Here is a 57671-nt window from a genome sequence, read left to right as displayed (position 1 = left end):
ACGCCTTTGGTCCCGACAAGAGTTTCGTTGCCGCACAGGCAAGCGTCGTCGCCACCATGGTCTCGGGCATCCCGAGTGTGCCGTGGTTCGCAGGCGGCTTTATCGCCGGTATCGTCATGTACTGGCTCGGCATTCCAGCCATGATGATCGGCCTGGGCGTGTACCTGCCGTTCTATATGTCGCTCACGGCCTTCTTGGGCTCCTGTGTCAAGCTCGCTTACGACAAGTGGTCCGCCCACCGCGACGCCACCGCTGGTCTTTCGGACGAGGAGAAGGCTGCCAAGGACGCCGCCTTCCAGGAACAGGGCCTGGTCGTCGCCAGCGGCCTGCTGGGCGGCGAGTCCATCGTCGGCGTTATCCTGGCGTTTGTCTCCGTCGGTCTGAGCCTGCTGGGATAAGCTGAGCAGCTGTTCGCTCGTACTTTAGCGACAGCCCGGTCGCAATCATATTGCCTACGGCTTGCCCGGTCGGTAGCTTTCGCGGCTGCCGACCGGGCTTTTTGATATCGATACAGAGAAAGGCCGACGCGCTGCGTATCACAGCACGCCGGCCTTATCGGTTGAGTCATCGAGTCAGTCTCGCAATAAACCGCAGCTCGTTGCGAAACCAGTACTCAAAATACTACATCTGTTTGCGGCGACGATCGCCCAGCGTTACGCCCGCAGCTACGAGCGTAATGCCGCCGATGACGAAAACCTCGCCCGCAAGCGCGGAGTTGTCGCCCGTCTGGGCGAGCGCACCATCCGCAGCCTGCTTCTTGGCAGCGGGGGCCTTTGCGGCGGCCTGCGCAACTTGGGGCTTAGCCTGCGGCTCGGCCTTGGGATGATACTTGTCGTACTCGGCCTGTGCGGCTGCCAGGGCTCCCTTGGCATCGTTAAGCTCTGCAAGCGCGGCGGCATAGGCGTCGTTGGCATCGGACAGCTTGGCATCGGCGTCGCTCAGGGCAGCCTTGAGACCAGCGGCGGCGTCGACGGCAGCCTTGTAGCGAGCATAGGCAGCATCGAGCTTGGGCAGCTGATTTTGTGCCGTCCAGCCCGCGTTGAATACCGTTACGCCAGCGGCAAGGGAAGCCTCGTGGTCGACATGATCAAGATCGGCCTGAAGGGCCTGATCAGCAGCAAGCTCGGTCTGGGCATCGGCGATGGCCTTTTTGGCGTCCTCGACTGCCTGGTTGGCGGCATCGAGCTGATTCTTGGCAGTGTTCACGCTGGCATCGGCGGTACGATAGGCGACCTCGGCGTCGTCGAGCGCCTTCTGAGCAGCGGCGTAGGGCTCGAAGGCCTTGTTTGCGGTGGCCAGAGCCGCCTTAGCAGACTTGACCTCCTGCTGTGCGGCGGCAAGCGCCTGCTCCTTGTTGGTGACCTCCTGCTGCGCGTTCGAGAGGGCCGTTGCCGCGGCAGTCGCTGCGGCCTCGGCATCGTTAACGCCAGCCTGGGCAGTGACGTCGGCCGCCTTTGCCTTGCCATACGCCTCGTTAGCCTGATCGGACTCTGTCCTAGCGGCATCGAGCTTGGCGGTAAGGTCCTTGACCGAAGCGGTAGCGTCGTCATACGCCTTTTTGGCCTTTTCGGACTTTGCCTTGGCGGCGTCGTAGCCGCTCTGAGCATTCAGTTTACGAGTCGAAGCCTTAGAGGCGTTCGTCTGGCATTCGGTAAGCTTGGAGTTGGCGTCGGCAAGCGTAGCCTGCGCAGTGGCAGCCACGGCCTTAGCAGTATTGAGGTTCTGCTGGAGAGCGTCGATGTCAATACCAGAAGCATCGAGTTTGCTCTTAGCGGCGTCGTAGGTGCCCTTGGCGGTTGTGGTGGCAGCCCGTGCATTCTCATACTCGCCCTTGGCGGTATTCATCGCATTATCAGCCGCCTTATAGTCCTCGTATGCACTGCTGGATTCATTCACCTTAACCCAATAAGTATCCCTCTTTGCTCCAAAGTCCTTCTGAGCTTTTGTAAGCTTGCTTTCAAGTTGCGCCAGCTGATTCTTTTGCTCTTGCGTTACATCGGCACCATATGCAGAGTCGATATAATCGTTCACGAGTTTCTTGAAATCCGCGACGGAGAAATCGCAGTCGGACGAGTCAAAGGAAAAATCGTTGATCACGCAGGCGCCGACGTTGTCTCCCTTTCCATTGCCAACACCAAATCCCATCGCAACATAATCCGGATGGATAATATTCAAGTAATGGCCAACCTGACTATAAAAACTGGGGTCGCTCATATACAGCAAGTACGCATGTGTTTTGTACTGCTCATACGACGGGTCCGACGCAACCTTTTCGTCCCAAACCCGCTTCTCTTCTGTGTACCAGCCGGTATAGGGGTCGCCAAGCGTGTCAATCGTCTCTCCACCCGTATAGGCATAGTCCAGTGTCGACGATAAATTCTCCGCATTTGAATAGTGCTGGGCGTGAAGACCTGTGTGCGCTGAGTAGTTTACCTGCAGCACTGCCGCCGCCGTCTGCTTCAGGCTCACAGATAGCTCGCCAAGCCCGTTGGCTTTCCTAATATTGTTCAACGTATCCATATACGTCAGCGCATTCTTTAGTTGTTCGAATGAAAATGAAGACGTATTGTGCGTTCCATCATTGTCGACATATTGATCAAACCAATCAGCCTTGTTGATGCCGGCGGCGGCGTTACCGCTCAGCCAAGCCGATGCAATGCGCGCATTTGCGCGCTGCGCATCGGTATAGGACGAGTCATTCGCGATGGAGTCCATTAAACCAATCACGCCCTGCTTGGCTTTTTCCTGGTCGACCGTCATGGTCGATTTCAATGCATCAATCTGTCCTTCGAGATCGCCAAGCAGCTGATTAGCCTCGCCGAGTTCCTTCTCGGCCACATCCTCCGCCTCGTATGCCGCCTTGCATTCAGTGTATTTGTCGTCCCTATCCTTTACGGCCTGATCGTAGGCAGCTTTCTTGTCCGCCTCGGTCTGCTGGGCCTGCTCGTAAGCAGCCTTGGCGGTGTTGTACTTGTTCGTCAGATCGCCGAGTTTGCTGTTGGCTTCGTCGTATGCGGTCTGGGCAGACGACACGGCAGCGTTGGCGTCGTTGGCCTTCTCCTGCGCGGCAGTGACAGCAGCCTGTGCGGCCTGGAGGTTCGTTTGTGCGGTGGCGTCGGCAGCCGTCGCGGCTTTGAGCTCCTTCTGCGCGTTCTTGAGCTCATCGGCAGCAGCGTTCTTGGCGGCCTCAAGCGCACTCAGGTCGACACCCGTACCCGAGACGGCAGCATCGAGCGCTTTCTGGGCGTCGTTCAGCTTATCCTGGGCATTGTCGCGCGCGGTGGTCGCAGCGGCAAGGGTAGTGGCAGTCTCCTTCTTCTTGGCCTGGGCAGTCGTCAGAGCAGACTCGGCATCGCTCTTTGCCTGCTCAGCATTGGCGGCGGCGGTCCTAGCGGCATCGAGCTCACCCTCGGCCGTCTTCACATCGGCATTCACTGCATCGAGCTTGGCCTGCGCGTCCCCTACGGCCTTCTTGGCGGCCTCGTACTTATCCATATCCATAGCCTTGAGCTTGGCCCGGGCGTCATCGAGAGCTTTCTTGGCTTCGTCGCGCTTTGCCTCGGCGTCCTTGAGCGCCTGGGTCTTACCCTTGACACTCTTGTTGGCCTGATCGAGCTGATCGTTCAGGTCGCCCAGCTTCTTCTGCTGCTGCTCGGCCTTGTCGACGGCCGCCTTAAGCTCGTCGATCTTCTCCTGAAGCGCAGCGACTTCTGCTGCGTTCTGCTCAGTCGCGTTGTCGGTCACGGCCTGCGAAGCCTGGTCTTTTTGCTGCTGAGCCTGCTTCTGCGCCTGGCTCGTGGCGTCGACCTTCTTCTGAGCCGCATCGTAGGCCGCCTTGGCAGCCTCAAACTGCTTTGCCGATTCCTCAGCCAGCTGCGCCGCCGTCTTCGCGACCGCCTGGTTGCCGGCAACGACGGTGCTCTCGATGGGGCTTTCGCCCTTTGCGGCATCGGTGGTGTCACCGGTCGGCGCGGCGATTGCCGCCAGCGGCGACATGAGCGGCCGGGCGATAAGGCCTGCCGTCAAAACGGTCGCGACGGCGCGGTTAGCGACGCCTCTCATGTTGACGGTCTTGGCTGGAGACGAAAGATGCTTTGGACTGTACTTTGCCATGTTGTGCTCCCTTCGACACAACGCTATCTGCGTTACCGCGAGTCTAGGGCCGCATTTCCCAGTCTTTGTTGCGCAACAATGCGGCAAAGCGGGCAATTCGGTTGTTCAACAGCTTTCGACACAGTTCCGCCACATATGCAGTTGTGATTGAACCATTTTGCGAGGCGTTGCTAAATGCAGGCAAAGCCGTCTGGACGCCCCATCCCGCGCCCCGGAATCCGTTCCACTTGCCACGGTGTAGAGTAATAGCAGCAAGCGCAACGCGGCCCGTGCTAGAACGAGGTGGACATGGAGCTCGACAAACAACAGATCAAGCGACTGCGCGAGCGCCATCATCGGCGCCACGGCATCCGCCCTGCCCATAGCGAGGCCCTGGAGAACGCCGGCCGTTTCCTTAAGCAGGCATTCAACATTCGCGAGGGTCGTGCGCCCTACCACGTGATCCGCAAGCGCTTTGTAAACGGAGCACGCCTGACTGGCTCGCACTTATGCATCCTGATCATCGCCATGCTCATCGCGAGCATCGGCCTCGATATCGACTCGGATATCGCCATCGTCGGCGCCATGCTCATCTGCCCGCTCATGGGCTCGGTCCTTGCCATGGCATATGGCATCGCCACGCTCGACCGCGAGATTACCGTCGAAGCCATTGCCGGGCTTGTCTTGCAGATGGCCTTCTGCCTGATCACGTCCACGCTGTATTTTAAGCTCTCGCCCCTTGGCACCACCACGGCCGCCATCATCGACAATTCGACACCCACCGTATGGGACCTTGCCGTCGCGCTCGCAGGCGGCTTTGCGGGCGGGCTGGGCAACTCGCGCGACCAGGAACCCGCCACGCTCATTGCCGGCGTAGCCGTGGCGACCGCGCTCATGCCGCCCCTGTGCGCGGCGGGTTACGGCATCGCCATCGCGAGCGGGTCGCTGTTCCTCTCGGCGCTCTACGAGTTTGGCGTCAACGTCGTCTTTATCGCGCTGGCGGCCGAAGCCGTATTGCTTCTTTTACGTGTACCGCTCAAGCGTGACCTCAACGGCGACGGCATTGTGACTGCCGAGGAAAACGCCGAGGTCGACGAGCTATCGCGCAAGGTGCGCCGCCGCATCATCGTGGGTACGGTGATCTTTGCCATCCCCTGCATCGTCATGACCGCGGGGTCCATTGGCTCGGCGCAGGCCGGCGTGCAGGACGGCTACGGCGTCACCGAAACTACGCGCGAGCTCGCCGCGGTACTGCCGGGCTTTAAGGATTACACCGTCGCCGTCGAGACCTCGGCTACCGAAGGCGAGGAGGAGGGTATCGTCGAGCGCGAGATTGTCGCCCATGTGACGACAGACGAGGCGCTTGGGGCACACGACCGTCACGTCGCCCGCAAGCTCATCGACCTCAACGTGCCTGAACTCGATCGCGTGGAATTTGACGTGCAGTGATGCCGGCGCGGGATGAATGCTCGCACGGACGCAAGCTACGACGAGGCGCAGACGCGATACGGACACGAGCAAATTGCGGGGTGCAGTTCACACCCGCGCCCCGCTCGCCTTTTTATTGCCGTGAATCAACTGGCCGGATCGACATCGCCAGACTCCACCGTAAACGCAGGTTTGGTGCTCACCAGATAAAATCGGGTCACTTTGCTATCTCTAAATAGATAGAGCTGGCCCTGCTCGCGTCGGCGTGACATATACGCCACGTGGACCGTACCGAATTCTTCGCCGTTTTCCTTCTTTAGCATCAGGATGTTGGGGTCATCCGTACGCTTAAACTGCCCGTCAACGCTGCTTCCGTCTTTGTTGACCAGTTGCCATCGACAGCCATCCTCCTCAAGAAAGGCCAGGATTTCCAGACTCGTTTTGTCATCCCGATAGTAACCATCAATGGCAAACCCTTCGGAAGCGCATTCCTGCATATAGGACGTTTCTCGGCTTATAGCAAACAGCCCCGTAGCGCCCAGGAACACAGCCAGGCAGACCACTGCAAGGGTTATCGAAATAGCACGGCGGCCCATATTAACCAGCCCGATAGTTGTTTAACGGAGCGCGAAACATACTTGGCACCTCCGATATCAGAGCAAACGTCTTCCGCAGCCCGGCGGCAGTCATATGTTTCCAACATCAAACCATATGGCAACCACTCGCGAGAGGAGTATCGGCGAACGGTGCATTTTCGCGCCCCATTGGTCAAACGCAAGCGCGTGCTACAGCTCTTGCCCGATCAATTCAGATTTTGTCGCATACTACCGTAGATCCCCAACGCTTCCACCCCCAAGAGATCATTTTTAGTACTTGAAGAAGCCCTCGCCCGAGCTTTCGCCCAGCTTACCTTCGTCGAGCATCTGCTTGAGGACGGATGCCATAGCCTTAAAGTTGTAGGGCATCATCATCTTTTTGAGCAGCGGGCTCACCAAGCCCGGCACCTTCTGATACTGCATGACGATGTTGTAGGCCGTCTGGATACCCACCGTGTCGAATACGCGGAACGGGCCCTTGGGGGCACCGGTGCCACGCGTCCACGCGAGGTCGATGCTCTTGGGATCGCTCACGCCCGAGACATACAGGTCAAGGCCCGAAAGCAGCCACGGCACCAGCATGGAATTGAGCAGGTAGCCGTTCTTTTCCTTGTTGACGGGCAGCGCCAGCATGCGGATGTCGTTGGCAAAGTCGACGAGCTCGTCGAAGTAGCGTTTGTCGGTCTGGTCCTGCGCCATGACCTCGGTCATGTTGTTCTTCCAGATGGAGTTGGCAAAGTGCAGCGACAAGTACTTCTCGGGGCGGCCGGTGTACTTGGCAAAGGTGCTCGGCAGCAGCGTGGAAGAGTTGGTAACGATGACGGTCTTTTGCGGTAGAACCGGGGCGAGCTTCTTGTAGAAGTCGATCTTTGCCTGGGTGTCCTCGGCCATAGACTCGATGACCAGGTCGGCGTCGGCCACGGCCTTGGCAAGATCGAGCTCCAGCTTGAGCGTGGAGCAGGCGCGCTCAACGGCAGCGAGCGCCGCCTCCTTGTCGAAGGGCTTGCCGCTATCGGCGATACCGGAGCACCACTCGCCCGTGCCGTCCGCCATGCCCTCGATTGCCGCGATGTACTCCTCGCGCACGTGGTCGATCTTGGGCTGGGTGCGCCCGATGCTGCCCTCGCTGCGCAGCCAGATTGTCACATCAAAGCCGCAGTAGGCGGCCTGGAAGGCAATCTGGCTTCCCAGCACGCCGCCGCCGGCAACACAAACGGTCTTGTAGCTCATAGGAACAGTCCTCTCTTGCGTAATTCCATAGATGTGTATTTATTCAACCGTAAGGATGACGCGCGCTGGGGGTGGGTTCCATAAACGGACGGTAATTTGCGGCGAACGGCTACACTTGTTCATTAACTCAGGGTTCCATGTCCAGTAAAAACGGGTGATAGCCGGTACGGCTACCGCCCGTTTGTCTCATATCTAGCCCATAGCGGGCAAGCTACTTCTTAATGCCGCGTCCCAGACGCTTGGCGACCGATGCAACGGCCTCCTCGCTGGCCGGTCCGCAGCTCACGCAGCCATCGTGGGCACGCATCTGGCCGGTGACCTCGTCCATCGCGAGCGGCGCCACCTTCTCGAGCTTAAAGCCCTTGCCGGCGCGCATGTTTTCCTTGGCAACGCTGATCATGAGCTTAATACGGTTGAGCTGGTTGACCTCGGACGCACCGGGGTCGTAGTCCACCGCGACAATGTTGCTCTCGGGATGCTGGCGGCGCAGCTCCTTGATCACGGCCTTGCCAACCACGTGGTTGGGCAGGCACGCGAAGGGCTGCGTGCAGATGATGTTGGGCGCGCCGTGGTCGATGAGGTCGAGCATCTCGGCCGTGAGCAGCCAGCCCTCGCCCATGTTGTTGCACACCGAAAGCACCGTACGGGCCTTGTCGGCCATGGTACCGATGCGCTCGGGCGCCTCAAAGCGTCGGGACTTTTCGAGCATCTCCTCCACCGGCGTACGCATCCAGTCCACGAGCTTGATGAGCGCCTGCATACCAGCGCGCGTGGTAGCAGAGCTTCCCAGCTCGTCCTTCTGCAGCTCGGCATTACTCATGGAGTACAGGAAGAAGTCGAGCAGGCCCGGCACCACGGCCTCGCAGCCCTCGCGCTCAATGACATCGACCACGTGGTTGTTAGCCGTGGGATGGAACTTGACCAAGATCTCACCGACCACGCCCACGCGCGGCTTGGTGCCCTCGCCCACAAGCGGCATGGTGTCGAACGCGCGGATGGCCTCGCGGCACAGCTTGGTGTAGTTATGCCTGTTGAACTTGGGTGCCAGCTTGCGAGCGCGCGCCATGTACTCCTCGTAGAGCGCGTTGGCGGCACCAGGCGTGGCCTCGTACGGGCGGCAGCGGTAGAGCATCTGCATCATCACGTCGCCAAAGAGCACCGCGTAGACTGCCTGCTTAAGCAGCGCCGGCGTCAGCTTAAAGCCGGGGTTGTCCTCGCCCAGCGCCACGGCCGAAAGCGAGATCACGGGGATCTCGGGGTGGCCGCTCTCGCGCAGGGCCTTGCGGATGAGCGCGATGTAGTTGGTGGCACGGCAGCCGCCGCCGGTCTGGCTGATGACCACGGCGGTCTTGGACAGGTCGTACCGACCGCTCTCGATGGCCTCCATAATCTGGCCCGTCACCAAAATCGACGGGTAGCAAATGTCATTGTTCACATAGCGCAGGCCAGCCTCGACGGCATCGTGGTCGGTCGAGGGCAGCAGCTCAAGGTTGTAGCCGGCACCGCGGAACACCTCTTTGACCAGGTCAAAGTGGATCGGCGCCATCTGCGGGCACAGGATGGTATAGCCCTCGTCGCGCATCTGCTCGGTAAAGGGCACCTTGGGCCACGCGGTCGAAGCACTCTCGCGCTGAGCCTCGAACGTGTACTTGCGGCTCGCAAACGCGGGGGCATCCGTGGAGGGCGCCACCGGCGCGGCGTCGCCCTGCTCGTAGGCCTCGCCCGCGGCCGTGGCCTCGGCCAAGCGCTCGGCCTCCTGGTCCTTGAGTGCCGCCATGAGCGAGCGGATGCGAATGCGCGCGGCGCCCAGGTTGGACACCTCGTCGATCTTGAGCACGGTGTAGATCTTGCCACTGGCCTCCAGGATCTCCTGCACCTGATCGGTGGTCAGGGCATCGAGGCCGCAGCCGAAGGAATTGAGCTGGATCAGGTCCAGGTCGTTGCGCATCGTCACAAAACGGGCGACGGCGTACAGGCGACTGTGGTACATCCACTGGTCGACGACGCGAATCGGACGCTCGGGCTTTACCAGATGCGCGAGCGAATCCTCGGTAAAGACCGCAAAGCCAAAGCTCGAGATAAGCTCGGGCAGGGCGTGGTTGATCTCGGGGTCGTTATGGTAGGGACGACCGGCGAGCACGATGCCGTGACCGCCGTGGTCCTCGACCCACTTAAGAGCCTCCTCGCCCATGGTCTGGATGTCCTCGTGGAAACGCGCATCGGCCTCAAAGGCAGCGTTGACAGCGGCATCGACCTCGGAGCGCGTGATCTTGGGCCCACGCACGCGACCGCGACCGGCTTGCGCATCGGCCACACGGTCGACGGCGAGCACCTGGTACAGACGGCGCTTGAGCTCGGTCTTGTCATGATAGGGCACAAACGGGTACAGGAACTCGATGTTCTGCTCGCGGATCTCGTCGATGTTGAGTGCCAACGCCGTGGGGTAGCTCATGACGATGGGGCAGTTGTAACAGTTGCCGGCGGTCGGATCCTCCTTGCGCTCCCAGCGCACGCACGGCATCCAGATAAAGTCGACATCGCGGTCGATAAGGTTCATCACATGGCCGTGGCTCATCTTGGCCGGATAGCACACGCTCTCGGACGGCATGGACTCGATACCCGCCTGGTAGGTCTTCTTGCTCGACTGGTCGGACAGCTGCACGCTAAAGCCCAGGCGCGTAAAGAACGCATGCCAGAAGGGGTAGTTCTCGTACATGTTGAGCGCGCGCGGAATGCCGACGGTGCCGCGCGGGGCCTCGTCGGGGCTCAGCACCTCGCGGTTAAAGAGCAGCTCGTTTTTCTTTTTGAAGAGGTTGGGGGCCTCGGTCTTCTGCTTTTTGTGGCCGGCACCCTTCTCGCAGCGGTTGCCGGTAATGAAGCGCCTACCGCCGCCAAAATCGTTGACGGTGAGCTGGCAGTTGTTGGAGCAACGTCCGCAGCGGACGTGTTTTTGCGTCACGGTGAGGTGCGCGATATCCTCGGCAGAAAGAATGGTCGAGGTGCCGTCGGCGCCGGCGCGATCGCGGGCGAGCAGGGCCGCACCGTAGGCGCCCATGCAGCCGGCGATGTCGGGGCGCACGGCATGCACGCCGGTGAGCTGCTCAAACGCGCGCAGCGTGGCATCGGACATAAAGGTGCCACCCTGGACGATCACCTGACTGCCGATCTCCTTGGGGTCGCGCAGCTTAATGACCTTGAACAGGGCATTCTTGATGACAGAATAGGACAGGCCGGCCGCGATGTCGCCCACCGTGGCGCCTTCTTTTTGCGCCTGCTTGACGCGCGAGTTCATAAAGACCGTGCAGCGGCTGCCCAGGTCGACGGGGGCCTTGGCATGGATGGCGGCGTCGGCGAACGCGCGCACGTCCATGTTCATAGAGACGGCGAAGCTCTCGATAAAGCTGCCGCAGCCCGACGAGCAGGCCTCATTGAGCATGATGTGCTCGATGACGCCGTCCTTGACGCGCAGGCACTTCATGTCCTGGCCGCCAATGTCCAGAATGAACTCGACGCCGGGCAGGAACGCCTTGGCGCCGCGCAGGTGCGCGACGGTCTCGATCTCGCCGGAATCGGCCTTGAGAGCCTCGATGAGCAGCGCCTCGCCGTAGCCCGTGGTGGTCACGTGGCCGATGGTGCAGCCCGCGGGGATGTGGTTGTAGAAATCGGCCATGATGACCTTGGCCGTGCCCAGGATGTCACCGTTGTTGTTGCCGTACCAGGTATGCAACAGCTGGCCGTCCTCGCCCACGAGCGCGGCCTTCATGGTGGTGGAACCGGCGTCGATGCCGATGAACACGCGGCCGGTGTAGCCGTCGAGCTTGCCCTTGGGGACGACCTCGGTGTCGTGGCGACCCTTGAACTCGGCAAAGTCCTCGTCGGTGGCAAAGAGCGGATCCAGGCGCTCGACCTCAGCACCCTGCGTGTCGCCCAAGCTGTCGATGGCCTCGATAAGCTGTGGGAACGTGCTGAGCTTGTTGGACTCGTGCGCCATGGCGGCGCCGCTCGCTACAAACAGGTGGGCGTTTTGGGGCACGATACGGTGCTCCTCGTCCAGGTTGAGCGTGAGGTAGAAGCGGTGGCGCAGCTCGGAGAGATACTGCAGCGGGCCGCCCAGGAAGGCGACGTTGCCGCGGATGGGACGGCCGCACGCCAGGCCCGAGATGGTCTGGGTCACGACGGCCTGGAAGATGGAGGCGGCCACGTCCTCGGGACGGGCGCCCTCGTTGAGCAGCGGCTGCACGTCGGTCTTGGCAAAGACGCCGCAGCGGCTGGCGATGGGATAGATGGTGGTGGCGTTGGCCGCGAGCTCGTTGAGGCCGCTCGCGTCGGTGTGCAGCAGGGTTGCCATCTGGTCGATGAAGGCGCCCGTACCGCCGGCGCAGGTGCCGTTCATGCGCTGCTCGATGCCGTTGTCGAAGTAGATGATCTTGGCGTCCTCGCCGCCCAACTCGATGGCGACGTCGGTGGCCGGGATGAGGGTCTCGACGGCACGCTTGCTGGCGATGACTTCCTGGACAAACTCCAGGTCGAGCCATTGGGAGAGCAGCAGACCGCCCGAACCGGTGATGGCGCAGGTCATTTGGGCAGCCGGCAGCACAGTCGCAGCACCCTCGAACAGGTCGCGGGCGCAGGCACGGACGTCGGTGTGGTGGCGCTGGTACTTGGCGTAAACGATCTGGTTGTCATCGTTGAGCACGGCGAGCTTAACGGTAGTGGAGCCCACGTCGATGCCCAGGTGCAGGTTGCCGTGGGCGTTGTCGGGGTTGAAGATCGCGCCTTCGGGGGCCTGGGCGGCGGCTACGGGCTCGGCGGCGATGACGGGCTCGCTAGCGATGGACGTCTCCCCTGCCGTGTTCTTGGCATCGGCAACTGCCTCGGCAACTTTCTCGGCTGCCGCGGTCGCGGCCTTCTGCGCGGCGTCCACCACGGCGGGCGCGGCCTCGCGTGCGGCAGCGACCATGCGGTCCTTAATGCCCTCGACGAGTTTGCTCATTGTCTCTCCTCTTAGTTGTTGGACTCGACGGTTGCGGCGGTGTCGACCGCGTCCTCGAGCTGCAAGTTCAATAGCTTCATGCCGTATTCCGGCACGTTGATATCGATGGGTTGGCCATACAGGTCGCCGGGGCGCACAAAAGCGAGCACCGTCATAATGCGCGCCATGGCCTCGGGCGATTCGGTGAGCCCACGCTCAAACCAGCGCTGAATCATGCCGACCTCGGCGCTCACGACGTAGGTGACGTAGTAGTCAAAGAACGTGCCCAGCGCCAGGCCCAAAATGCCCGTCTGCGCACGCGGCACCACAGCCTCACGCGCGGTGTCGATAATCCTTTTAATAAAGGCCTGGTCGCCGCCCGGACCCAGCAGCGCACCGATTAAGTCGCGGTTGGCCGCAAGATAACGCAGCAGCTCAACCGAACCGGGCGCCGGCTCGAGCTCATCGATGTTGTGATAGAGATCGGGCAGCTGAGCTGCAGTGATGAGCTCAATGCGCTCACGGATCTCGGCCAGCAAGCCGTCCTCGATTTGATTGATAAAGTCGGGGATATCGCGGTAGTGCGAATAGAACGTGCGGCGCGTAAGGCCGGCGCGCTCGGTGAGCGACGCGACATTAATGCGCGAAAGGTCGCCGCTTTCGGCAAGCTCGCTGGCAAGTGCCTGGCGAAGGGCACGCTGCGAGCGAAGGGATCGGCGATCGCATTTCTCGAGCTGGGACAAGCGTCCTCCTTGTTACTCAGTCTGTGCGCTATTGCACAGTGCGAGTATTATTGCACGCCGTGTGCATCAACACGTAAAGGCAATATTTTGGATGTGGCGAAGGGGCAGTTCCTTTGTCACATTATTCGATGACGGTGCGGGAGTTCTGCTTGCGCATGGTGGCGAGCATGTGCTTGGGGACGGCATGGGCCATGCAACTGCCGATAGTTGCGCTCGCGACGACCTTAGCTGCATCGCTTGCGTTTTTGGTCGCGTAGCTGTGGCGGAAACGCTTGAGCATGGCGATGTCGTTGCCGCCGTCTCCATAGACCGCGACCTCGTCCTCGGCAATACCGTAGTAGCCCGCCAGCCAGGCCACGCTCTCGCCCTTGTTGCATGCCACGTCCGTGATCTCGAACATCACCGGATCGAACGGCGCGTTGACCACACGGTCCGAGCGCTCGGCAAGATAGGCCTTAAGGTCACGCTCCAGCTCGGGCGAGGTCACGCGACAATTGATCTTGCACACGTCATGACGCAAGATGTCGCCGATCGACTGGTCGAAATACTGCTCCTCGTGATAGCCGCCACGTGCACGCATGCCACGCATCACGATACGCTTGATGGGGCTGTCCTTTTTAAAGCCCGCCTGATGCATCTCGAACGATCCACTCGAAAACATGCCATCGGGCGTAGAACAATCAAAACAGATATCCGGAAACTCCTTGAGCAGCTCCTCAGTGATCTGCGGGTCGACGGTCCAGGTTTTGAGCACCTCGCCATGACTGTCGCGCACGATGGATCCGTTGGAGCAGCAGGCGTCAAGCGCCAGGCCTGTAAAGCCATGCTCACCGATCGGCAGCGTCGAGCGTCCGGTCGCGGGAACCACATGCAAGCCGGCCTCGGTCAGCTCGCGAATGGCACGGCGGATAGTCCCGTCTGCCTCGTGCAGGGCGTTAAGCAGCGTTCCGTCTAAGTCACTCGCGAACATCTTGATCATGGGCGTGCCTCTCTTTCGTCTGCACGTTATTTTAGACGAAAGAGAGGCACGCCCAAACAATGCCGTCCCGGCGCGGCGTACCACCGCCTCCACAAATTCACGGTGCCCCAGCGCGTTAAGACAATCGCCACAAGCAACTTTTCAGCCGATAAAACAGCGCCGTCGTCAACGTCAGCACCGCCAGCATGCCTGCGAATACAATCGCCGGTGTCCATCGATCGTATGCGAGCCCGTAAACCAATTGGCCGATAGGCGTTGCGCAGGAAAGGACCATGTAAACGACCGAAAGCACTTTTCCGCAGAGCTCAGTCGGCGCTGCCCACTGAACAAACGCGATGATTTCAACCGACGCAATGCTTGCCCACACCATGACCCATGCCGAACCAACCGCAAACACGGTGAACACGCATACATCTGCGCCGAACAGTAGCGTGACAATAATCGGTACGACTCCTAAACAGATCATCGCAACATATCGACATATGCCATTGAGAGAAAAGCGATGCGGCCAAATGCCGACCAAGCCACTGCCGGTAAGACCACCCAAGCCCAGAGCAACCTCAACCATCCCAACGCAGGACGATTGCATGCCGAGATGCTTTGTAACAATAATGGGAGCGCCAATCGTTAGCCCAACCAACGCAAGGTTCAAAACGGCCGCAAGCAAAATCACGGCGACCAATGATGCATTTTGCAACAGATACCGAATCGACTCCCGAAAATCGTTTCGGCATGTCGTGCGAGTCGCGCCGTCTCCCATCGTTTCAGATGAGGCATTTTGCTTGAGTGCGACCCCAAACAAGAGAGCTGAAATCGCAAACGCCACCGACGCGGTTGTGCAAAGAGCATCGATGCCAAAGCACCCATAGACTGCCGTCCCGACCACAGGACCCAAGATATTGCTCACCATGGTCACCTGCGAAACCAATGCAGTGGCCCGCTCAACCTTCTTTTCACCCGCCATGCGCACCGTCTCAATTTGGAGCATTGGCTTTAGCAGCGATTGAACACCATATTGAACACAAAGTATCGCTACTACGACGACCGCAAGAGGCAACGAGCGCTTCATGGGGATAGACAGCAGCGATGCAGTCATCAGAGCAATGCCGAGGGCCACGAGGACCTCGCGATGTCTTCCCCGATCCGCCAAGATTCCGCCAACCGGAGCTGCGAGTACGCCGGGTATGAACGCTATCGCCACGACGACGCCATATAACGTTGACGATCCGCTGCAATCGAACAAGTAAAGCGGATACGCAAAGCACAGCGCTGACAGCATCGAATACGTGCACAGCTGCGCAACAAGAAGCTCCGTGAGCCTAATTGGCCGCACCATTTTTGGTTCCAACAAGACGCTGACGTCTCTCAGCCCAGCCATAAGTTCGCTCCCTATACATACCGATAGTATGTATTTATCGACTTGAAAAGGGCAGCCGGAGCTGCCCGTTCAAATCTATTACATACCGTTGGTATCTATATTACCACCCGGCGCGGTCCCATACGTCCCAAATCTGCGCCGTTGTCTGAAGCACTTCCTCGCCCAAATCGAGTCCCACCGCGGCAGCCATCTGCGCCAAACATTGAGCGCGAGCGAGCATTCGATCCTTGGTCTCGAGCGGACGGAACAGCGGCAGCAGCCAAAGATTCGCCAACAACGATACGGCCTCAGCCGCTTCGCGCGGGCATTCGCACGCAATGGAGCCATCGTCGATGCCCTCCTCGATCACTGGCAAGAGATAGCCATCGGCCGACTCGTCGAACGAGCCCTGGTACTGCATCGCCAGTAGACGCGAGCTTTTTACCGGATCTGCCGCAGGATGCATGCGTGCCCATAGCTCAATTTGTGGAACGACAGACTCGGGCGCGTACAGTCGCTTGAGCTTTTGGGCTCCGGTCATATTGCCGATACCAAGCGTTGAGCGACGTTGCTCAACAATCGGAGTCATCGCCCGATCAAACGCGGCGTTGAAAATCTCTTCTTTGCTCTTGAAGTGATGATAGACAGCGCCCTTGGTCATGCCATCGAGACGGTCGACGATATCTTGAATGCTCGTCCCCTCATAACCCTGTGTGCAGAATAGCTTCAGCGCCGCGTCGAGAATCTTCGCGACCGTCTCCTCGGGATATTTATTGCGACCCATAATCCGCCCATCCGCAACGCAAGTCTTGTGCCTCATTGCAGCATTTTAACGTTGCGGATGGTAGGCGGTCGATTCTACACCGCGGCGGGGCCGTGTTCGCCGGTGCGAATGCGGATAACCTCCTCGACCGGCTCGACCCAAATCTTGCCGTCTCCAACGGCACCGGTGCGAGCAGCGTTGCAGATAATCTCGACAATGCCGTCGACATGCTCGTCGGCGCAGATAAGGGTGAACTGCACCTTAGGGATCGTGTTGACAAGCAACTCGTTGCCGCGTACGTATTCCTTCCAGCCATGCTGTGCGCCGCAGCCCTGCACCTGGTTGATGGTCATGCCGCGAACATCAGCATCAAACAGCGCGTCTTTAAGAACCTCAAGCTTCTCGGCACGAACAATCGCTGTAATCTTCTTCATAGTGAATTCCTCTCTTCAATAAAAGTAATTGATTTACCTTCACATGGCACGGGTTTTCCAGGTGCCCGAGATTGCCCCGAAAGAGGAGCGCCGCGTACTTCGGTACGCAAGCGACGGTTTGAGGGGCAAGGTCGGGTGCCTGGGAAAGCCGTGCCGCTAATCGAGTCCCGAGAAGGAGGGGTATGCGCTCTCGCCGTGCTGACTCGCATCCAGGCCCAGCGCCTCGTCTGCCTCGTCCACGCGCAGGCTGCCATGGAACAGCGCCTTGACCACCGCGGCGATTGCCAAGTCGAGCACCAACACAATAGCGACCGTCACCACAATGCCCAAAACCTGCGAGATGAGCAGCGACGCGTCGCCCGTGTAGAACAGGCCGCCCTTACCGGTCCACGAGAGCTCCGGCACGCAGAACAGGCCCGTGAGCGCGCTGCCCATGGCCCGACAAAGCCCGCGCCCGGCGTGACCACCATAGGCCAGCGACCAGCCGGCAACAATCCACAGCACACCGACCAGGCCAATGGCGCCAAAGCACATGAGCATGGTGTTGATGACATTTTTGCGCCTGGACAGGCCGCCATAGAAAAACGCCAGACCCGGTGTCATTAAAAACATGAGCATGGTGCAGATGAGCATAAACGTTGTCGATCCCGTATCGTACATTCGCTCCCCCTTGGTCGCATGGACGTTGTCGGCGCCCATAATGCGGCCGAGGGGCAACTGGTGTAGACCAGATACGGCGTTGTTAAACGCTGCGTTGTCGAATGGAAACGGTGCCGCAATCTTGGAAACGGCGCGGCAACGGGCGCGAAACGAACGGGAAATACGCAAGCAAGGGAGCCGTGAGCGCGCCCGTCCCAGCTAGCGCCGGAACAGCTCGCGGGCTCGGTCGCGAAGGTCGGTGGCTCGGATGACGCCCTCGTAGCGGTTGATGCGCAAGCGCGGGAAGGCATTAAAGAAGCGCAGGTCGCGACGGCTGAGCGACACGCTCGGCACCGGACGGCTCATGCGCTTGCCGGCAAGGCGACGACTGAGTGACGGACGCGGCATGCTCGGCGCGGCATCGGCCACGCGGCGGGCAGCGAGTGCCAGGCCGCGAGCACCATCCGCGATAAACGTCGGCATCGAAGCCTTCTCGCGCAGGGCATCGAGCGCGGCGTCACCCAGCTCGGCCAGCCACGCGTTAACGGCACGGCTGCGGATGTGCGTCTGTGTCACCGAGTCAATCGTCGATTCGGGAATGCGCTCGAGCATTGAGTCCGAGGCATCGGCAAGCGACTCGTTGATGCGGTCGGCAAGGTCGGCGCGCACGCGCTCCAGCTGATCGGACAGACGCCGCCAGCTCGCCAACGAGCACACCGCGTCAACCATCATCGCGACCGCGACGATAAAGGCGGACAGCCGCACAATCAGCACCGGCAGATGGCCAAGCAGCCCCAACACCGCCGGCTCCACTAAACGACAAATACACAGCGCACCCAGGCCAAACGCGCAGGCCCAGTACAGACAGATGCGTCCGTGCAGGTTAAACGGCAGGTGCGAGTAATCCCAAAAGCGCGCGCCTGTTGTTTTTTCCAACAACACGCCTACGCTGTACTCAATCAAGCTGCATACGAGCGCCGCGGCAACAAACTGGCTCGAGGCATCCGGAATCCCGCGCAGCAAAAGCCAGCAGGCTATGCCGCCCACACCATAGATAGGGCAGCACGGCCCCAGCAAAAAACCGCTGTTGGCAAAGCGTCCGTGGTTGAGCATGGCGCAGACTGTCGACTCCCACACCCAGCCGCAAAAACCGTAGAAGGCAAACGAGAGCACCAGCGCCGAGAGCGGACAGGCGGCAAGCGTCGCGCCGTCAAATGCCATGTCGATCGCGGTTTCCACCGTCTACCCTCTCCTCTTTTCGTTCGATTCTTTGCTCGAGCCGTCACTCGAGCCCTCGTTCAAATCGTTCGCGCCGCCTTTGCGCGGCAGACGGCCGGCAATCGTCTCGCGCAGCGCGCACCATTTGTCTGCCAAACACACAATCCATGCCTCACGACACGTCGGTGGAACCGGTACCAGCGGAAACATATGGCGCACGATGATATTCCGCTCGCGCGGCGTCAGCTCATAATCTTCTTCCGCACGCGCCAGGGCAAAAAACGGGTGACGAAAGCCATGCAGTCGATGGCTTGGGTCGGGATCGTGCCAGTCATAGAGAAAGTAATCGTGCAGCAGGGCCCCGCGCAGCAGCGAGGCGCGGTCGACCGAAATGCCAGCACGGCCCAAGCGCTCGGCAAAGGACAGACTTGCCCGCGCCACCGAGGTCACATGCGTATACACCGTCACGTCGCCATGCTGGATAAACTCGCGCGTCAGGTCCAGACGGCCCGCCTGTGCCAGTTGACGGGCAGCATGGTCTACTTCGCACGCGATTTTCTCGGCACGAGCGACATCGGACATGCTGTCTCCTTCCAGCGACTCCCGGCGACAAGCCACGGCCTGCACGCATTGAATAAAATCATCATCGAATCTACCAGTATGGCATCAGACAAAACGTTTTGCCCCGCCAGTTGGCGAATTACCGCGCCGCCGTCACATATCAAACGCCAAAATGTGCGAGACTGTTTTGTGCAATTGTGCCGGCCGAGGGAGCGCCGGTGCTCGATTCGCATGGAGTAACCCACAACGATGCTGCTTACGCAAACGACAACGCCCGAGGACGTCAAGGCTCTCGACCGCGCCGAGCTTCCGCTGCTCTGCGGCGAGATCCGTCAGGCAATCCTCGAAAGCTCCGCCGCTGTCGGCGGGCACGTTGCCCCCAACCTGGGCGTCGTTGAGCTTACGGTTGCGCTTCATCGCGTGTTTAACTCCCCCATCGACAAGATTGTCTTTGACGTTTCGCACCAGACCTACGCCCACAAGGCGCTGACTGGGCGCGCGTACACTTATATCGATCCGGAGCGTTATGGTGAGGCTTCTGGCTTTGCCAATCCCGACGAGTCCGAGCACGACTTGTTTGCCATGGGCCATACCTCCACGTCGGTGAGCCTGGGCTGCGGCCTGGCACACGCTCGTGACCTGGCGGGCGATACGTACAACGTCATTACCATCATTGGCGACGGCTCGCTTTCGGGCGGCTTGGCGTTTGAGGGCCTCGACAATGCCGCCGAACTCGACAGCAACTTGATCATCATCGTCAACGATAACGACCAGTCCATCGCCGAAAACCACGGTGGCTTGTATCGCAATCTGGCCGAGCTGCGCGCCAGCAACGGCGCCTGTGAGCGCAACGTTTTCCGCGCGATGGGGCTCGACTACCGCTATCTGGACACCGGCAACGATGTGTTGACCCTGGTCGACACGCTGCAGGAGCTGCGCGATATCGATCATCCCATCGTGCTGCACGTCTCCACCGCAAAGGGCAAGGGCTTTGAGCCAGCCCAGAGCGACCCCGAGCGCTGGCATCATGTGGGTCCGTTTGACATGGCGACTGGGCGCAAGCTCTGCCCGGGCCATCCGAGCGAGCCTGCGCCGCGCACCTATGCCGACATTACGGGCGAGGCGCTCAGCGCCGCCATCGAGCGCGATCCGCAGGTTGTGGGCATCACGGCTGCCACGCCCTACATCATGGGCTTTACACCCGAGCTTCGCGCCGCGGCAGGCAAGCACTTTGTCGACGTGGGCATTGCCGAGGAACACGCCGTGACCTTTGCCACCGCGCTTGCGCGCTCGGGCGCCAAGCCAGTCTTTGGTGTGTACGGCACGTTTTTGCAGCGCGCCTACGACGAACTGTGGCACGACCTGTGCCTCAACGACGCCCCTGCAACCATCCTGGTATTTGGCGCGTCGATCTTTGGCACCACGTCCGAGACGCACCTCTCGTTCTTCGATATTTCCATGCTGGGCGGACTTCCCAACATGCACTACCTTGCACCTGCCTGCATGGAGGAATATCTGTCCATGCTGAGCTGGTCGCTCGACCACCGCGAGCATCCCGTAGCGATCCGTGTGCCGGGCATTGGCCTGGTAAGCCGCCCCGACTTGGCGCCTGCCGAGGGCGACGATTACGGCGTCGCGCGCTACAACGTCGTGCGCCAGGGCCGCGACGTTGCCGTGCTCGCGCTTGGCGATTTCTTTGAGCTGGGCGAGCGCGTGGCAAACCGTCTGACTGCCGAGTACGGCATCGAGGCCACGCTCGTCAACCCGCGCTTTGCAACCGAGCTCGACCGCGAGTTCCTCGACAGCCTTGCCGCCGAGCATCGCGTTGTCGTCACCCTCGAGGACGGTATCTTGGACGGCGGCTGGGGCGAGCGCGTGGCATGTTATCTGGCATGCACGCCGTTGCGCACGCGCACCTTCGGCATCGCCAAGGGCTTCCCCGACCGCTACGACCCCAACGAGCTGCTCGCTCAGAACGGCATGACGGCCGAGAACATGGCCGCCGAAGCCGTGAGACTACTCAACGAGTAAAAAACCTCCGCAAGGGAAGCACCCCTGCGGAAGTTTTTATTTTTGAGCTCAACTATCTCAATCTGTAACATCTAGGGCCCGAATTCCCGTCTAACTGTTACAGATCTAGATAAGACGTCTTAGTTCCAAACCTTTGTCTCGATCTGTAACAGATAGAGACCTTTTGGCCGTCTACCTATTACAGATCGAGACATTCGAATTCCCCTGAAGAGAAAATCTCAATCTGTAACAGTTACTCGGCAAAAATGGCTGCAGATGTTACAGATCGAGACAAAACAGCAAGGCATGCCGCTGCATCTGCAAGAACCACCACAAAGGTGCCTGTCCCTTTTTGGTAGGTAGAATAACCTATAAGACAAGTATGTTTCTGAGTTATTTCGTGTTGACCCATTTGAGCGGGATGGGGTATAACTCTACTCAACCGCTAGGGATTTTATTGAGAAAGGTGTTCACCTATGAGCAAGAACCTCTCCCAGCAGGTCGTTCTCGACCGCCGCGGCTTTGTCGCCGCCACCTTCGCAACCGTCGCCGGCCTTGGTCTTGCCGGCTGCTCCGACACCAGCGCCGAGGCCGACAAGGGTTCCGCCGCCGGTTCCTCCAAGAGCTCCGAGGGTACCGAGGCTTCCACCACGCTCGACGCCAAGGCATTCGACAAGCTCGTTAACAACGGTCCCAAGGCCGATGACGATGCCATCGCCGCCAGCACCTGGGCCACGGCCGTCAAGGACGCCGGCGTCTTTAAGATCGGTGGCGTTCAGACCTCCACGCTCTTCTCCCTCCTCAACGAGAAAGACGGTCAGACCCGTGGCTTCGATGCCGGCATCGCGCAGCTCCTGTCCAACTACATTCTGGGCGAGAACAAGATCGAGATCACCCAGGTGACCTCGGACACGCGCGAGTCCGTCCTACAGAACGGCCAGGTCGACGCCGTCTTTGCCACCTACACCATCACCGACGAGCGCAAGAAGCTTGTCTCCTTTGCCGGTCCCTATTACTACACGCAGCAGGCCATCCTGGTACTCGCCGACAACGACGACATCAAGAGCGTCGACGACCTGGCCGACAAGAACGTCGCCGTCCAGTCCGGCTCCAACGGCCCCGCCATCCTGGAGGAGTTTGCCCCCAAGGCCAGCCAGCAGGAGTTCAAGACCGACGAGGAGGCACGTCAGGCACTCCAGCAGGGCCGCGTCGATGCCTACGTCATCGACAACAACATGCAGCAGAGCGCCCTGGTCCGCGAGCCCGGTAAGTACAAGATTGCCGGTAAGCCCTTCGGCAGCAAGGAGCCCTACGGCATCGGCCTGCCGCTCGATTCCGACGGCGTCGCCTTTGTCAACGACTTCCTTAAGAAGATCGAGGACGATGGCACCTGGACCGAACTGTGGCAGATCTGCATTGGCGACCGTACGGGCGACACCAATGTTCCCGAGCTACCCGAGATCGGCGCCTAGGCAATACGCCTAGTAACGGCCGCTACGAAACCATATGGAAACGCATGATGCGCTTTATTGCGCTAAACTGTTTCCTCACTGAGTTGTCGGGGCTTCCGTACACACGGGAGCCCCCTTTCCTTATCGGCGGGAGGTCCGCATGAGTCTCTCCGAGCTCTGGTCGCTCTATGGCCAGAACTATATCGACGCGTTGCTAGCAACCTGGGGCATGACACTTGAGTCGTTTGTCATCGCCATGGTGCTGGCCGTCGCCGTCACCGTGATGCGCGTGTCGCCGCTCAAGCCGCTGCGCGTCTTTGGCGACCTGTATGTTCAGGTCTTCCGTAACATCCCCGGCATCGCGCTGCTCATCATCGTCGTCTATGCGCTGCCACCGCTCAAGGTCGTCCTGCCCTACCGCACCTGCGTTATCGTCGCCACGGTCCTTTTGGGCTCGGCCTTTGGCTCCGAGAACTTTATGAGCGGCATCAACACCGTCGGCGTCGGCCAGGTGGAAGCCGCACGTTCGCTCGGCATGAGCTTCAATCGCATCCTCGCCAAGATCGTGATTCCGCAGGCACTGCGCTCAAGCGTATTGCCCATGACGAACCTCTTTATCGCCGTCATGCTCACCACCGCGCTCGGTAGCCAGGTGCCGCTTAAACCGCAGGAGCTCACCGGCGTGGTGAGCTACATCAACACGCGCTCGCTCGGCGGCGTCGTCGCGTTCTTTATCTCGGCACTCGGCTACCTGGGCACGGCCTTTGTGGTGAGCCACATTGGCAACTATATCGATAAGAAGGTGAGGATCCTCCGATGAGCAAGCACTCCTCCCCCGCGCTCACCATGCGCGATGCGCTCTACGAGGCTCCCGGCCCCAAAATGCGCGCCAAGATTCGCATCGGCACCGCCATCTCGCTTGTCGCCGTGGCCGCCCTTGTCGCCCTCGTGCTGCAGCGCTTTTATGTGACTGGTCAGCTTTCGGTCCACTATTGGTATTTCTTTACGCACCTCACCACCTGGAAGTTCTTGCTTGCCGGCTTTGAGGGCACCGTTAAGGTCGCGCTCACCGCCGGCGCTATCGCGCTGGTACTGGGTCTGGCCCTCATGCTCGGCCGCACCAGCGACATTAAGCCGCTGCAGCTGGTCTGCCGTGTGCTCACCGATTTCTTCCGTGGCGTGCCGAGCCTTCTGTTCATCTACTTCTTCTTTTTGGTGCTGCCCCAGTACAAGATCGCGCTGCCGTCGTTTTGGATGCTCACGCTTCCCGTCGCGCTCGCTGCAGCCGGCGTACTTGCCGAGATCTTCCGTGCCGGCGTCAACGCCGTGCCGCGCGGTCAGGTCGAGGCCGCCCAGGCACTCGGTCTCTCCAAGGCTAAAATCACCTTTAAAATCGTGTTGCCGCAGGCGATTCGCTTTATCATTCCGTCGTTGATTTCGCAGCTCGTGGTCGTAGTCAAAGACACCACCGTCGCCTATGTGGTGAGCTACCCCGACCTCATGCAAAATGCCCGCGTGCTCATTACCAACTACGACGCCCTCGTGTCGGTCTACCTGGTCATCGCGATCATCTACATCCTCATCAATGTCGCGATCAACAAGGCCGCTGTCTACGTCTCGCACAAGACCGGCGCGACGATCATCCGCTAACGCTTTACCATTTCCAGTCAAAAGGAGCCGAGCACCATGGCACAGAGCACTTCTACTTCTGGCAACCAGCCGCTTATCGAGCTCAAGCACGTCGATAAGCACTATGGCGATCTGCACGTCCTCAACGACATCAATCTGTCGGTCGACCGTGGCGAGGTCGTCGTGGTGATCGGGCCCTCGGGCTCGGGCAAGTCGACCATGTGCCGCACCATCAACCGTCTGGAAACCATCGACTCGGGCGAGATCCTCATCGAAGGTCAGCCGCTTCCGCAGGAAGGCAAAAACCTTGCCCGCATGCGCGCCGAGTTGGGCATGGTGTTTCAGCAGTTCAACCTGTTTGCACATATGACGGTGCTGCAGAACGTCATGCTGGGACCGGTCGACGTGCTGGGCGTGTCCAAGGAGGAAGCTCGTGAGCGCGCCATGGACCTGCTGAGCCGCGTGGGCGTGGCCGAGCAGGCCGACAAGGTGCCCGCACAGCTTTCGGGCGGCCAGCAGCAGCGCGTGGCCATCGCCCGTTCCCTCGCCATGCAGCCCAAGGCCATGCTCTTTGACGAGCCCACGAGTGCGCTGGACCCCGAGATGATCAATGAGGTGCTCGAGGTCATGGTTCGCCTGGCCCAGCAGGGCATGACGATGATCGTCATTACGCACGAGATGAACTTTGCCCGCCGCGTGGCTGATCGCGTCGTCTTTATGGCCGACGGCCAGATCGTAGAGACCGGCACGCCCGACGAGTTCTTCGACCATCCCCAGACCAAGCGCGCCCAAGACTTCCTCAACTCCATCAAGGGCCACTAACCAGCCATCCCGTGGGACAAATCCATCGGAAGTGTTGTCCCACGTCTTTCATGCGCCCTGTCACCTTCAGATTCGAAAGCCACACCCATGATCGGAACACACACCTCATCGTCCTACACTCCGCACGTCGACGTCGATCCCGCCGACCGCCCGCTCATCCTGGTCGCACCACGCTGGGAAGAGGCAAAGCCGTTTTTAAGCGAGACGCTCTCCCCCAACGAGGAAATCGCAAGTGTCTTTGTCGATGCCATCCTTGCCGCCGGCGGCCTGCCGCTGCAGATGTCCATCACCGAGGACATTGAGGTCATCCGTCATTACGTCGATATCGCCGACGGCATCGCCATTCCCGGCGGCCCCGATGTCAATCCCAAGCGCTGGGGCGATGATCGACCCTACGACCCCACCCTCTGCTGCGAGATCCGCGATAGCTTTGAGTTTAAGCTGGTCGGCGAGGTGCTTCGCGCCAAAAAGCCGCTCTTTACCACCTGCCGAGGCACGCAGTTGCTCAATGTCGCCACCGGCGGCACCCTGTGCATGGACGTGCCGAGCCTGGGCGCTCGCGAGGGCCGCACTCAGTGGCGCCATACCCACGTGCTCAACGACCCCGTGCATCCCGTCGAGGTCGTGCCGGGCTCGCTGCTGGAGCGCGCGCTTGGCGGGCACAGGCTGATCCAGACCAACTCGGCACATCACTGCTGCGTCGACCGTCTGGGTAAGAGCACGCGCTTGGTCGCCAAGGCAACCGACGGCGTTCCCGAGTGCATCGAAGTCGAAGGCCAGCCGTTCTGCCTGGGCGTGCAATGGCATCCCGAATACACCTGGCAGACGCTCGAGACCGACTTTAACCTGTGGAAGTCGTTTGTCGAGGCAGCGGCCAAGGTTAAGCAGGCCCGTTAGCTCGCAAGCTACACAAGTTAAAGCCTCCTAAGCCAAGGGGGGGGCGGACACCAGCCACGGTGCCCGCCCCCGCTGTATTTGGTATGCTCGGTATGATCATCCCTCACAAACAATCAAAGAAATCTCGACCGCAATCGGTCGACTGTAAAGCAGATGGCAAAAACGCTTGCTACGTTTATTAGGCAGTCAATTAAAATCGAAACGCATTGACCGTCCCCCAACGGGGTCACGCCGCAAATCCACATGAGCATCGAGGCTGGAAGCGGAAGCATGGAATTGGCCCCGATCTGTATGTAGATCGCTACAACGTTGACAAGCAACAGCATGCCAATCGGACCGAAGCCGGACCCAAAATAGGAAACAACGATTACGCAAGAAACCACGTATGCAAGGCAGGCGGCGGCAAGAACAAGTCGATAGCAAAATACATGCAGGTTGAAATACTGCTGAGCATCCAAAACGATCGCGCAGTTAAGACAGTACAAAACGACACTTGACAGGATAAACGCGCCCAATAGGGCGAAAGAAGACAGCACCGTTCGCGCAACGGTAACGCACGCCCGCTTCCCTCCCCGAGCCTCCGACAGCCCCCACGGTTCCTCGACAAAGCCCGAACTGACAAAGCGCGGCACAATACAAGCCGCGATGAACGGAAAGAACAATGCATGAGCCAACGGGGCTACGTTGAACAGCAGACCGCGAAAAACCTCTGCATTACCAAATAGAAGGACATCCTCCGCCGATAGCCGAAGCGTCGGGTCTGGGAAAAAGCCCAAGAAACTGTTCTCACGGAGGCTACAGAACCACATCGGGAAAGAATTAAGCTGCAATACCACCATGCACGCATAAATTGCCGGGATTAAGGCGTACGTCCATTTACTCACGTGCTTCAATTCTGAATGGAGGAATCTTTTAATCTGACGAGCCATTGAGCACACCCCCAGCACGAAAGCTCACGAGAGCGTAAATCAATACCGATAAACAGCTGGCTGCCACGCCATAGCCCAGAAGCGCCAGTTGCCCCATATCGCTATACCCAAGGGCGCATCCGACTCCAAGGTACGGCCCAGGAAGGAAGAAGATCCATCGCAAGGATGGTATAGGTGCCTGAAGGAAGGCTCCGTAGAGCGTCAAGCTCATGACAAATCCGATTATTATTGCAGCCTCGCTCAATACAGCGCTGCCTGTAATCCGATAGATGGTCACCGTCTCCAGCGCAACCGATATCACCAATACAGTGTTGACTATCATTGCAGGCAAAAATGCAGCCAGCATGCCATGCGCGTAGCTATGCCCTCCACGTATTATGGCTATTGCAAACAGAAGAAAGCAAAGCGCACTATATGCTGCGCCAATTATTAAAGCAGACGAAAGCGCATGAGCTAGAGCCCCATAAAAGCGGGTAAGACCTCTTGCTGAAGAAATTCGGTATCCCTCTTCATAGCCGCGCTCCTGTAAAATCGCCAGGCAAACGATGAGTGGAACGAACAGAGAGGTGCCGGCAAAAGCACTGCGCACAAGGGACTCATCGGGTGCAGAAGGATCGATTACATTCCAGACGAAACCAATATCCTCCCCAAAAACGCTATTGCCAAAGGCGAGCAACGTTGTTCCGTTTTTTAGAAAGACACCGAAGAGAAGGCCGAACGCCAGCATAAGCGCAAGACCAAGCTTCGCCGGAAACATCCTGTACAAACGCATCATATCTGCCTTTATGGGATGGATCGCCCGCTTCATAGCGAGACCGCCTTCATCAAGCGCCTGTAATACTCTTTTAAGGACGACGCCTCATCCCTTATGACGTCCATCGATTCCTTTTTCAGCAGTTCGCCGTCATGAAGAAACAGGCAGCATGTTGCAACCGATGCCAGCTCATCCAAGTCGTGGCTAGAAATAAGCATGGTTTTGCCCTGTTCTTGATTCAATCGACCGATAAGGGCCCATATACTCTCGATGCCCAACGGATCCAATCCATTTGCCGGCTCATCGAAAATGAGTACGTCGGTATCGCCCAACAAAGCCGTAGCTATATCCAGCCGCCGTTTCATTCCCAGAGAAAAACTGCCCACGCTCTTTTTCTCATCGACGTCCAGCCCGACAAGGCCCAAGACGCGAGGAACCTCACGTTTCTCATCGAGCCCCCATTCCGCACATCGGATCCGAAGATTCTCAGCCGCACTGAGGGATTGGTATGCTCCGCTGGAATCTGGCACATAGCCGACACGCGTCCGCATCAGACTCAGCTCTTTTTTCGACTTGCCTCCAAAGAGCTCCACACTCCCCGACGATGGCCCACAGAGGCCCAGCACTATTTTAATAAGCGTGCTTTTACCCGCCCCGTTTGCACCAACAAGGGCGCAAAGCTCAGACTGACCCACCTCGAAGGAAACGTCATGCAACACACGCCGTTTTCCATAGCGCTTTGACACCTTTGATAGCTTTATCGCTGATGTGTTCATTGGACCCCCGTTCTGCTTGATAGAAAAACCGCTCATATCGTTCCTTCTTTCCTTTATCGTTTTCCATGGTTGTTATTGTTTTTCGATAACTCATATTTGTCAAGATAATCTAAAAGAAGGGACCCGTGTTAGACACAGGTCCCTTCACGCTGATACTTCGTTTTAGTTGTTTGCCTTAAGCTACTCGTCACTCAAATCGACAGCGAAGACTGATGTCGGAAGCGATACCTCATTGCCTCCGCCGTCCCGCATCTGTCTCACGACATTTTTTGCGCGCTCGACAATAAGCTCCTCAAGCTCTTTCTCGCTCACGCGCTGAATAATATCTCCCGGTTGACAATCAAGCTCATCACAGATATTGAGAAGCGTCTTTAGGCGAATAGCTTTTATCTTTCCGTTTCTAAGCTTTGAAATATTAGCCGGAGTATGCCCCGTCGCCCGAATCAGATCAGCGCTGGTCTTTCCGGTCTTAAGCAGCTGCGTCTCAAGCTCGATGATGAGATAGCTCATGTTTCCTCCTACACAAGCTCGTCAGACTGCTCTTGGAGCAGCGAGGCATAACTCCAGATCGCCGAGATAAACAAACAGACAACTGCGCCGATAAACGACCCCGTATCAAAGGTAGCGCCTTGGCAAATCTCAATGACGAAGGAATGAGGCACGATGTAAAGCTCCAGTCCGCCAATGGTGAGATTGACCGATCCATAGGCACCAACAAGCGAAACCGCGGCGTTAACAGCAAAGGCAAGCGCGAGAACACGGATAAGCCGCACATGCGTCTTGGTAAAGGGCGAGACGCCCCGCGAGATGTTACGGCTGATTCCGCACAAAACGACAAGCGAAGTACCCACAACGAGTGCCAGGCACAGTCCGCTTGGGATAACGATGCACCCGCCATTGAGAAGCGTCACGACACCAAAAGAATCGACAGAAGCAACGTTTGTAACCGCATACCAGATCACGCAAACAACCAACGCGGCAAAAGCGACGAGCATCCCTGCAAAAACGGCTGCCATGCAAAAACCAAGCTTCCTGATATTTTCGCCCGCCTTGGCCATACGTTGAACGCTGTTGGACATACACTCACCCTCATCGACTCTATCGTTATTCGAACAGTTTATCGAACAACGATATGGATTGCATGCGGAAAGCCCTGCCAGTGCGCATAGGCCATTCACTAATCAGAAAGGGTGAGAGTGGATTTTTGGACACTTACCGAACGAGAGTGGATAATCTCCCACTTTGAGGCCACCACGGGGCCAAAAACGGGAGATTATCCACTCTCATAGTCATCAAAGCTCGTAAGCCCTTATTCTGCCGCCTCGCGTAAGGCCGACATCGTAGCTGCATATTGCTGCTGCAGCGCATGCATTCCCTCGCGAGCGCCGTCAACGGCATCGGCGCCGCGCAGCGCTTCGGTCACCACGACCGCCGGCTCGTACAGATTGTTGAATCCCAGGTTCTGGCTCACGCCCTTGAGCGTGTGCGCTGCCATAAACGCACCCTTGGCGTCTCCTGCCGCCATGGCGGCCTCCAGCTTGTCTATGCTCTCGTCATCCAAAAACTTGAGGGCAAAGCGGGCAAGCATTTCCTCGCCCATCAGCCGAGCGCACGCGTCATCATAATTGGCGCCGATCTTCTCATACGCCTCACGCATGGAAATCATGGATTAAAAACTCCTTTGGTCAAACTAAATCGTGGGAAACGCGGCGATATCGGCGGGGCGTGCCAACGTCTCGGCAATACGGTCTCGCACCTCGAGCAAACAGTCGAGCAGCAACGGGTTAAAGGTGCCGCACTTGCCGTCCAGAATCATCTGGATCGCTTCCTCGTGCGGGATGGCGTCTTTGTATACGCGCACGCTCGTCAGCGCATCGTACACGTCAGCCACCGAAACCACCTGTGCGGCAATGGGGATATCGTCGCCCTTAAGGCCGTCGGGATAACCTTTGCCGTCCCAGCGCTCATGATGCCAGCGCGCAATCTGGTACGCATATTCCATAAGCGCATTGCCGGCGTGATGACGACCCAGCTCACGCAGTATGTCGGCGCCGATCGTGGTATGCGTCTTCATAATCTCGAACTCCTCGGGCGTGAGGCGCCCGGGATTGTTGAGAATCGCATCGTCAATCGACATCTTGCCGATATCGTGCAGCGCCGAAGCCAGGGCAATCGTGGAGCGCTCCTCGTTGTCGAGGGAGATGTTGTCGCTACGCTGGACCAGGCAGGCAAGCAGTAGCTCGGTCAGCTTCTCGATGTTCGTAACGTGCCTGCCGCTCTCGCCATTGCGAAGCTCCATGACGCCAGCCATGATGTCGATGAGCATGCGGCTGTTCTTGATGCGCTCGTTGTACTGCTGGGACAGCAGGCTCGTCAGACGACGCTGCTTGGCGTACAGGCGGATGGTGTTGCTTACACGGCGGCGTACGACACGAGAGTCAAATGGACGGCTGATATAGTCCGAGGCGCCCAGCTCATACGCGCGCAGAACCATATCATCGGAATCTTCGCTCGAAATCATGATGACAGGCAGATTGTCGATACCCGATCGGCGCGACAGATCGGCCAGCACCTCAACGCCGCTTATGCCCGGCATCACAATATCCAGCAGCACGAGCGACAACTTATCGCCATAGCGGTCGACCATGTCGAGCGCCGTACGACCGTTATCGGCCTCGAGGATGCAATACTCGTCCTTGAGCATCTCGTTGAGAATGGCTCGGTTCATCTCGGAGTCATCGATAATAAGCACCAAAGGCTTTTCGCTTTGGAAGGCCTCGATGGAATCGGAATCGGTCACGACCGTACCGGCTTTTGCCTTAGCGCGGCTCAGTAACTGGACAGCGCGGCCAACGCCCTCGTCGACCGTCTCGCCATGAATGCGAACACCACCAACACATGCCGTCAAGCTCACGTACTCATGGCCCGGAATAACCGTGGAATGAACGGCATCGGATACCTGATGCAGGCGACGGGTAAAGTCATCGGAGGGAATATCGGGCATGACGACCACAAACTTGTCGCAGCCATAGCGCACAAGCTCGTCAGTCGAACGAATACCGCTGCGTATGGCTGTCGCTACAGCACCGAGCGCAAGGTCGCCGGCATGGCGGCCACACGTATCGTTGAAGACCCTAAAATCATCAAGGTCGATCACCGCCACGCCGGCCTTCATGCGGGCGCTACGAAGCTTTTCTTCGTAATATCGGCGATTGCGTACACTCGTCAGCACGTCGGTGTAGACAAGGTCCTCTTCTGCGGCCTCCTGCTCATCGATCGGACGTACCATCAGCAAGACGTGAGGCTCGCCCTCGACCTTTAGAGGGCGCAGACGGGCGCGGTACTCAACACCATCGTTGAGCAGTTGCTCCGACACCTCATCGGAGTCTGCCAAGGCCTCAAGACTTGACTGACGCAGGCAAGGACACCGATCACCGGCGAGCAGGCAGTTAGGCTCGCTCTTAATCTGATCGGCCGACAGCAAACGCACCACGGGGTAGGTCTTCGCGACGCGGGCGACCTCGGCGGCAGCCTCCTCGTCGGTTAGATTAACCTCGTGATTATTGAGCATATGGGGCCCTTTCGATAGTTTCGCATGGTAGCGGTGGGTTCCAAATGTTACAAGGGTAACACCTTGTCGATGCAGGTAAGCACGTGAATGCTGTTACATTTTTATGAGTTGGCAGACGGCGCGATCGAAGCCGCAGACGTAAGGTTTTGAACACATTTGTTAGCACGGCCGAAACGTCTGCGGGTGAAGCCCGCTTTGGCTATTGCGGCTGCTAGAGCCCCAGGATGCCACGGACAGCCCGGGCAGCCGCTGCCGGTCGATCGCGTAGGCCGTTGTGCGCGCCGGGAACCATTACGAGTGGACAGTCCAAAAGCTCAGCCGCCACCCTCGTGCCCGCCTCGCGGGGTGTACCGACCGAAAGCTCGCCCAAAAACACAGCCGACACCGCCTTTGACGCGCGGGCACGCTCCCAGTCGGGAGCATATGTCATATTTGTTCCGTATTCATTGGCCATAAAGCAACGACCATTGCGCAGGGCATGCTTGGCTTCCGCTTCGGTCGTCCCAGGAGCCTCGGGGTCCAAGTCGCCGAGAGCTCCCAAGAAAAGCCGAAGCGCCCTTGAAACCTTTCCAACCGCAATCATATCGAGCAAAATCGGAGCTGCACCCATGCCGACGCCTTCGGCCGACACAGCCGGCTCATGCAGAATCGCACGGGCGACGAGATGGGGTTCGCTGCGAAGAAGCTCCAGCGCCACCAACGTACCGGCGCTGTGCGCAAGCACATTTGTCGGAGCGCCAACGTGTTCGATCACGGCCTGCAGGTCGGCGGCCTGAGCGGCAAGATCATAGCTGCCATCTGCCGCTTCGCTGCTGCCGCCACAGCCGCGGCGGTCGTAGGCAATTACGCGGTAGTTGCGACTGAGTTCACAAGCGATGCCGTCAAAAAATGTGCCGTCGACACAAGCGCCGTGCACGCACACCAAGGCAGGAGTATCAGGCGACACATCCGGGCCGGCATATTCGCGACAGGCAATCGTGGTGCCCGCATTCTCGATCGTAAAATCCATGTTGTGCCCCCATCATCAACGCCCATCCAGTTGTACGTCAGTACGGTTGGATGGACCCGCATTGCCTTACGCCTTGTTAACAGATTAACTGTACCCGACCCGAGGCTTTTCATGGCACGGCGTAACGAGCGACGTGAAAAAACGAAACTTGTAAAGCAAGAGCCCGCACCTTGCTTTGGAGCCGATGCTATGCTTAGGCACAATTGTCTTGAGGAGCATATGCCTATGTCTACGTTTTTGAATGACAGCCCCATCTTTGGGCCCGTTCGCAGCCGTCGTCTTGGCCTCTCGCTCGGCGTCAACATGATGCCGGCCAGCGGCAAAATCTGCACGTTCGACTGCATTTACTGCGAAAACGGCCTCAACGCCGAGCGCCCCTGCCATGAGCCGTACAACACGGCTGCCGTGGTACTCGACGCGCTCGAGGCAAAGCTGCGCGAGATGGCAGCCGAGGGCGAGCTCCCCGATGTGATCACCTTCGCAGGCAACGGCGAGCCCACCGCCGCGCCGGAATTTCCGCAGGCCATCGCCGGCGCCGTCGCGCTTCGCGACCAGCTGGCACCAAACACCAAGATTGCCGTGCTCTCCAACGGCACGCGTGCCGACCGTCCCCAGGTACACGATGCGCTCATGATGGTCGACGACAACATCCTCAAGCTCGATACGGTCGATCCGGCATTTATCCAGCTGCTCGACCAGCCCGTTGGCCCCTACGATGTAGAGCACCAGATCGAGACGTTCGCAAGCTTTGACGGTCATGTCATTATCCAGACGATGTTTTTGAGCGGTGAGTACCGGGGCAAGTCTCTCGATAACACCGGCGAGGAGTACGTCGGCCCTTGGCTCGCGGCGCTCGAGCGCATTCGCCCGCAGGAGGCGACCATCTACACGGTGGCTCGCGAGACACCGGTCGCCGGCCTTGCCAAAGCGGCGCCCGAGGTGCTCGACACGATCGCCGCACGCGTGCGCGCCCTCGGCATCCCCTGCCAGGCGAGCTACTAGCAAAACCACGCAGCAGCTAGTGCCCGCCACCCCGCTCCATCAGTTGCGGTGATATAGTTCCTGTTTGTGCTGTTAAACCGCTTAAATCGGAACTATATCACCGCAACTTTTATGGCCGCGTGGGTGGGCTATACTAGCTGCGAATGAAAGGAAGTTAGCCATGTATGACAAAGGACCCGTGCCCGGCCGCAACGACGCTTGCTGGTGCGGCAGCGGCAAAAAATATAAGAAATGTCATAACGCCTTCGACGAGCGCCTCGAGCGCCTGTGGGAAGAGGGCTGGGAGGTTCTGCCCCGTACGCTCTACAAGACGCCCGCCGACATCGAGGGCATCAAGCGCTCCGCCGCCATCAACGTGGGCGTGCTCGACTACGTAGGCGAGCACATCGCCGCGGGCATGACCACCAACCAGATCGACCAGATGATCTACGACTACACCGTCGAGCACGGTGGCACGCCGGCCGACCTCAACTATGAGGGCTACCCCAAGAGCGTGTGCACCTCGATCAACGACGTGGTCTGTCACGGCATCCCCTGCGATACGGACGTGCTGCACGAGGGCGACATCATCAACGTCGATTGTTCCACGATCTTGGACGGCTACTTTAGCGATTCGAGCCGCATGTTCTGCATCGGCAAGGTCTCTGCCGAGCGCCAGCGTCTGGTCGACGTCACTCGCGCCAGCGTGGAGGCGGGTCTGGCGGCCGTCAAGCCATGGCTGCCGTTGTCCGTTATGGCCGAGGCCGTGCAAAAGACCGTCGAGGACGCCGGCTTTAGCGTGGTGCGCGAGTACGGCGGACACGGCATCGGTAAGGAATTCCACGAGGATCCGTTTGTGGGCTTTACCACCGAGGCGCCCGATGTGGACACCATCATGGTGCCGGGCATGGTCTTTACCATCGAGCCCATGGTCAACGCCGGAGCGCCCGACATCAAGATTAGCAAGGGCGACGGTTGGTGTGTGCGCACCAAGGACGGCAGCGATTCGGCCCAGTGCGAGGTACAGCTCGTGGTGACCGAGGACGGTTACGAGTTGCTGAGCTGGTAACCGTGGATGCGCCGGATGCTGACGGGCACGCTCGTCTTGCATCCGGCGTTTTTATTTGAACGTTTTGCCTGATAAAACCTGACAAAATAAACCTGTCCCTTTTTGGCAGGCCGAGCGGAGAGGACTGCTTGTGAACATCCTGGTTTTGTTGCCGGTCAACGACCGCCATCGCGCAATTCTTGAGTCGAGCGCTCCGGGCGAGGACTTTATCTACACGAGCGCCGACGCCATCAAGCGTGAACAAGTCGCCAACGCCGACGTGATCTTGGGCAACATAGACCCTGCCCTGCTTACCGCATGCGAGCACCTCCAGCTGCTGCAACTGCAGACCGCGGGCTATGACGATTACTTGGCCGCCGGCACCGTGCCGGCCGACGCTAAGCTTTCCTGCTCGGTGGGCGCCTACGGCCAGGCCGTGAGCGAGCACATGTTTGCCATGGTGCTGTCAATGATGAAGCGCCTGCCCGGCTACCAGGACCTGCAGCGCGAACATCGCTGGGAGGACTTGGGCCCGGTCACCTCGCTCAAAAATGCCAACGTGCTGGTGCTGGGCGCGGGCGATATCGGCGGCCACTTTGCCACGCTCTGCCGCAGCATGGGTGCGCACGTCCGCGGCATCAAGCGCCATCCGCTCGTCTATCCCATTGTGTTTGAGGACATGGACGGCATGGATGCCCTGTCCGAGCGCCTAGCCGAGGCCGACATCGTCGCATCCTTTATGCCCAGCACACCCGAGACCCGCGGCCTGGCGAACGCCGAGTTCTTCGCCGCGATGAAACCGGGCGCCTTCTTTGCCAACGGCGGCCGCGGCGATCTTGTGGTCGCCGACGACTTGGTTGCCGCCCTGGAGTCGGGACATCTTGCCGGCGCCGCGGTCGACGTCACCGACCCCGAGCCCCTGCCCGCAACAAGCCCGCTGTGGGACGCGCCCAACATGCTCATCACGCCGCACGTCTCCGGCTGGTTCCACCTAGAGGCCACGCTCAACAACGTGGTCGATATCGCCGCGGAGAATCTGCGTCACCTGCAAGCCGGCGAGACGCTACGCTGCTGGATCGAACACTGATTGTTCCGGCGTTTTACCAAACGCCGGAACCCCTCGACGCTGCGCTCTTAGGTTCCGCCGTTCTAACGAACGGCGGACCACTCGACGCTGCGAGCCCGCCGTTTGGCCAATCTGCCGTTCAATTTCAAAGGCGCGACCAGAAGGTCAGCGCCTTTTCATTTCACGGCACCTTGGCTCAAACGGCGGGCTCTCGCTGGCGTGCGCTCTACCTGCGGCGTTTCGCTGGCGTCGGCTTCATCTGCAAGCCTTAGCAGTTCCGTCTTGCCGTTGGCGTTGTGGCATTTGCCCAGATAAAACCTGCCAAAATAAACCTGTCCCTTTTTGGTAGGTTTGGCGCAATGGGGTCAGGTTGGCTTGCGCCATACCGGTAGTTCTGTCTGCGACACTCTCGCCAAAGTGATATCAAACATACATCTAGCGTTTTCGACACTTCGCTTATTAGAGCCAGTCCGTCTCCTCGTCATAGCGGTCCGAATAGGCGTTACGCTTGAGTTCTTCAGCACTCGTTGGTCGCGCCTTGGACACGTCGACCCCTGACTCATGGCAAGCGGCGACGAACAGCTGTAAACCCCGATCAATAAGCTGAGCCCCACGCTCGGCCTTCATTTCTTCGGCTCGCATTTAGAGTTCCACGCTTTCGGCGCCGTTGATGGTTAGGTTGCGCTCGTAGAAGGCGGTGAGGGCGCGGATGGCGTACATCACGTCGCGCACGCCGCCGGTCTCGTAGCTCGAGTGCATGGCAAGCTGCGGCAGGCCCACGTCCACGGCATGCATGCTCGCCTGCATGTTCGACAGGTTGCCGAGCGTGGAGCCACCCGCCATATCGCTCTTGTTTGCGAAGGCCTGCGTGGGTACGTCAGTGTCATCGCAGATGGCCTGGAACACCGCGCGACTAAAGGCATCGGTGCAGTAGTGCTGGTTGGCGGCCTCCTTGATGACGATGCCGCCGTTGAGCACAACCTGGTTGCGGGCGTCGCACTTCTCGGCGTGGTTGGGGTGCACGGCATGCGCGTTGTCGCAGCTCACGAGCATCGAAGCGGCAAGCGCACGGTGGTACGACTCGTCGTCAAAGCCCAGCGAGCCGTTAATGCGGCGCAGTGCATCGGCCAAGAACGTCGACATGGCGCCCTGCTTGGTCTCGGAGCCAACCTCCTCATTATCAAAGCAGCAGAAGACCGAAACGTCGTGCGCGTTCTCGGCACCCAAAAATGCCTGTAGCGAGGTGTAGGCGCAGGCCAGGTCGTCGAGCTTGGGCGTCGAGATAAACTCGTCGGCCCAGCCCCAAATGCGCGCATCCTGACGATTGACCAGGAACAGATCGCGGCCCAAAATTTGCTCGGGCTCAACGTCCAGTTCGTCGGCGATCAGGGCGTCAAAATCTCCCTGCTTAAGGTCACCGGCGCTGATGAGCGGGCACAGGTCGACGGCGCGATTGGGAGCAAAGCCCTCGTTAACGCCGCGGTTCATATGGATAGCAAGGCTCGGGATAATAGCGACCTCGCGCTCGGTGGCAAGCAGACGACTCTCGATACGGTCGCCCTCGCGTACCAACACGCGGCCCGCGAGTGCCAGCGGACGATCGAACCAGGTGTAGTCGATCATGCCGCCGTAGGCCTCGGTGTTCAGGCGCAGCGTCTCGCCCGCGCCGTCAAGCTCAGGCACGGCCTTGACCTTAAACGTCGGCGAATCGCTGTGCGACGCCGTGAGCTGAAAATGATAGTCGCCGGCAACGCCGTCCTCGCCCCACGTAGCAGCCAGGTCCTCGCCCACCTTAAAGGCAACAACGCTCGAGGTATTGCGCTGCGTGTAATAACGCCCGCCTGGTTCGATGTCCCACGCCGCATTCTCGGGCAGGTAGGTAAAGCCCGCCTCGTCGAGCTCGGCCATAATGGTCGCCGCCGTATGGAACATGCTGGGGCATGCCTCGATAAAGTCGATAAGGTCGTTGGCGGCCTCGATATCATCGGCCGTCACATGCGCGCGCTCGGGCGTTTCCTGATCCGTCATGCTCTCCCCTTTCGCTGGGTTGATGGTCCCCTCCAGCATACCCCGCCGCGCCAGTGCCGTGCCTTTCATTCCATGTTTAATCCCGCGCCGCTCGCCAAGTTGAGCCATCATGCCCGCACTCCTTTTGCGACAATTACGCTAACAGGACGAAAGGAGCCGTCATGAAGCCACGTAACATTGCCATCGCCTGCGGTGTCGCGGGAGTCGCCGTCGGCCTTGCCGCTGCCACCGGCACCGTTTATCACAAACAAATCAAGTCCGCCGCGTCACTCAAACGCTTGACCGGCTACACGGATGGCTATGACCTGTACGCAATCGACATCGCCTACGACTACGATCTTGATCGCATCATCGCCGCTGGCGTGCGCGATGACCAGGCCTACATCGATGCCGTGGTGGCGCAGGTGCTGCCCGGTGTGCCGGCACATGTCCAGGCGCCCCAGTTTGCCTGCAGCGCTTTTGTCGCCGTAGATGCCGAAGGCCGCGTGCGTACCGGTCGCAATTACGACTTTAAGGACGACACCTCGGCGCTGCTGGTGCGCAATCACCCACGCGGCGGCTATGCCTCCATCGGGTTTGCCGCCCTTAACAACCTGGGCGATAACACTCCGCTTGACTCCGTCGCCGGACGCGCCGCCGCACTCATGGGCCCGTTTGCCCAGCTCGACGGCGTCAACGAATGTGGCGTGTCCATTGCCGTGCTCACCCTGGATTCCAAACCCTGTGACCAGGACACGCAGCGCCCCGTCATCAATACCTCGCTCGCCATCCGTCTGGTGCTCGACCGTGCCGCCACCACGCAAGAAGCTGTCGACCTGCTTTCCGCCTACGACATGCACGCCATGGCAGGACGCGATTACCACTTCTTTATCAACGACGCCACCGGTGACGCGCGCGTAGTAGAGTGGGATCCGCGCGATCCGGACCGCGCTTTCAAAGCGACTCCTGTACGCCAGGTTACAAACTTTACGCCTGCTATGGCGACGAAGTGCTGCCCAACCAAAAGAATGGCGAGCTGGGCCATGGTAAAGAGCGCGCCGTCGCAATCGCCGATGTCCTCGACGCCCATGCCGGCGCCCAAGACGAGGCAGTCGCTTGGAAGGCCCTTCGCGCTGCGGCGCAAGAGCCCAATCCGGAAGACATCACCAGCAATACGCAATGGTCGGTCGTCTTTGACAATACCGAGCCCGCTGCCGCCATCACGCTGCGCCGCCACTGGGGCAACGTCGATGCCTTCGCACTGTAAGGAGCCAGGCCCGTCGACCTTACGTTCCCTGGCGTTGCTTACATTTCCATACGCTTGAGCTAACACGTTTTACCCCCGTATCAACAGTGTGCGGGGGTAAACTTATGCGCATGTTATAACTTGCCCGGAAGGATTCATCATGCTTAGGATCGGTCTTCTTACCAGTGGCGGCGACTGCCAAGCGCTCAACGCCACCATGCGCGGCATCGTCAAAACGCTTATAACCAATAGCGAAGAGCCTATCGAGATCTATGGTTTTGAGGACGGCTACCAGGGCCTTATCTACAGCAGGTTCCGTGTCATGACGCCCGCCGATTTTAGCGGCATCCTCACCCGTGGCGGCACCATCCTGGGCACGAGCCGCACGCCGTTCAAGCGCCTCGACATCCCCGAGGCCGACGGCGTCGAGAAGGTGCCCGCAATGGTCCACACCTATCACAAGCTGCAGCTCGACTGCCTGTTTATGCTGGGCGGCAACGGATCCACCAAGACCGCCAACCGCCTGCGCGAAGAAGGCCTCAACGTTATCGCCCTGCCCAAGACCATCGATAACGACACCTGGGGCACCGAGCTGACGTTTGGCTTTACGAGCGCCATCGACGTCGCCACCAAGTGCATCGACGACATCCACACCACTGCCTCGAGTCACGGCCGCGTGTTTGTCATCGAGATCATGGGCCACAAGGTCGGTTGGATTCCGCTGTATGCCGGCGTCGCGGGCGGCGCGGACGTCATCTTGATTCCCGAGATCCCCTACGACATGGACAACGTCATCAAGACCATCGAGCATCGCATGGAGACCGGCAGCCGCTTTACCATCGTGGCCGTCGCCGAGGGCGCTATCTCCAAGGAGGACGCGGCACTGTCCAAGAAGGAGTACAAGAAGAAGCTCGCCGAGCGAACGAGCCCGTCGATTGTCTACGACATCGCCAAGGAGATCGAGGCCAAGACCGGTCGCGAGACCCGCGTCGCCATCCCCGGCCACACACAGCGCGGCGGCCAGCCCGACGCCCAGGACCGCATCTTTGCGACCCAGTGCGGCGTCGAGGCAGCGCTCGGCTGCCTGCGCGGCGAGTTTGGCTACATGATTGCCCTGCGTGACGGCAAGATGTGCCACATGCCGCTCGAGGAGGTCGCCGGCAAGCTCAAGTTTGTCGACCCCCAGAGCGACCTGGTGCGCGAGGCCAAGGCGTTGGGCATCAGCTTCGGCGACGAATAGCCTCGGCTGGAACTGCTCTCATCGGAGGCCCCAGGGCTTTCCTCCCAAATCGTCCTCGGACATGTCAGGACCCCGCTGCGCGCTTCGCGCGGCGGGGTCCTTCCGTCCTGCGGAAAGATTTGGGAGGAAAGCCCTGGGGCCTCCTGCGGTAACTAGGGAGGCCGAGGTTATTCGCCTTCTCGCTGCGGGTGCCTGGGCTGAGATTTTGGGATGTTGCAGGCTCTTAGCTGAGAGTAGCACTGACATTTGTCCTAAAATGGCTGGTCGCTAGGGGTTGCTACCGGTAGTTGCGGTAGGGTTGGGGCAGATTCTAACTAGAAATGGTGGTCGCTACCGGTTGTTCTCGGCATACTCGGCTCATTCGATTCGACCATCAAACGAAAGGAACCACCATGGATCTTGCGATGGCGCAGCGCCTCGTCGATCGCCGTAAAGCTGCCGGCCTTTCTCAGGAGGCGCTTGCTGCCCAGCTGGGCGTAAGCCGCCAGGCTGTTAGTAAATGGGAGCGCAGCGAGTCCTCACCCGATACCGATAACCTCATTGCGCTCGCCGCGCTGTATGACGTGTCGTTGGACGAGCTGTTATATGGGGAGGCGGCCAACGATGCCGACGACCTGGAGGACGGTAGCGCCGACACCGAGACGGCGGATGTGGCTGACGAGGCCGAGGATTCTGCCGAGCACGCCGATTGCGGCGACAAACCACTTGTCGATATTTCCCTCGCGCGCGGTATCCACGTCATTGATCCCAATAAAGGCGAGGAAGTCCATGTTGGTTGGAGCGGCATCCATGTGACCAACGAGCGCAAGGGCGAAGAGGTGCATGTGGGGCCGGACGGCGTGCATATCGATACGCTTGAGGACGATGGACATAGCGTACGCACCAATGACGACGGCACCGTCACCATCGACGGCGAGACGTTTTCCAGCTGGAAGGAAGCACACGACAAGCTCGACCATCATGGCAAGCATTTCCACACCAAGGTCGGACGTGCATGGAACAAATTCCCCTTCCCCGCACTTGTCACTCTCGCCTATCTGGTGCTCGGCATTGTCTACGGCACATGGGGCATGGGGCTTTTCCTCGTCTTTCTGGTTCCCGTCTACTACGCGATTGGTGACTTCATCGATCGGCGCCACCTGTCTAAGCTGATCGAGGCCATCTACTCGGCAGCCGCCATCGCTTGGTTCCTCTACATGTGGCTCTGTTTGGGACAGCCCCATCCTGCATGGATCATCCTCATCACGATTCCCGTCATAAAGGCGCTCATGCGCTGGTGCCGCAAACAATGGAAGCACCGCAAACAGGCCTAACACGCTCCGACCCACCAGCACCCAACCGCCCCCGCCCTTCTCCTAAGTTGCGGTGAGATAGGGACTGTTTTGAAGCTCCAAAGCGCCAAACAGTCCGTATATCACCGCAACTTACAAACAACTGGGTCAGTTCCGGCACGGAGATTAGCATTGAGCTGACCGCGCGCCAAGAAAAGGGCCTATTTACTACGTTTAACTCGAGAGGGCCGACCATACCCGCCTTTTCCGAAAACTGGCAAGCCCTCTACCTGCGGTTTTAATTTCATAATCTTTGTCACGGTCGAGGGTGTGGTAGCAAACGTAGTAGATAGGCCCATTTTGTGGCATACGACCCATACAAGCCCAATCTCGAAGGCTAAAGAGAGCCTCTCATCCACGCCTGCGAGCGAAAACCAAATAGAATGAAAGGCAAATGGAAAAGCCCGTTTGACGGGGCAAACGCCGGGCCACATAATGGTTGTCCGGCGTTTGCCCAGATAAAACCTGCCAAAATAAACCTGTCCCTTTTTGGCAGGTTACTCGGCGCTCTTGAGGGCGCCGACCATGTCGATCTTGTTGAGGGTACGGTTGGTGGCGAGGTTGACGATAAACGTAAAGCCAAAGGCCAGAAGCACGGATAGCACGTAGCTCAGCGGCTCGACCTCAACATCAAAATACAGCGACGGCATCTGCAAAATGTACGTAAAACTCTCGGCCAGCAAGCCGCCCAGCGGCACGCCCAGCGCAGCGCCGATCGCCGTGAGGATCAACGTCTCCTTGTTGACGTAGTGGTGCACCTCGCCACGGCGGAAGCCCAGCACCTTGATGGTCGCCAGCTCGCGTTCGCGCTCCGAAATATTCGTATTAGACAGCGTAAACACCACCACAAACGACAGGCACGCCGCCATAAAGGTCACGAGCACCACGACCGAATTGATAATCGTAAAGTTCGCCTCATAGTTTTCCCAATGCTCGGCCGTACTCGAAATTGTGAGCCAACCGTCACTCTTAAGCTTCTTGCTAAACGCAATCTGATCGGCCGACGAGCCCTTGAGCAGCGCAAGGATGCCGTTGAGGCGCGCGCTTCGACCGAACGCGCGCTCATAGGTGCTCTGCGTCATGTAAAGCGTGTTGCCCAGATAGTTGAGCGAAATGTCGCTGACCTTGACCTTGGCAACATTGAGCGACGAATCCTGGACGTGTGCCGTATCGCCCGGCTTGATCCCCAGCACCAGCTGAGAGCTCTTGCTCAAATACACATCTCCGCCACGCAGGGCGAGCAGTTCTTTGGACTCGTCCTCGAGACACACGTAGTCGTCCAGGTCGTTCGCGCGGTCATCGGGCACCACGATCAGTTGCACGGTCTCGCTCTTGCCGCCAAATGTAAAGGTGACGTTGTCGGTCATAATCGGCAGCGTCGAAGTCACGGTCACGTCGGAATCCTTGGCTGCGCTTCGCTCGTCGAGCGCCGCGCACGTCTGCGAAAAATCGTCGGGATTGGCGACCGCCAGCAGGTCGTAGCGCGTGATATGCCCGTACTGCTTGGGCGAAAGCGCCACCGACGTATCGCGGATGCCCATACCGCAGATCACGAGCGCCGTGCAGCCAGCGATACCGAAGATGGTCATAAAGGCGCGCTTTTTGTAGCGGAACAGGTTGCGTGCAGCGACCTTGTTCAAAAAGCCCATGCGGTGCCAGATAAAGCCAATGCGCTCGAGCAGAATGCGCGAGCCGGCGCGCGGAGCCTTGGGGCGCATGAGCGAGGCAGGGGTCTCGGCCATCTCGTGGCGGCAGGCGATAATCGTGGCTCCCACCACGCCCACGGCAAACAGCGCCACCGAAACGATCGAGGACACGATGTCGTACGAAAGCAGCATCTGGGGCAGCGAGTACATGTCGTCGAACACCGTAAACAAGAACAGCGGCAGACCCACAAATCCGATGATATTGCCGAGCACGCCACCGATCAGACACGCCCACAGCGAGTAGTCCACATATTTGGACAGGATGCGCCCGCGTGAATAGCCGAGCGCCTTGTACAGGCCAATAAGCGTGCGCTCCTCCTCGACCATGCGGGTGGCGGTGGTGAGACTGATAAGCACGGCGACGATAAAGAAGATGAACGGGAACACCGTGGCGATGGCCTCGATCGAAGAACTATCGCTCTCGACGCTCGAGTAGCTTGCGATATTGCCGCGGTCCTGGATGTACCAGGTGCATTCGCCCAGGTCAGAGAGCTCGGCGCGGGCATCGGCAAACTGCTGGTCGGCGGCGGCACGGCGCTGGTCCAGGTCGGCTTGCGCCTGCGCACGCTCGTCGCTGCCCTCGGCCATGCGATTGATGTTGTCCTGCTCGATCCCAAAGACCATATTCGCCTGACGCTCAGCTGCGTCCAAGCTCGCCGGTGTGTCGACCGTCAGCTCCTGGGCGCGCGCCTTCTCACGCTCCTCGCGGATCTTCTCGATATTGCCCTTGACCTCATTGATCTTTGCCGAGTAGGCATCCGAATAGGAGTTGAGGCTCTTGGCTCCCTCGACGACCACGTGGACAGCGGAGTAGGAAGAAGATGTCGCGGCATCCTCGCTCACGTAGAACTTGTAGTCCGCAGTCGAAGCAGCGCGAAAGGCGTTGACTGTCGAGTCGGAGCTCACGTCGGTAGGATCGAGAACCTCGGCCGTGATGGTGTAGTCCCCATCGGCAAACTGGTCCTTGGCGCTTTGGTTCGACGAGCTCGCATCGTTGGCGGCAAAGCTCACCGTATCGCCGATTTTCTTGCCCGAAGCCTTCAAAAAACGTGAGGTCACTGCCACTTCGCCCGAAGTCTCGGGCAGCTCGCCGCGCACTAGCACCGGTTGGTCAATATTCTCTTTGGAGAGACTTTGCACGACCACGCGCTCGCGCGTTGTGCCCACGGCGGTGTAGGCGGTCTCGGCGTAGATGCCCTCGGCCGTTTCGACGCCATCGACCTCTTGGATGGCGTCGAGATCATCGTCAGTCAGGCCATAGGTCGACTGCACGTTAATGTCATAGACATTTTGCTGGTCGAAGTAGGCGTCAACCGAATCGCACAGGTCCTCGCAACCCGCCTTAAGGCCGCACATCACGCTCACGCCAAGCGCGGTGATGACCACGATTGACAAGAAGCGCTTAAGACTGCCTCGGATTGTGCGGTAGATGCCGCGGCGAAAAACCGTCGGCACCATATCGTTTGAGCTTTGAGCGGTGCGGTAGGTCGCGAACTCTCGGTCGCGACCTACGTGCTCCGTATCACGGTTTTGGCTGTTTTGGCAGTCCTGGTCCATGGGCGCTACCACTCGATCGTCTCGATAGGCACGGGATTTTGCTGGACCGTCTCGCTCTCCACGCGGCCGCTCTTAAAGCGGATCAGGCGATCGGCCATGGGCGCCAGCGCAGAGTTGTGGGTGATGATGATGACCGTAATGCCTTGCTTGCGGCAAGTGTCCTGTAGCAGCTGCAAGATCTGCTTGCCGGTTTTGTAGTCGAGTGCACCCGTAGGCTCGTCGCACAAAAGCAGCTTGGGGTTCTTAGCCAGCGCGCGGGCGATGGATACGCGCTGCTGCTCGCCGCCCGAAAGCTGCGCCGGAAAGTTAGCGAGGCGCTCACCCAGGCCAACCTGGCGAAGCGTTTGCTCGGCATCGAGCGAATCGGGGCAGATCTGCGCCGCGAGTTCGACGTTCTCAAGCGCCGTCAGGTTGGGGACCAAATTGTAGAACTGGAAGACAAAGCCGACGTCGGCGCGGCGGTATTCCACGAGCTGCGCCTCGTTCGCGGAGCTCACGTCGCGCCCGTCCACCGTCACAGTGCCGGAGGTCGCCGTGTCCATGCCGCCCAGAATGTTGAGGGCCGTGGTCTTGCCGGCACCCGAAGCACCCAAAATGATGGCGAGCTCGCCGCGCTCGACCGTAAAGCTCGCGCCGTCGAGCGCGTGGATGCGGGCATCGCCCTCGCCGTATGCCTTGATGACGTCTTTGAATTCGATATAGGCCATCGATTAATTCCCATCTGGTCGGATAACTCTTTAGTATTACCCATTTCCCACCTACCAAAAAGGGACAGGTTTATTTTGGCAGGTTTTATATGGGGAAACGGCAGCTATAGATAGGGCGCCGGGGAGGCCGAGAAATCATCAACGGGGTCAGGCCGACCGCCAAACACAACGCACGCATCTCAATCTGTCAGCCAAATCATTCGAACAGCTGTTCGTTTCTATGATATGATTCAACTATCTAAGCAGGCCAATACGCAGAAAGGCGGCCAACATGGCGTTCGACTTTAAGAAGGAATGCAAGGAGCTCTACAAACCTGCAAGCAAGCCGAGCATCGTAACAGTCCCGCCTATGAGCTACGTTGCCGTTCGCGGAAAGGGCGACCCAAATACCGAAGGTGGCGAGTATCAAAACGCCCTGCCGCTACTTTACGGCATCGCCTATACCGTCAAGATGTCGAAGAAAGGCTCAAGGAGTATCGAGGGCTATTTCGACTTTGTGGTACCGCCGCTCGAGGGTTTCTGGTGGCAAGACTCCCCGAGCGGCGACATCGATTATGTACGCAAGGACGATTTCAACTTTATCTCGTGCATCCGCCTGCCCGATTTCGTCAGCCGAGATGATTTTGACTGGGCAGTCGCTGAAGCCACGGCCAAAAAGAAACTAGACTTTACCGCTGTTGAGCTGCTTAAAGTTGATGAGGGTCTCTGCGTTCAGTGCATGCATACCGGACCCTATGACAGCGAGCCGACAACCGTAGACGCCATGCATGAATACGCGACCGAACAGGGCTATGCCCCCGACTTCTCAGACACCCGTTTACATCACGAAATCTATCTCTCCGATCCACGCAAATGTGCACCGGAGAAACTTAAGACCGTGGTTCGTCATCCTATCAAGCGCGCTGAATAGCGTGGGGCGTCATTTCACGCGCTAGGTTTTAAGCCAGCCAACCAGCCGCCTCCTAGGCCGTCCGGTAATTATCTTGACGCGGCCCGTCGCATCTTATAAGTTTGTTTTGCTAAAGCTGGAAAGCCTCTCAACGATGCGCAACTCCAGCTCTTTTTCTATCAAGAGAGCAAGTGTCGGAAAGCAAAATGTCAAAAAGCAGCGCTTCGAGCAGAATCAAACGCCTGGTCAACACCTATAGCGGTCTCGTGCTCATGGGCGCCGTCGGAATCCCTATCGGCGTTATCGTTGGCGCCATCTGTGCCCTTTTTGGTCGTGTGCTCCTGGCAATCGGCGCCTTCCGTGACGAGCACATCGTACTGCTCCTTCCCTTCCTCGCCCTCATGGGCTTGGCCATCGTATTTGCCTACCTCACCTGGGGCAAAGGCACCGATCGGGGCATGAGCTTAGTATTCGACGTAGGTCACGGACGCGAGGACGCCATCTCCCCGCGTCTGGTGCCGCTCATTATGCTGAGCACGTGGGCCACGCATCTCTTTGGCGGCAGCGCGGGACGCGAAGGCGTAGCCGTGCAGATCGGCGCAACCGTCTCGCATTGGATCGGCCGACGTCTACCTTTCCGAGAACCCGGCAACACGTTTTTGCTTATCGGCATGGCCGCCGGCTTTGCCGGACTCTTCCGAACGCCCCTCGCCGCCACGGTCTTTGCGATCGAAGTACTGGTCGCAGGACGCATGGAATACCGCGCGCTGTTTCCCGCGCTTACAGCCTCGCTCGCCGCAAGCATGACCTCCGGCGCTCTGGGGCTCGAGAAGTTTGAGGTCGCCGTTACCGCCTCGTATGCGCTCGACCTCCCCGGTCTTGGACGACTGGCGTTGTTGGGTATCGCGTTTGGTATGGTAGGTGGAGCTTTTGCCTGGTGCCTTGACCATGCCAAGACCCTTGCAGCGCGGCTGCTCCCCAGCCCTTACATACGCGTTGCCGTTATGGGCCTTGCGCTGTCGGCGATTCTGTTCGCGCTGTGGCAGGGGCGATACTGCGGCCTTGGCACCAACCTGATATCCGCGGCACTGGGTGACAACGGTGAGGCGTCGATCATGCCTTGGGACTGGGCGCTCAAATTCGTACTCACCATCGCCACGCTTGCCGCAGGATATCAGGGTGGCGAGGTGACGCCGCTGCTCTCCATCGGAGCCAGCCTGGGTGTCGTACTCGCCGGGATTCTCGGCATGCCCGTCGAGCTCTGCGCCGCGCTGGGATACGCCGCCGTCTTTGGCAGCGCCACCAATACGCTGCTCGCGCCCATCTTTATTGGCTGCGAGGTCTTTGGCTTTAGCAGTCTGCCGACGTTCTTTATTGTCTGCGTCGTGGCCTACCTGTTCAACATGGATAAGTCGATCTATGCGCTGCAGGAGCACAGCCGCACCCGATAAACAGGGCGTTTGCCACCAAAAAACGCGCACGACAGGCCGGGCCCGCCGCGCGCGTCATCCTATACACGATTAGTTATTGTTGTTGGTCATCGAAGCCACTGCTGCCGCAAGATTGGAAATGGGCATTGTCTGCAGCCAGATGCGCCCCGGACCGGTGAGCACAGTGTTGAACACGCCTTCACCGCCAAACATGATGTTTTTGACGCCCTTGACCATCTGCGCGTCGATGCTCACCGTCTCCTCAAAGCCGGCCACGTTGCCGGTATCTACAATCATTTGCTGGCCAGCAGCAAGCTCGTACTCAACTAGGTCGCCGTCGATCTCGGCAAAGGCAATACCCGAGCCCGTGAGCTTTTGCATGATAAAACCCTCGCCGCCAAAGACGCCGGTCTTTGCCTTCTTGTTAAAGTGGATGCTCAGCTCAACACCACTTTCCGCGGCAAGGAACGAACGCTTCTGCAAAATCCAGCTCTTACCAGGGCCAATCTCGATCGGTATAATGCGGCCGGGGAAGCAAGAGCCAAACGCAATCATGCCATCGCCGTGCGCGGTCCAAATGTTTTGGAACAACGCCTCACCCGAAAAAGCCTTAGAGAACATCTTGCCTATACCACCGCCCGAGGTGGACATCTCCATGTTGGGGGTCATCCAGACCATGGCACCGCTTTCGGTGATCATGGATTCGCCGTCGCTAAGGTTGCACGTAACAACCGGGAAAGCCCCTCCGCCGATCTCGTACTGCATGACCGTCTCCTTTCCTTCGGGAGCCGAACAACGATGTCCATATTTTAGCAGTTAGAGGTGCGTTTATTTGGGTCGGTGGCGTTCATGGCGCCGATCACCGCCAGCCTCCGCTGCCGTCTGCACAGATAAAACCTGCCAAAATAAACCTGTCCCTTTTTGGCAGGTCTTAGAGGCGGACGGTGAAGGTGATCTGGTTACCGTGGCCGGATACGGTGGCGGATCCGCCATGGGCTTCGGCGATGGCGCGCACGACGGACAGCCCCACGCCCGAGCCACCTGTCTTGGAGCTGCGCGACACGTCCGCACGATAGAAGCGGTCGAACAGCCGGTCCAGGTCGCCCTCGGGCAGCTCATCAACAGCATTCGATACGACAAGCTCGGCCGAGCCTTTGCCCGCACCGCGCGAAACGGCACGCAGGCTCAGCTCGATCACGCTGCCCTCGCTTGCGTAGCGTGTGGCGTTGTCCAGCAGCAGCTCAACAACCTGCGCCACTGCCGCGGCATCGGCATGGGCCCGCACACCGCTCGCGACCGACGTCGACAGCCGCTTTCCGCGCGAAACCGCCACCGATTCAAATGGCGTCGCAGCCGTGTCCACGGCCTCCGAAAGATCAATCGTCGCCATAGTAAAGCCGGCCGAACCCTCGTCCATACGCGCCAGGAACACCAGACGCTCCGTGAGCGCCGTCAGCCGCGCGACCTGCTCGCGAATGCTCTGCGTCCACTCGCTCTCGCCGCTCTCGATCTCTTGGACCTCGTTGGCGGCGTCAATCACGGCCAGCGGCGTTTTGATCTCGTGGCTTGCATCGGTAATGAAGCGCTTCTGTTTGCTATAACTCTCGACCATCGGCCGAATCACCGCACCCGAGGCGACCGTTACAATTGCCAGCACCGCCAGCCAGCCAATGCAGCTGATTGCCACACTCGCGCTCAAAAACGAATGGAAACTTGCAAGCTCGCGCGAACAGTCCACGAACACATAGGTTGTCTTGTCGCCCTGAACCGTAGCCGTATAACGGTAGTTGCCAGAAAAGCCCGAAGTCCAACCCTTGGAATATAGTCCTGCAGCGATGCGGGCGGCACGCTTGGCACCTACCGCGGCAATGCGGGCCGTGTTGACATCGGTCACCTGCCCGCCGGCAATCGACACCGTAAAGTAGCGCGTGTCGAAGGGAGACTCCGCCGTCATGCCTTCAAAATGCACATCGCGAACGGCCGCCCGGTTACCGGTAGCAACCTTGCCGGCAACCGCATCCTGACCGGGACCGGTCTTAGGCTCGCCCTCCCCATCAATGCCATCCTTGCCTGCCAGGATATAGTCCAGTCGTGCATCGGCCATCTTGCAAACATGCGAATAATTGACAATGTTGATGCCAGCGATGATGAGCGTGAGCACCACGGTCACAGCGCCCATGGCAACGAGGATGAACTTACGACGCAGGCGACGGCCCATTGCACTGGCAGCATCGGCGCGCCCCGGATTACCCGAGCCCACACCCATGCCGAGCTTCGCCGCCATGCGCTTGCACCACGTGCGCACGCTCACGCCCGTTCTCCTTCCTCGACAACCTCGAGCGAATATCCCTGGTTGCGCGACGCGCGGATGGCAACGTTGGCACCAAGCGCCGTCAGCTTTTTGCGCAGGTACGAGATATAAACCCACACCACGTTGGCGCCTTCGGGCGCGTCCTCACCCCAAACCTCGAGCATCAGACGTTCAGTGGGCATGCGCGTGCCGGCGTTGCGCATAAAGAGTTCCATAAGCTGAAACTCGCGATTGGCCAGGTGCTCCTCGCCCAAAGGTCCCACAAGCGTGCAAGCCGCCGTGTCGAGGCGCACGTTACCCACGCTGAGCGTCGTGGCGTCAATTGCCGTCGCGGCACGCGTCATGGCACGAATACGCGCAAGCAGTTCCTTGGCGGCAAACGGCTTGGTCAGGTAATCGTTGGCACCGGCATCCAGGCCCTCGACCTTATCGGACACCTCGCTTTTTGCCGTGAGCATGATGATGGGCAGTCGCTTTCCGGCGGCGCGTGTACGCTTGAGCACCTCGATGCCGTCCATGCCGGGCATCATGATGTCCAGGATTGCGGCGTCGTAATCGTTGGTGAGTAGATTCTCGAGCGCCGTCAAGCCGTCGAGGGCGGTGTCGACCTCGTAGTCGCTATGTTGAAGAATCGCGGTGAGGGCGCGGGAGAGACCAGGTTCGTCCTCGGCAAGCATCAGCTTCATAGTTGCTCCTTTGGCGCATGGCTCTACAGGTTTCGATACTGCCGATGATAGCGTACCGTCAACCGCCTTAGCGCAGCCTTAGCTGCTCAACCTGCGCGTTTTTAAATACGCAGGATGTGGCTTAGCCAAACTTAAGGCGCACGTGTCGAGCGCTTTGACGCATGCCGGGCGCGAAGGGACAGTGACTCGTCCTTTCACGGTGCCCTAGTTATGCAAAGTGCTCGAGCGTTACTCCTCGTACGCGCCCTCAAGCCGAAGCAGCCACTCCTTGCGATCGAGCCCGCCGGCATATCCGTTGAGCGAACCATCGGCGGCAACCACGCGATGGCACGGCACAATAATCGAAATGGGATTACGCGCGACCGCGGCCCCCACGGCACGGGGAGACACAACGGGTGCCTCGTTTCCCGGTACACGATGTCGAGCCGCAACACGCTGGGCGATCTCGCCATACGTAGCGACCTCGCCACGCGGAATAGAAAGCAGCTCGTACCAAACTTCACGCTGAAACGCCGTGCCAATCAAATGCAACGGCGGCGTAAACCGAGGTTCCTGCCCTGCAAAATAAGCATTCAGCCAAGCCCACGAACGCTCAAGTACCGAAGAAGCCGCACCATTTGCGGGACTTACCGACGACATGCCACCGGTACCGGAAACCGCGTCGGCGCCTTCAACATGTTCGGGATCTTCTTTGAGAAGCGTGGAGCCAAAGTGCTCCTGTCCCTCAAACCAAAGCCCCGTCAGACCGCGGCCGTCAGCGGCAAGCAAGATTTCGCCCAAAGGCGAGGCAAATGTCGTCGTGACCACCAGCGGCTCCTTTCAAAACTCCGCAACATAATACCGCGAATTGTGCAGACAACCCCAATCGACCCCAAAGTCACCCAAGGCAGCAGGCGCGCAACGCCGCAGCTGCCGGCCGCGCCCCACAGTCCCCAAAGGCGGCAGGCGCAAAGCGCCGAGGCCGCCGCCGGGGCCAGGGCCCGCAACGGCCACGTGCCCTCACATCAGCCCAGCGGCCCCGGCCAACAATGGCCCCATCGCAGGCCGCTCGCAGCCGAGTCACCGCAGGCGGGGGCCGGGCTTAGTTTTCAGAACACTCCGCAGACCAGTGTGGCGCCTTGTCCGCGGCTCCGAAGGAGCAGGACAAGGCGCCACACATGGTCGAGGACGTTCTGAAAACTAAGCCCGGCCCCCGCCGGACAGGTCACACTACTCGCAGAGCAGCTTAGCGATCTGGACGGCGTTGGTTGCCGCGCCCTTACGGATTTGGTCGCCGCAGCACCAGAAGGTGATGCCACGCGCGGCCTCGGGGTTCGAGATATCGCGGCGCACACGACCGACCCAGATCAGGTCCTGGTCGGACGTATCCATCGGCATGGGGAAGCGGTCGTGTGCATCCTCGGCGCTCATGTCGTCAACCAGCTTCACGCCCGGAGCGGCAGCCAGCGCGGCGCGAGCCTCCTCGACCGTAATGTCACGCTCAAACTCGAGCGTAATGCTCTCGGAGTGCGAGCGCAGTACAGGCACGCGCACGCAAGTGCAGTTCACGCGCAGCTCGGGCAGATGCATGATCTTACGGCCCTCGTTTTGCAACTTCATCTCCTCGGAGGTAAAGCCTTCCTCCTTGACGCCGCCAATCTGCGGAATCAGGTTACTCGCCAGCTGGGCGGCAAAAGCGCGCGGCTCGGGAACCTCCTCGCCACGGCCCAGGGCGGCCAGCTGAGCCTCGAGCTCGGCCATACCGGGAGCGCCGGCACCCGAAGCCGCCTGATACGTCGAGACGATCATGCGCTTCACGCCGGCGAGCTGATGCAGCGGCCACGTGGGAACCAGGCCGATGATGGTCGCGCAGTTGGGGTTGGCGATAAGGCCGTGATGCCACTTGATATCGTCGGCATTGATCTCGGGCACGACCAGCGGCACCTCGGGATCCATACGGAAGGCATGGCTGTTGTCGACTACGACGGCGCCGCGCTTTACGGCCTCGGGCAGCAGTTCCTTGGCGATATCGTCGCCGGCGGCTCCAAGCACAATGTCACAGCCCTCAAAGGCCTCGGGGCAAGCCTCTTCGATCACGATTTGCTCGCCGCGGAACTCGACGGTCTTGCCCGCAGAACGCGCGCTTGCCAGCAGCTTGAGCTTGCCAACCGGGAACTCCTGCTCGTTGAGGCACTCGAGCATCTGGGTGCCTACAGCTCCCGTCGCGCCCAAAATAGCAACCGTGTACTGTTTCATGCTTCCCCCTTTAAAGGTTGTGGCTTTTGCCCGCACGCCAAGCAGGCCGATTATTGTTGCCAGTGTATACAAGAACGGGGCGGGCACGAAACCCGCCCCGTCGAAACGAAACCGAAACGAAACGCCCCACCGTAGATTTTTGAGACATGACCCAAAAATCTACCGAGCAGTCGCTACTTTTTGAGCGCAGCCAGAGCGGGATCGACCGGCGCAGGAGCCTCCAGATCGGAGACCTTCACAATGCCGTTTTCGTCGGAGAAGGCACGGTAAATGGTCCGAATCGCCAGGTCGAAGTCCTTCTCCTCGACACCGATAATGATGTTGATCTCGTCACAGCTCTGCGAAATCATGCGCACGCTCACGCCGGCCTGGCCGAGCATGCCAAACAGATGGCCCGAGATACCTGCACGACCGCGCAGGTTACGACCGACGGTCGCGATGAGCGCCAGGCCCTCGACAACCTCGATCTCGAGCGGCTCGACCTCCTGCTGGATGTCGCCCACAAGCGAGTACAGCGAATCGTGCACATCCTGCTCCTGCACCACGGCGCCAAAGCGGTCGACACCAGTGGGCATGTGCTCGACGGAAACGTCATAGCGTTCGAACACCGAAAGTGCACGGCGCATAAAGCCGACACGGGGCTTGGTGCGGTCGCGGGCGACGTTGATGGCGACAAAGCCGCGTTTGCCGGTCACGCCGGTAATGATGGGCTCTGCCTCGCCCTCGTCAGCCGTCTCGCTAATGATGGTGCCGGGGTCCTGCGGCGCATTGGTGTTCTTGATGACCAGCGGGATACCCGCCTCTCGCACGGGGAACACGGCCTCCTCGTGCAGGACGCTTGCGCCCATGTACGAAAGCTCACGCAGCTCCTCGTAGGTAACGCGGGCGATGGGCTGCGCCTCGGGCACAATACGCGGATCGGCAGAATAGAAGCCCGAAACGTCGGTCCAGTTCTCGTACAGATCGGCGCCCAGGCACTTGGCCAGGATCGAGCCCGAGATATCGCCGCCGCCACGATCGAGCAGCTTGATCTGGCCCTCACGCGTCGCGCCGTAGAAACCGGGCATAACAAAGCCGCCCTGCTGACCGTACTCCTGCACCAGCTCGGAGGTGCGATTCATACTGAGCGTACCGTCGTGATGGAACGCCACAACCGTCGCGGCGTCCAGGAACGGTAGGCCCAGGTACTCGGCCATCAGGCGCGCGGTAAAGTACTCGCCGCGGCTTACGAGCTCCTCAGTAGAGTAGCCACCGGAGCGGGCGCGCTCGGCAAAGGCCGCGAACTCCTCACGGATGGGATAGGTGAGCTCCAGCTCGTCCGCGATATCAAAATAGCGCTGGCCAATGTCCTCGAGCAGCTCCTCACACGACACGTGGTACTTAACGTGCGCATTGACCAGATAGAGCAGGTCGGTCACCTTGGTGTCGCCCTTAAAACGGCGACCGCAGGCGGAAACCACCACAAAACGGCGAGCCGGGTCGGCATCGACGATGGCCTTGATCTTCTTAAAGTGTTCGGCGTCGGCGACCGACGAGCCGCCAAACTTGGCAATCTTAATCATGGGCTGGAGGTTACCTTTCTAAAAAGCCTCTGCGAACCTATTTTGCGCGCTCTGATACCATGGTTTCACCGATTGGGACCAAGGCATCCGAGGAGCAGTGTTATATGGGAACTTATCATAGTACACGAGGACGCACTTTATCGTGCTCAAGTAAGGTGGCAATCCGCACCGGCATCGCTCCCGACGGGGGTTTGTTTGTCTCGGACGAGCTCGGCACCCAGCAGGTCGATATCAGCTCGCTTGCAGATAAATCGTACTTTGAAATCGCTCAAGATGTGTTGGGAATGTTACTGAATGATTACACGGCCGAAGAAATTTCGGCGTGTGTCGACGAGGCATACCGCGGCACGTTCGCGAGTGAAGAGGTTACGCCGCTCGTCAAACTCGACGCTGCGCTGGGCGCTGACGCCCCTCAGACCTATGTGATGGAGCTCTTTGGCGGCCCCACGAGTGCCTTTAAGGACGTCGCCCTGCAGATGCTCCCCCGCTTGATGGCCCGCACTTCCGCCAAGGACGGCGGCGCCGAGCGCATCATGATCGTCACCGCCACGTCGGGCGACACCGGCAAGGCCGCACTCGCTGGCTTTGCCGACGCTCCGGGCACGGGTATTACCGTCTTTTATCCCGAAGGCAAAGTCAGCCGCGTCCAGAACCTGCAGATGTCCACGCAGGAGGGCGACAACGTCGCCGTCTGCGGTATCCGCGGCAACTTTGACGACGCCCAGAGCGCCGTCAAGCGCATCTTTGCCGATAAGGAGCTTGCCGAGCGCCTGGAGGCCGCTGGCACGGTGCTTTCGAGCGCCAACTCCATCAACGTCGGCCGCCTGGTGCCGCAGGTCGTCTACTACTTTGCCGCCTATGCGCAGCTGCTGCGCGCCGGCGCCATCGAGGCCGGCGATTCCGTGGAGTTCTGCGTACCGACCGGCAACTTTGGCGATATCCTGGCCGGCTACTATGCCAAGCGCATGGGCCTGCCCGTCGCCAAGCTCATCGTCGCGAGCGACAAGAACAACGTGCTCGCTGACTTCCTGACCACCGGCGTCTACGACCGCAACCGTCCGTTCTTCACGACCATCTCGCCATCGATGGACATCCTCATCAGCTCTAACCTGGAGCGCATGCTCTACTTCCTGTCCGATGGCGACTGCGAGCTCGTTGCCGGCCTTATGGAGCAGCTTGCCCAGACCGGCCGCTATGAGGTTCCCGCCGACCTGCTGGCAAAGATTCAGAGCGTCTTTGGCTGCGGCTGGGCCAGCGAGGACGAAGTCTGCACTGCCATCAAGAGCTGCTGGGATGCGAACAGCTACGTGATCGACCCGCACACCGCTTGCGGCTATCACGTCTTTGAGCAGGTCGCTCCCGCCGAGGGCGCCAAGGCCCGCGTGCTGCTTTCGACCGCCAGCCCCTACAAGTTCCCGCGCGCCTGCTGCGACGCCTTGGGCCTCGACGTTCCCGAGGATGATTTTGAGGCTATGCGTGTACTCGAGCAGGCCACCAACACGGTCGCCCCGACCCAGCTCGCCGAGCTCGAGTCCAAGCCCGTCCGCTTCGAAGACGTCTGCGACGTAGCCGACATGGCCAACTACGTAGAGTCTGCAGCAAAAAAGATGGCTTCCAACTAAACCCCTTATTAAGCGCCGGCGAAAGCCGGCGCACCTTCTTTTTATTTAGCTTTCGGGATGATGACGAGCACGCGAGCGGGTCTGGCCGTTTAGTTCGTCGCGAGTTCCGCACGAGCCGGAAAGCACTTAATGTGCTTTCCGAGCGAGCCAGGACTGCCCGAGCAGCGAACTAAACGGTCAGACCCGCCCAGGAGGACCCACATGATCAAAATCACCGTCCCAGCAACCAGCGCCAACCTAGGCATCGGCTACGACACCCTCGGCATGGCCGTCAGCCTCTACTCGCACTTCACCTTCGAGCGCGCCGACAAGCTCACCATCACGGGCTGCCCCGAAGAGTTCCAAAACGAGAACAACCTGGTTTACGTCAGCTTTGTCGATGCGCTGGCCGCATGGGGCGAGCCGGCTTTTCCCGTTGCCATCGACATTCAAACCGATGTGCCCGTCGCACGCGGCCTGGGCTCCAGCTCCACCTGCGTCGTCGCCGGCATTATGGCGGCCGCCGCGCTGACGGGCCATACCGTTGACCGCGCTGAGCTCGTCCGCATTGCCACCGAGGTCGAGGGCCATCCCGATAACGTCGCCCCTGCCATCTTGGGCGGTGCCGTTTGCTCCTTTACGCCGACTGATTCGCTCCCCCAGTGCCTGCGCTACGAGGTGAGCGATCGCTTACGTTTTATTACCGTGATTCCACCCTACGAGGTACATACGAGCGAGGCGCGCAAGGTCGTGCCGCAGGAGATTCCACTCTCCACCGCCGTATGGCAAATGGGCCGCATCGCCGGCATGACGCGCGGCCTGGAGACCGGCGACCTTGACCTGATTGCCGCCGCCAATGACGACCGCATTCAGGAGCCCTATCGTCGCCGCCTGATTCCCGACTACAACGCCGTGCGCGACACCTGCCTTAACGGCGGCGCTAAGACCATCTGGATTAGCGGCTCGGGCTCGACCCTCATGGCTGTGACCGACGACACCATCGTGGCAAAGTTCCTGCAGGTCAAGCTGCGCAAGCAGTTCCCCAAGTGCGACACGCATATCCTCACGTGCGACACCGAGGGCGCCCAGATCGAATACTTGTAGTCGCCGTCCCATATACCCGCCGGGGAGGCCAGGGGGCTTTGCCCCCAAATCGTCCTCGGACATGGCAGGACCCCCGCTGCGCACTTCGTGCGGCGGGGGTCCTG

At 59.6% G+C, this 57671-nt stretch carries 48 protein-coding genes (1 of these 48 running past the window's edge); 18 read left to right on the top strand and 30 right to left on the bottom strand.

The genetic code is table 11. The features are described 5' to 3' along the window. Positions 1–398 carry the 3' portion of an OPT/YSL family transporter gene (locus tag DW171_RS05105; RefSeq protein WP_118270629.1) on the top strand. 1306 nt of this gene lie to the left of the window's left edge, so only the last 398 of its 1704 coding nucleotides appear in the window; its start codon lies off the left edge, out of view; its stop codon occupies positions 396–398. A gap of 223 nt (positions 399–621) precedes the next feature. Here DW171_RS05105 and DW171_RS05100 read toward each other — a convergent pair whose 3' ends face one another. Then, on the bottom strand, positions 622–4113 hold the full coding sequence (locus tag DW171_RS05100; RefSeq protein WP_118270628.1) for a CAP domain-containing protein: 3492 nt from the start codon (positions 4111–4113) through the stop codon (positions 622–624). 288 nt (positions 4114–4401) lie between these two features. Here DW171_RS05100 and DW171_RS05095 point away from each other — a divergent pair, with 288 nt between their 5' ends. Next, positions 4402–5541: a DUF389 domain-containing protein gene (locus DW171_RS05095; RefSeq protein ID WP_118270627.1), complete on the top strand. Its 1140-nt coding sequence runs from the start codon at positions 4402–4404 to the stop codon at positions 5539–5541. Positions 5542–5666: 125 nt separating this feature from the next. On the opposite strand, the gene DW171_RS05090 is transcribed toward DW171_RS05095, so the two are convergent. The 11 genes from DW171_RS05090 to DW171_RS05040 all read right to left on the bottom strand — a co-directional run bounded on the left by DW171_RS05090 (position 5667) and on the right by DW171_RS05040 (position 19033). Next, positions 5667–6116, bottom strand: a complete 450-nt coding sequence (locus tag DW171_RS05090) for a hypothetical protein (protein WP_118270626.1) — start codon at positions 6114–6116, stop codon at positions 5667–5669. Between the two features lie 270 nt (positions 6117–6386). Then, on the bottom strand, positions 6387–7346 hold the full coding sequence (locus tag DW171_RS05085) for a 3-hydroxyacyl-CoA dehydrogenase (RefSeq protein WP_118270625.1): 960 nt from the start codon (positions 7344–7346) through the stop codon (positions 6387–6389). Between the two features lie 211 nt (positions 7347–7557). Next, a complete protein-coding gene (locus DW171_RS05080) occupies positions 7558–12339 on the bottom strand; it encodes a 2-hydroxyacyl-CoA dehydratase (RefSeq protein WP_118270624.1) in 4782 nt (1593 codons plus the stop codon). An 11-nt stretch (positions 12340–12350) separates the two neighbouring features. After that, entirely contained in the window at positions 12351–13061 is a 711-nt protein-coding gene (locus DW171_RS05075; RefSeq protein WP_117584131.1) for a TetR/AcrR family transcriptional regulator, read from the bottom strand. A gap of 121 nt (positions 13062–13182) precedes the next feature. Next, positions 13183–14040: an HAD-IIB family hydrolase gene (locus tag DW171_RS05070; protein WP_117855565.1), complete on the bottom strand. Its 858-nt coding sequence runs from the start codon at positions 14038–14040 to the stop codon at positions 13183–13185. 115 nt (positions 14041–14155) lie between these two features. After that, on the bottom strand, positions 14156–15418 hold the full coding sequence (locus DW171_RS05065) for an MFS transporter (protein WP_118270623.1): 1263 nt from the start codon (positions 15416–15418) through the stop codon (positions 14156–14158). A gap of 100 nt (positions 15419–15518) precedes the next feature. Next, positions 15519–16181, bottom strand: coding sequence for a TetR/AcrR family transcriptional regulator (locus tag DW171_RS05060; RefSeq protein WP_158571018.1), 663 nt, complete (start codon positions 16179–16181; stop codon positions 15519–15521). A 74-nt stretch (positions 16182–16255) separates the two neighbouring features. Then, positions 16256–16594: a P-II family nitrogen regulator gene (locus DW171_RS05055; protein WP_118270621.1), complete on the bottom strand. Its 339-nt coding sequence runs from the start codon at positions 16592–16594 to the stop codon at positions 16256–16258. Between the two features lie 156 nt (positions 16595–16750). Then, positions 16751–17254, bottom strand: a complete 504-nt coding sequence (locus DW171_RS05050; RefSeq protein WP_118270620.1) for an ammonium transporter — start codon at positions 17252–17254, stop codon at positions 16751–16753. Positions 17255–17452: 198 nt separating this feature from the next. Next, positions 17453–18472 (bottom strand): putative ABC transporter permease, encoded by a 1020-nt coding sequence (locus DW171_RS05045; protein ID WP_233539105.1) that lies wholly within the window; start codon positions 18470–18472, stop codon positions 17453–17455. A gap of 3 nt (positions 18473–18475) precedes the next feature. Continuing rightward, on the bottom strand, positions 18476–19033 hold the full coding sequence (locus DW171_RS05040; protein WP_118270619.1) for an HD domain-containing protein: 558 nt from the start codon (positions 19031–19033) through the stop codon (positions 18476–18478). A 228-nt stretch (positions 19034–19261) separates the two neighbouring features. Between DW171_RS05040 and DW171_RS05035 the strand changes: the two genes are divergently transcribed. From DW171_RS05035 to DW171_RS05010, 6 genes are all read left to right on the top strand, one after another. Continuing rightward, positions 19262–21043 carry a 1-deoxy-D-xylulose-5-phosphate synthase gene (locus DW171_RS05035; protein ID WP_118270618.1) on the top strand — a complete coding sequence of 594 codons (1782 nt, stop codon included), beginning with the start codon at positions 19262–19264 and terminating at the stop codon, positions 21041–21043. Positions 21044–21498: 455 nt separating this feature from the next. Further along, positions 21499–22494 (top strand): glutamate ABC transporter substrate-binding protein, encoded by a 996-nt coding sequence (locus DW171_RS05030; RefSeq protein WP_118270617.1) that lies wholly within the window; start codon positions 21499–21501, stop codon positions 22492–22494. A 139-nt stretch (positions 22495–22633) separates the two neighbouring features. Then, positions 22634–23293, top strand: a complete 660-nt coding sequence (locus tag DW171_RS05025) for an amino acid ABC transporter permease (protein ID WP_118270616.1) — start codon at positions 22634–22636, stop codon at positions 23291–23293. Beyond that, positions 23290–24123 (top strand): amino acid ABC transporter permease, encoded by an 834-nt coding sequence (locus tag DW171_RS05020; RefSeq protein WP_118270615.1) that lies wholly within the window; start codon positions 23290–23292, stop codon positions 24121–24123. The genes DW171_RS05025 and DW171_RS05020 overlap by 4 nt, the downstream gene beginning before the upstream one ends. A gap of 36 nt (positions 24124–24159) precedes the next feature. Continuing rightward, positions 24160–24924 carry an amino acid ABC transporter ATP-binding protein gene (locus DW171_RS05015; protein ID WP_118270614.1) on the top strand — a complete coding sequence of 255 codons (765 nt, stop codon included), beginning with the start codon at positions 24160–24162 and terminating at the stop codon, positions 24922–24924. Between the two features lie 87 nt (positions 24925–25011). Then, positions 25012–25821 carry a gamma-glutamyl-gamma-aminobutyrate hydrolase family protein gene (locus tag DW171_RS05010; protein ID WP_118270613.1) on the top strand — a complete coding sequence of 270 codons (810 nt, stop codon included), beginning with the start codon at positions 25012–25014 and terminating at the stop codon, positions 25819–25821. Positions 25822–25934: 113 nt separating this feature from the next. On the opposite strand, the gene DW171_RS05005 is transcribed toward DW171_RS05010, so the two are convergent. The 8 genes from DW171_RS05005 to DW171_RS04970 form a co-directional block, all read right to left on the bottom strand. Further along, positions 25935–26750, bottom strand: coding sequence for a hypothetical protein (locus tag DW171_RS05005; RefSeq protein ID WP_118270612.1), 816 nt, complete (start codon positions 26748–26750; stop codon positions 25935–25937). Continuing rightward, positions 26734–27558 carry a hypothetical protein gene (locus DW171_RS05000; protein WP_118270611.1) on the bottom strand — a complete coding sequence of 275 codons (825 nt, stop codon included), beginning with the start codon at positions 27556–27558 and terminating at the stop codon, positions 26734–26736. Before DW171_RS05000 ends, DW171_RS05005 begins: the two co-directional genes overlap by 17 nt. After that, positions 27555–28316: an ABC transporter ATP-binding protein gene (locus DW171_RS04995; protein ID WP_118270610.1), complete on the bottom strand. Its 762-nt coding sequence runs from the start codon at positions 28314–28316 to the stop codon at positions 27555–27557. The genes DW171_RS05000 and DW171_RS04995 overlap by 4 nt, the downstream gene beginning before the upstream one ends. Before the next feature lie 144 nt (positions 28317–28460). Then, positions 28461–28790, bottom strand: coding sequence for a helix-turn-helix transcriptional regulator (locus DW171_RS04990; protein WP_118270609.1), 330 nt, complete (start codon positions 28788–28790; stop codon positions 28461–28463). Positions 28791–28798: 8 nt separating this feature from the next. Beyond that, positions 28799–29338, bottom strand: a complete 540-nt coding sequence (locus DW171_RS04985) for a hypothetical protein (protein WP_147357339.1) — start codon at positions 29336–29338, stop codon at positions 28799–28801. A gap of 251 nt (positions 29339–29589) precedes the next feature. Then, a complete protein-coding gene (locus tag DW171_RS04980; protein WP_118270607.1) occupies positions 29590–29946 on the bottom strand; it encodes an Hpt domain-containing protein in 357 nt (118 codons plus the stop codon). Between the two features lie 24 nt (positions 29947–29970). Next, complete coding sequence (locus DW171_RS04975; RefSeq protein ID WP_118270606.1) at positions 29971–31851, bottom strand: diguanylate cyclase; 1881 nt, start codon at positions 31849–31851, stop codon at positions 29971–29973. 211 nt (positions 31852–32062) lie between these two features. Further along, on the bottom strand, positions 32063–32860 hold the full coding sequence (locus DW171_RS04970) for an alpha/beta fold hydrolase (RefSeq protein ID WP_118270605.1): 798 nt from the start codon (positions 32858–32860) through the stop codon (positions 32063–32065). A gap of 225 nt (positions 32861–33085) precedes the next feature. On the opposite strand from DW171_RS04970, the gene DW171_RS04965 reads away from it, so the two are divergent. From DW171_RS04965 to DW171_RS04955, 3 genes are all read left to right on the top strand, one after another. Further along, a complete protein-coding gene (locus tag DW171_RS04965; protein ID WP_118270604.1) occupies positions 33086–33862 on the top strand; it encodes a radical SAM protein in 777 nt (258 codons plus the stop codon). Positions 33863–34022: 160 nt separating this feature from the next. Beyond that, positions 34023–34910 (top strand): type I methionyl aminopeptidase, encoded by an 888-nt coding sequence (gene map / locus DW171_RS04960; RefSeq protein ID WP_118270603.1) that lies wholly within the window; start codon positions 34023–34025, stop codon positions 34908–34910. Positions 34911–35040: 130 nt separating this feature from the next. Then, complete coding sequence (locus DW171_RS04955; protein WP_118270602.1) at positions 35041–35976, top strand: D-2-hydroxyacid dehydrogenase; 936 nt, start codon at positions 35041–35043, stop codon at positions 35974–35976. 438 nt (positions 35977–36414) lie between these two features. On the opposite strand, the gene DW171_RS04950 is transcribed toward DW171_RS04955, so the two are convergent. Further along, positions 36415–36597, bottom strand: a complete 183-nt coding sequence (locus DW171_RS04950) for a hypothetical protein (RefSeq protein ID WP_117640212.1) — start codon at positions 36595–36597, stop codon at positions 36415–36417. Then, positions 36598–37983, bottom strand: a complete 1386-nt coding sequence (locus DW171_RS04945) for a M18 family aminopeptidase (RefSeq protein WP_233539104.1) — start codon at positions 37981–37983, stop codon at positions 36598–36600. 161 nt (positions 37984–38144) lie between these two features. On the opposite strand from DW171_RS04945, the gene DW171_RS04940 reads away from it, so the two are divergent. From DW171_RS04940 to DW171_RS04930, 3 genes are all read left to right on the top strand, one after another. Then, complete coding sequence (locus DW171_RS04940; protein WP_199586854.1) at positions 38145–39287, top strand: linear amide C-N hydrolase; 1143 nt, start codon at positions 38145–38147, stop codon at positions 39285–39287. Between the two features lie 81 nt (positions 39288–39368). After that, complete coding sequence (locus tag DW171_RS04935) at positions 39369–40448, top strand: 6-phosphofructokinase (RefSeq protein ID WP_118270601.1); 1080 nt, start codon at positions 39369–39371, stop codon at positions 40446–40448. 392 nt (positions 40449–40840) lie between these two features. Further along, positions 40841–41761, top strand: coding sequence for a helix-turn-helix domain-containing protein (locus DW171_RS04930; RefSeq protein ID WP_118270600.1), 921 nt, complete (start codon positions 40841–40843; stop codon positions 41759–41761). A gap of 515 nt (positions 41762–42276) precedes the next feature. On the opposite strand, the gene DW171_RS04925 is transcribed toward DW171_RS04930, so the two are convergent. Together DW171_RS04925 and DW171_RS04920 are read right to left on the bottom strand one after the other, a co-directional pair. Then, positions 42277–45042, bottom strand: coding sequence for an ABC transporter permease (locus DW171_RS04925; protein WP_233539103.1), 2766 nt, complete (start codon positions 45040–45042; stop codon positions 42277–42279). Positions 45043–45047: 5 nt separating this feature from the next. Further along, positions 45048–45749, bottom strand: a complete 702-nt coding sequence (locus DW171_RS04920; RefSeq protein ID WP_117635686.1) for an ABC transporter ATP-binding protein — start codon at positions 45747–45749, stop codon at positions 45048–45050. Positions 45750–46020: 271 nt separating this feature from the next. Here DW171_RS04920 and DW171_RS04915 point away from each other — a divergent pair, with 271 nt between their 5' ends. Beyond that, positions 46021–46659, top strand: coding sequence for a GyrI-like domain-containing protein (locus DW171_RS04915; protein ID WP_118270599.1), 639 nt, complete (start codon positions 46021–46023; stop codon positions 46657–46659). A gap of 185 nt (positions 46660–46844) precedes the next feature. Beyond that, on the top strand, positions 46845–48089 hold the full coding sequence (locus DW171_RS04910) for a chloride channel protein (protein WP_118270598.1): 1245 nt from the start codon (positions 46845–46847) through the stop codon (positions 48087–48089). A 69-nt stretch (positions 48090–48158) separates the two neighbouring features. On the opposite strand, the gene DW171_RS04905 is transcribed toward DW171_RS04910, so the two are convergent. The 6 genes from DW171_RS04905 to DW171_RS04880 all read right to left on the bottom strand — a co-directional run bounded on the left by DW171_RS04905 (position 48159) and on the right by DW171_RS04880 (position 54862). Continuing rightward, positions 48159–48833 carry a TIGR00266 family protein gene (locus DW171_RS04905; protein WP_089572342.1) on the bottom strand — a complete coding sequence of 225 codons (675 nt, stop codon included), beginning with the start codon at positions 48831–48833 and terminating at the stop codon, positions 48159–48161. A gap of 166 nt (positions 48834–48999) precedes the next feature. Then, positions 49000–50379, bottom strand: coding sequence for a cell wall metabolism sensor histidine kinase WalK (locus tag DW171_RS04900; RefSeq protein WP_118270597.1), 1380 nt, complete (start codon positions 50377–50379; stop codon positions 49000–49002). After that, entirely contained in the window at positions 50376–51065 is a 690-nt protein-coding gene (locus tag DW171_RS04895) for a response regulator transcription factor (RefSeq protein WP_117563860.1), read from the bottom strand. The genes DW171_RS04900 and DW171_RS04895 overlap by 4 nt, the downstream gene beginning before the upstream one ends. Before the next feature lie 228 nt (positions 51066–51293). Further along, positions 51294–51872: a methylated-DNA--[protein]-cysteine S-methyltransferase gene (locus DW171_RS04890; protein WP_233539102.1), complete on the bottom strand. Its 579-nt coding sequence runs from the start codon at positions 51870–51872 to the stop codon at positions 51294–51296. A gap of 402 nt (positions 51873–52274) precedes the next feature. Further along, positions 52275–53300: an aspartate-semialdehyde dehydrogenase gene (locus DW171_RS04885; RefSeq protein ID WP_118270595.1), complete on the bottom strand. Its 1026-nt coding sequence runs from the start codon at positions 53298–53300 to the stop codon at positions 52275–52277. 173 nt (positions 53301–53473) lie between these two features. Then, positions 53474–54862 carry an aspartate kinase gene (locus DW171_RS04880; protein WP_117798250.1) on the bottom strand — a complete coding sequence of 463 codons (1389 nt, stop codon included), beginning with the start codon at positions 54860–54862 and terminating at the stop codon, positions 53474–53476. A 104-nt stretch (positions 54863–54966) separates the two neighbouring features. On the opposite strand from DW171_RS04880, the gene thrC reads away from it, so the two are divergent. Further along, complete coding sequence (gene thrC / locus DW171_RS04875; RefSeq protein ID WP_118270594.1) at positions 54967–56484, top strand: threonine synthase; 1518 nt, start codon at positions 54967–54969, stop codon at positions 56482–56484. 201 nt (positions 56485–56685) lie between these two features. Beyond that, positions 56686–57567, top strand: coding sequence for a homoserine kinase (gene thrB, locus DW171_RS04870; RefSeq protein WP_118270593.1), 882 nt, complete (start codon positions 56686–56688; stop codon positions 57565–57567). Positions 57568–57671: the final 104 nt, after the last annotated feature.

The organism is Collinsella sp. AM15-2, from assembly GCF_003471985.1.
Classification (GTDB): Bacteria; Actinomycetota; Coriobacteriia; order Coriobacteriales; family Coriobacteriaceae; genus Collinsella.
This window is presented reverse-complemented; position numbering and strand designations above follow the sequence as displayed.

Coding starts and splice junctions, on each gene's coding strand:
- DW171_RS05100 (WP_118270628.1), bottom strand. CDS start 4,113: ATGGCAAAGTACAGTCCAAAGCATCTTTCGTCTCCAGCCAAGACCGTC.
- DW171_RS05095 (WP_118270627.1), top strand. CDS start 4,402: ATGGAGCTCGACAAACAACAGATCAAGCGACTGCGCGAGCGCCATCAT.
- DW171_RS05090 (WP_118270626.1), bottom strand. CDS start 6,116: ATGGGCCGCCGTGCTATTTCGATAACCCTTGCAGTGGTCTGCCTGGCT.
- DW171_RS05085 (WP_118270625.1), bottom strand. CDS start 7,346: ATGAGCTACAAGACCGTTTGTGTTGCCGGCGGCGGCGTGCTGGGAAGC.
- DW171_RS05080 (WP_118270624.1), bottom strand. CDS start 12,339: ATGAGCAAACTCGTCGAGGGCATTAAGGACCGCATGGTCGCTGCCGCA.
- DW171_RS05070 (WP_117855565.1), bottom strand. CDS start 14,040: ATGATCAAGATGTTCGCGAGTGACTTAGACGGAACGCTGCTTAACGCC.
- DW171_RS05065 (WP_118270623.1), bottom strand. CDS start 15,418: ATGGCTGGGCTGAGAGACGTCAGCGTCTTGTTGGAACCAAAAATGGTG.
- DW171_RS05060 (WP_158571018.1), bottom strand. CDS start 16,181: ATGGGTCGCAATAAATATCCCGAGGAGACGGTCGCGAAGATTCTCGAC.
- DW171_RS05055 (WP_118270621.1), bottom strand. CDS start 16,594: ATGAAGAAGATTACAGCGATTGTTCGTGCCGAGAAGCTTGAGGTTCTT.
- DW171_RS05050 (WP_118270620.1), bottom strand. CDS start 17,254: ATGTACGATACGGGATCGACAACGTTTATGCTCATCTGCACCATGCTC.
- DW171_RS05040 (WP_118270619.1), bottom strand. CDS start 19,033: ATGTCCGATGTCGCTCGTGCCGAGAAAATCGCGTGCGAAGTAGACCAT.
- DW171_RS05035 (WP_118270618.1), top strand. CDS start 19,262: ATGCTGCTTACGCAAACGACAACGCCCGAGGACGTCAAGGCTCTCGAC.
- DW171_RS05030 (WP_118270617.1), top strand. CDS start 21,499: ATGAGCAAGAACCTCTCCCAGCAGGTCGTTCTCGACCGCCGCGGCTTT.
- DW171_RS05025 (WP_118270616.1), top strand. CDS start 22,634: ATGAGTCTCTCCGAGCTCTGGTCGCTCTATGGCCAGAACTATATCGAC.
- DW171_RS05020 (WP_118270615.1), top strand. CDS start 23,290: ATGAGCAAGCACTCCTCCCCCGCGCTCACCATGCGCGATGCGCTCTAC.
- DW171_RS05015 (WP_118270614.1), top strand. CDS start 24,160: ATGGCACAGAGCACTTCTACTTCTGGCAACCAGCCGCTTATCGAGCTC.
- DW171_RS05010 (WP_118270613.1), top strand. CDS start 25,012: ATGATCGGAACACACACCTCATCGTCCTACACTCCGCACGTCGACGTC.
- DW171_RS05005 (WP_118270612.1), bottom strand. CDS start 26,750: ATGGCTCGTCAGATTAAAAGATTCCTCCATTCAGAATTGAAGCACGTG.
- DW171_RS05000 (WP_118270611.1), bottom strand. CDS start 27,558: ATGAAGCGGGCGATCCATCCCATAAAGGCAGATATGATGCGTTTGTAC.
- DW171_RS04995 (WP_118270610.1), bottom strand. CDS start 28,316: ATGAGCGGTTTTTCTATCAAGCAGAACGGGGGTCCAATGAACACATCA.
- DW171_RS04990 (WP_118270609.1), bottom strand. CDS start 28,790: ATGAGCTATCTCATCATCGAGCTTGAGACGCAGCTGCTTAAGACCGGA.
- DW171_RS04985 (WP_147357339.1), bottom strand. CDS start 29,338: ATGGCCAAGGCGGGCGAAAATATCAGGAAGCTTGGTTTTTGCATGGCA.
- DW171_RS04980 (WP_118270607.1), bottom strand. CDS start 29,946: ATGATTTCCATGCGTGAGGCGTATGAGAAGATCGGCGCCAATTATGAT.
- DW171_RS04975 (WP_118270606.1), bottom strand. CDS start 31,851: ATGCTCAATAATCACGAGGTTAATCTAACCGACGAGGAGGCTGCCGCC.
- DW171_RS04970 (WP_118270605.1), bottom strand. CDS start 32,860: ATGGATTTTACGATCGAGAATGCGGGCACCACGATTGCCTGTCGCGAA.
- DW171_RS04965 (WP_118270604.1), top strand. CDS start 33,086: ATGTCTACGTTTTTGAATGACAGCCCCATCTTTGGGCCCGTTCGCAGC.
- map (WP_118270603.1), top strand. CDS start 34,023: ATGTATGACAAAGGACCCGTGCCCGGCCGCAACGACGCTTGCTGGTGC.
- DW171_RS04950 (WP_117640212.1), bottom strand. CDS start 36,597: ATGCGAGCCGAAGAAATGAAGGCCGAGCGTGGGGCTCAGCTTATTGAT.
- DW171_RS04945 (WP_233539104.1), bottom strand. CDS start 37,983: ATGACGGATCAGGAAACGCCCGAGCGCGCGCATGTGACGGCCGATGAT.
- DW171_RS04940 (WP_199586854.1), top strand. CDS start 38,145: ATGAAGCCACGTAACATTGCCATCGCCTGCGGTGTCGCGGGAGTCGCC.
- DW171_RS04935 (WP_118270601.1), top strand. CDS start 39,369: ATGCTTAGGATCGGTCTTCTTACCAGTGGCGGCGACTGCCAAGCGCTC.
- DW171_RS04930 (WP_118270600.1), top strand. CDS start 40,841: ATGGATCTTGCGATGGCGCAGCGCCTCGTCGATCGCCGTAAAGCTGCC.
- DW171_RS04925 (WP_233539103.1), bottom strand. CDS start 45,042: ATGGACCAGGACTGCCAAAACAGCCAAAACCGTGATACGGAGCACGTA.
- DW171_RS04920 (WP_117635686.1), bottom strand. CDS start 45,749: ATGGCCTATATCGAATTCAAAGACGTCATCAAGGCATACGGCGAGGGC.
- DW171_RS04915 (WP_118270599.1), top strand. CDS start 46,021: ATGGCGTTCGACTTTAAGAAGGAATGCAAGGAGCTCTACAAACCTGCA.
- DW171_RS04910 (WP_118270598.1), top strand. CDS start 46,845: ATGTCAAAAAGCAGCGCTTCGAGCAGAATCAAACGCCTGGTCAACACC.
- DW171_RS04905 (WP_089572342.1), bottom strand. CDS start 48,833: ATGCAGTACGAGATCGGCGGAGGGGCTTTCCCGGTTGTTACGTGCAAC.
- DW171_RS04895 (WP_117563860.1), bottom strand. CDS start 51,065: ATGAAGCTGATGCTTGCCGAGGACGAACCTGGTCTCTCCCGCGCCCTC.
- DW171_RS04885 (WP_118270595.1), bottom strand. CDS start 53,300: ATGAAACAGTACACGGTTGCTATTTTGGGCGCGACGGGAGCTGTAGGC.
- DW171_RS04880 (WP_117798250.1), bottom strand. CDS start 54,862: ATGATTAAGATTGCCAAGTTTGGCGGCTCGTCGGTCGCCGACGCCGAA.
- thrC (WP_118270594.1), top strand. CDS start 54,967: ATGGGAACTTATCATAGTACACGAGGACGCACTTTATCGTGCTCAAGT.
- thrB (WP_118270593.1), top strand. CDS start 56,686: ATGATCAAAATCACCGTCCCAGCAACCAGCGCCAACCTAGGCATCGGC.